Below are 50,884 nucleotides of genomic sequence, written 5' to 3'. Positions count from 1 at the left end.
TGCCGGAACTGCTCCGGGTACTTCGACCTGCGAGACACCAGGACATCCTCCCTCCAGACCACCGTCTGGAATCAAGGTGTCCGGCCCCACGGGGCAACTCCACGTGTCGACCCTCTGATCACGCGTGTCGACCCCTCGATCACGCGTGTCGACCGCCGGATCACGCGTGCTGCCCCCGGCCGGCCCGCCGAAGTGTGGTTCCACCCGGTGGTTACCCGGTAGTAGGGTGCGGCTATGGCGGGTGACGAGCAGCGGTTCAAGTCGGCTTTCGACTCCTTGCACGCGTTCGTGTACTTCGCGCCCGAGGTCGACGCCGCGTTCGCCGGCGTCGGGCTGCGGCCGGGACGGATGCCGTACTTCGCCGGGCGGGCCGCGCCCATGGGGGCCGTCGGGGCGGACGTCGTCGCGGCCACCTTCTACAACTTCAACCCCGAGGTCGTCGCCCGCACGATCCCGCGGGCCTGGACCCTGGCGACGCCGGAACAGGTCCTCGACGCGCGGCTCGACGGCACCGACCGGGCGCTGACCCGGCTCCTCGGCGAGCACGTCAAGAGCGACGAGGTGGCCGAGGCGGCCGAGCTGGCGCGCGAAGCCACCGCCGGCTGCCGGCCGGAGGGCCGTCCGCTCTACGCGGGCCACTCCGGCCTGCCCTGGCCGGGCGAGCCGCACCTCGTGCTCTGGCACGCCGTCACGCTGCTGCGCGAGCACCGCGGCGACGGGCACATCGCCGCGCTCGTCCTCGAAGGGCTCGGCGGCCTCGAAGCCCTCGTCACCCACAGCGCCACCGGACGCGGGTTCGTCACGCCCGCGGCCAAGCTCACCCGCGGCTGGAGCGACGAGCAGTGGACCGCCGCCGAGAGCCGCCTGAAGGACCGTGGCGTCCTCGACGCCGAGGGGGCGCTCACCGACGCGGGCGTCGCTCTGCGCGACCGCCTCGAGGCGGCCACCGAGACCGCCGCGCGAGGACCGTGGGAGCACCTCGGTGCCGAGCGGACCGTCCGGCTCGAGGAGCTGTGCCGCGGCCTCAGCCGGCGCGTCGTCGACGCGGGCGCGTTCCCCGATGGGGTGTTCGCGCTCGGCCGCCCGTGAACGGTCAAGATCACGCTATGTAGTGAAAGAATTGTGAAGTTTCGGACACCCCGTGACGGACAGCACGTGCGGTGAAGATCGACATGGCCGTCGACCGGCCGAGGGCCGTGACAGAGCGGACTCGCGCGACGCGGCCGTTCGTGTCATGCAACACTGTTCCAGGCCGCACAACGGCGCGAGTGCAAGTACCCACAGTGAGCAAATCCCGGGCAATGGGGTGAGTTCGTCAGCACACTGAGAAGTATGGGTGGCCGGGGTTCAACCCGAGGCCCCTTGCCGCGATGATGGGGGGCGTGGAGTTTTCCCGTGCCACCCGCACCACGCCGGTTGACGAGCCAGCCGGTCTCTACGCAGCGCACTTTGACCACTACCCCTCGTAGCCCCCATGATGTTGTTCGAAGCACCGCCTGAGCCAGAACCGCGCGGCCCCCACCGCGCACCGGGAGTATCACGATGATGACCTTGACCACCCTCGACACGCTGGCCGCCGGCGAACTGGGCACCGGAAACGTGCGCCAGTGGCTGCTCGACAACGTCATCCCCCTGGTGCTGCTGTCCGTCGCGCTCCTGCTCCTGTGGCTGGGCGGCGGCAAGGGCGACAACGCCGGTGTCATGCGCCGGCTCGCCGGCGTGGTCATCGCGCTCGCCATCATCGGACTCGCGGTCAGCGGCGCGGGCGTGAACGTGGGCCAGTGGATCGCCGGCCTGTTCACCGGCTGAGGGCGGGGCCGGCGTGCGCATCAGGACCGATGACGAGGTTTACCGGGTCGACGCCGTGTGGCTCGGCCCGCCGAAAGCGACTTTTCCCTGGAGAGCCCGGTACGTCGCCTGGCTCGTCGGCTTCCCGACGTTCTTCCTCGTGCTCGGCGTCGAACGCTGGGCGGGGTGGAGCTTCGGGTTCTTCTCGACGGCGTGGGCGTTCATCGCCACCATCGTGATCACCCGGCTGCTCACGGCCAAGATCAGCCACGAGCGCCCGCTCGGCGCCGTGGTCGCGATGGCGGGCCGCGAGCTGAACACCCCCCGGGTGCGGACCACGGGCACGGGCGGCGCGGTCAGCGCCAGCCGCGTCCGGGTGCGGGCGGAGCGCCCGCTGCCGAAGCACCGCCGCAGGCGGCAGTACCAGCACCACGGCGGCCCGCCGGGTGCCGCAGTCCCCCAGGGAGCACCACGAGCGCGCCGGAGCCGGGGCAACCCGGCTCGGGCCGGGAGGTAGTCGTTGTTCGGTCGCGGCGGTAGCCGAGGTACACGGGGTCGGGACACGCACTCGGGCGCATGGCAACCGCCCGAGCAGGTCCGCGCGTCGCGGAACGGCTCGGGGAACAAGGCCCGCCTGCCCGGTGAGCAGGCGATTCCCGCATACACCCCGTCGATCGCGGTGCGCAGCATCGACGGGCACCTGGTCCGCACGGGGGTCGAGGTCTACGCCTGGTACCGGCTGGCGCCGCAGCGCTGGTCGTTCCGCTCGGACTCCCAGCGGCGCGACCTGATCGCGGCCATCGCCGGCCAGTACGCCGAGCTGCAGGGCCGTTGGCTGCACCTGCGCGTGACGAACCGCCCGTACCCGATCCGGATGTGGGCCGAGGCGCACGTCTACAACGCGCACGGCCGGCCCGCCGACGTCCCGGGCGCGCTGTCCTTCGACGACTACCTGATCGGCGAGCAGCAGCAGCTGATGGGCCGCTCGATGGCCGAAAAAGAGGTCTACCTGGGCGTCCAGGTGCAGACCCGGCGCATGGTCGACCGCGCGGTCGAGCGGGCCGCGCCGGTGCTGCGCCGGATCCTGCCCGAGGCCGTCGACGCCGAGCTGACCGCGCTCGACTCCGAGGTCGAGCACCTCGACCAGGTCATCGGCAGCGCCGGGTTCGAAGGCCGTCCGGTGCACGCCGAGGAGATGTCCTGGCTGATGCACCGGTCCTGTTCGCTGGGCCTGCCCGCGCCGCGGAACATGCCCGCGGTGCCGGGCGCGGCCTGGGAGCCCGAAGACCTGGCCAGCTTCACCGACGCCGCCGACTTCTACGCCGAGCCGTACGCCCCGACGGTGACCGTCCGCGGCCGCACCGGCTCCAACGCCGGCGTCTCCCGGCACCTGGCCGTCCTCACCGTCGGGCAGATGCACGGCCTGCAGATCCCCGAGGTCGACGACCCGTGGATCCAGCACGCCGACCGGCTGCCCGCCGCCGTCGAGGTGTCCGCGCGCATCTACGTCCGGCGCCCCGAGGACGTGGCCGGGGAGCTCCAGCGGCAGATGAACAAGGTGCGCTCGCAGGTCAAGCACTACACCGACGAGCACGAGCTCGAGCCGCCGCAGTCGCTGTCCCGGCAGGCCAGCCGGGTGCTGGAGATCGACGACGAGATGACGTCGGGCTTCACCGCGCTGGCCACCCGCGTCCGGTCGTGGTGGCGGCTGGCGGTGTCCGGCCCGACCGAGCGCGACGCGCTGCGCCTGGCCCAGCAGCTGCTCGACCTCTACAAGCCGAAGATCGCGATCGAGCACCCCGAGGCCCAGTACGCGATGGCGCGGGAGTTCATCCCGGGCGAGCCGCTGGCCTCGGCGGCGTACATGCGCCGCGGTTCGGTGGTCTGGGCGTCCTCGGCGGTCCCGACGGCGACCGCGGAGGTCGGCGACCGCCGCGGCATCCTGCTCGGCGAGACGTGCACGGCGACCCGCCGCCCGGTGGCCTGGGACCCGTGGATGGCCCAGGAGATCCGCGACGGCTCCGGCCTGACGGCCATGGTGGCGGGCCTGGGTGGTGGTAAGTCGTTCCTCGGCGGCGGCATCGTCTACAAGACGCTGCGCGCGGGGGCGAACTGGACGATCCTCGACCCCTCCGGACCGCTGTCGCGGCTGTGCGACCTGCCGGAGCTGCGGCCGTACGCGCGGCCGATCAACCTGCTCAACGCCCAGCCCGGGATCCTGAACCCGTACCGGGTGGTCGCCGAGCCGCTGATCGAGCACTTCATGGACGAGGACGACCCCGAGCGCTCCTGGCGCCGCGAGAAAGCCCTTGCGGGCGCCACGCGGCGCCGTCTCGTGCTGGACGTGCTGACGGGTGTCCTGCCGTACGAGGTGTCCCGGATGGCCCAGACGCGCATCGTGCTGCTGCGCGCGGTCCGGGCCGTCGGCGGCCGGTTCGACGCCGATCCTGGCCAGGTAATCGATGCCTTGCGCCGGGATTCGTCGGAGCACCACGAGCACGCGGGCGTCGTCGCGGACTTCCTCGACGAGATGCGCGAGCGGATGGCGCTGCTGATCCCGGAGACGGACGCCGACCCGTACTCGGAGACCCGCGACGACCGGCTGACGGTCCTGACGATGGCCGGCCTGACCCTGCCGAAGGACGGCGTCCCCCGCGAGTACTGGACCGACGCGGAGAGCCTCGGTGTCGAGATGCTGAACCTGGCGGCGTGGCTGACCCAGCGGTCGGTGTACGAAAAGCCGAAGGAGATGCGCAAGGGCGTCTGGATCGACGAGGCGTTCTTCCTCTCGGAGGTCCCGACCGGGCGCGTGCTGATGAACCGCTTCGCGCGTGACTCGCGCAAGTGGAACGTCCGCGTCCTGCTGTCGTCCCAGATCCCGGCGGACTTCCTGAAGATCCAGGGTTTCGTGGCCCTGCTGGACTCGGTGTTCGTCGGTCGTCTCGACGACGACGACGCCCAGGCCGATGCGCTGCGGCTGCTGAAGGTTCCGGTCGGCGTGGGGTACGAGCAGGTCGTGGCGGCACTGGGGCGTCGCCCCGGAGCCCAGCGGGGCATCGAGCGCGACGTCGAGCCCCGCCAGTTCATCTTCGGCGACGGAGCCGGCGGCGTGGAGCGCATCCGCGTCGACTTCTCCGGCCCCCACCTGGACCACCTGCGCGCGGTCATGGACACGACCCCGGGGTCGAAGGACGCGACCCCGTCGCGGCGTCCGGGCAACGAGCTGGCCCTGCCGGCGGAGGAGAAGAAGCCGTACGTCGCGGTCCCGCCGGAGGACGAAATCGAGCTGGAGCAGGACTTCGAGCTGGCGGCGGAACTGGAGGTCGGCCTGGCCGACGAGAACCTCCTGGGCGCCCCGGACCCCCTGGCATCCGAAACAGGCGAGGTGGAGGGCGGCGTCGAGTCGCCCAACGGGCAGCAGCAACCCGCCCGCACCGGCGGAAAGGGCGGCCCCGGCCGGGACGCCGCATGAACGCGGCCCGGAAACGAGGCGTGCGCGCGGATCGGGGCGCGGGCCCCGGCCGCCGGGCCGCGGGCCACCGCCCCGAGTCCGGCTGCGCAGTGACGGCGGGGGGTGCGGCGTGAACACCCTGCTGACGTTGGCGGTGCTGCTGACGCTGGCGGCCGGATGGCGCACGCTGAAGCGCCGCATCAAGGAAGGGCCGCCGGCCCGGCGCGTGCCGAGCCGCAAGGCGACCATGTTCGCCGTCATGCTGGTCCTCGGCCTGCAGGCCATCGCCACCGCCCCCGCGGCCAGCGCGGCGGCGTGCGGCGAGGCGCCGAACCCGGAGCGCCCGGGCGCCGGGATGGTGGGCGCGATCGACCCGCCGGAGGGCCACGGCGAGCCGAACAGCGCCTACATCGACTACGGCTACGCCGGCATGGTCTGGAACACCTTCGAGACCAACTGCACGGCGGTGAACCTCACCCCACCCGGGTCCACTTTGGACACGTGGGGTGGCAACCAGCTGTTCAACCTGGGCAAGAACATCGTCGGCGCCACGAACTCGCTGCACTACACCGTGCTCGAGGGCGGCCTGCTGAACCCGATCTACAACGCGGTGAAGTCCGGCGCCGAGAAGGTCTACAACAACATCTACGCCCAGTTGTTCGGCCTGGTGGCGCTGATCCTGTCGATCATGATGTTCCGCAACATCTGGCGGGGCGACCTGGCCGCGGTCAGCAAACGCGCGCTCTACGCACTGGCCGGGGTCTGGCTCGCCGCGTCCTCGCTGGCGATGCTGCGGTACTTCGACCCGATCGACAAAGCGATCGTGCAGACGACGACGAACATCCAAGCGGGGTTCGTCGACGAGAGCGGTGACCGGATCGTCCGCGACATCCTCCCGACCCAGCTCCACACGCAGATCGTCTACAACAACTGGCTGCGCGGGGAGTTCGGCACGCCGTCGGCGCCGCAGGCCGAGCAGTTCGGCAAGCCGCTGCTCGACGCGCAGGCGTTCACCCGCAACCAGCTGGTGAACGGCGACGACGGCAACCAGGCCGTCATCGACGGCAAGAAGAACGCCTACAAGGACATCTCCGGCAAGCTCGGCCCCGCCACCGGCTACTTCACCGGCGAAGCCGGCGGCCGCACCGGTGCCGGGTTCCTCTCCCTCGGCCAGGCCCTCGTCTACTCCCTCTTCCAGCTGCTGGCCAAGGCCAGCGTCCTCCTGGCCCAGGTCCTCATCCGCCTCTTCGCCCTCACCGCACCGCTGATCGGCCTCGTCGCCCTCCTGCACCCGGAGATCCTGCGCCGCGTGCTCAAGGTCGCCGGCGGAGTCGCCTTCAACCTCGTCGTGCTCTCCGTCCTCGCCGGCGTGCACGCCCTGCTGCTGCAGGCCATCTTCGACGCCGGCAACTCGCTGAACATGCTCACGCAGATGGTCCTCGCCGGGCTCATCACCGTGCTGCTGTTCATGGTCGGCCGCCCGGTGCGGCGGCTGTGGCAGATGGTCGAGATGTCGGTCAGCATGGTCGGCGCCGCCGTGCCGTCGCCCGGCGGCGGGATCTTCTCGCGGTTCCGGCGCCACAAGAACGGCCCGACCCCGCAGGACGAGTTCTGGCAGCACGTCCGCGACACCGACGACGTCGTCGACGGCGAGCAGCGCGGCCCGCTCGGCGCCACCGCCGGCGGCGGCCGGTTCCGGCCGGAAGCCACGATCTTCGCCAACGCCCAGCGCCTCGACAACACTTCGGGCGCCTCCCGCCCGGCCGCGGCCTGGTCCGGCGCGTGGCCGGGCGCCATCCCCGGCGGTACCGCCGGCGCGCTGCCCGCGGGCCGCCGCCCCGGCGCCCCGGTCTTCGGGCAGTACAACCCGGCCGGCGGCGACGGCGGCGAGTACGTCGTCGTCGGCCCGGGCGGCCGCCCGACGACCCGGGAGGAAAGCCGGCGCGTCGACACCTCGCCGGTGGCCGACCGGCGCTGGAGCGACGAGCCCGAGCCCGTCGTCGTACCGAGTGACCTGCGGCCGCCCGAGTCCGGGTTCAGCGACTACGCGCCGCGCACGCCGGGCGTGCGCGCCCAGCCGCGTCGCGTGGACCCCGAAGTCGTCGCGGGCAAGCCGGTCTTCGTGCTCTACCGGCCGTCCCGGGGCATCGAGGTCCGCGAGGAACCGCGGGACACCGACCAAGTGCTGGGGCGGTGACCGATGCCGATCCGCACCAACCGCGGCCGCGCCGCGGTCTACCGGCGCCTGTGGGGCTGGCCGCTGCGCTCCCCGCGGCACCTGATGGGGACGCTGGTGTTCCTGGCCATCCTCGTCACCGCGCTCGGCATCGTGCTGCCCAAGGTGGTCGGCAAACCGCAGGCCAAGGCGGCACCCGGCGGCCCGGGGACGACCACCTCGGTCACCGCGTCCCGGCCCGGCGTCGCCGCGCCCGTCCCGACGTCGAACCTGCCGACGCGGCTGTCCACGCCGCTGGCCACCCCGACGCCGACCACGCCGGACGCCGACGCCATCCGCGTCGCCAAGGAGTGGGCGGCGGCCTGGGTGAACCACCCGGCCGGCATGACCTCCGCGCAGTGGCTGGCGCAGCTGAAGCCGTACACCACCGACGAGTACCTGCCGGTGATGGGCACGGTCGACCCGGCGAACATCCCGGCGACGAAGGTCACCGGTGAGCCGGTGGCCGGCACGTCGTACCCGAAGTCCGTGCAGGTCACCATCCCGACCGACGGGCCGAAGCTGGCCATCACGGTGGTGAGCACCAACGCCGGCTGGCGGGTCGCCGACTACGACCAGGCGAGCTGACCGTGCGGCGCCTGGGGCTGTGGCTGGGGCTGGTCGTGTTCGTCGCGATCGGCGCGCTGGTCGTGACCGCGGTCGCCGCGAAGGTCGTCATCGACAACCAGCAGGCGCAGGCCCGGGGCGTGAACCTGATGAGCTGCGACGCCTCGGTCGGGCCGACCCAGCCCGGCCAGGGCGACCGCGGCACGGTGGACGCGTCGAAACTGGACGACGAGCAGCGCGGCATCGTCGCGCTCATCATCTCGGTCGGCAAGCAGCGGACGCTGGCGCCGCGCGCGTGGCAGGTCGCGATCCAGGCCGGGATGACCGAGTCCGGCCTGCACAACCTGACCTTCGGCGACCGCGACTCCCTGGGCATCTTCCAGATGCGCCCGTCGATGGGCTGGGGAACGGTGGCGCAGGTCACCGACCCGACGTACGAGGTCAACAAGTTCTACGACGTGCTGCTCGCGGTGCCGGACTGGGAGAACAAGCGGCCCGGCGACGCGGCCCAGGCGGTGGAGCGCTCGGGCTTCCCGGATCGCTACCACAAGTGGGAGCCCATGGCGGCGACGCTGGTGGAGTCGGTCGGCCAGGTCGTCGACGTCGTCGCCTGCGGCACCGGCATGGGCGCGCTGCTGCCGCCCAGCCAGGCCGCCGCGCAGGCGATCAAGTTCGCGCTGGGCGAGCAGGGGAAGCCGTACGTGTGGGGCGCCACGGGCCCGGATTCCTACGACTGCTCGGGGCTGATGCTGCGGGCGTACGAGTCGGCGGGGATCATCCTGCCGCGCGTCTCGCAGGACCAGTACCACGCCGGCGCGCTGCTGCCGGTGCGCGAGGCGCAGCCCGGTGACCTGCTGTTCCTGGCCACCGACCCGTCGGACCCGACGTCCATCCACCACGTGATGATGTACCTGGGCGACAACAAGATCGTCGAGGCGCAGCAGACGGGCGTCCCGGTGCACACCCGGGCCTTCTCGTTCGACGAGCGCGAACTGGTGCCGCAGGCGGTCCGTCCCGGCGTTTAGCATGGGTGGCGAGGGCCTGGACAGGATCCACCGATTCACCGACGTCGCGGCGCTTCCACGAGCAGCTGACCGCGCACTGGCAGAGGATGAGCACGTGGGACGCAAATTCGGCAGGCGGGGCAAGCCCGGAGCGGGCGAGCCCCGGGACCCGGCGGCGCTGTTCGGCGCGCCTCAGCCGCCCCGGCAGAGTGCGCGTCCCGCGTCCAGCACGCCGCTCGCCGACCAGCTGGGCCAGGGCTACCCGGGGGTGGACGCGGGGTACGTCGTGCTGCCGCGGTCGTTGGCGGAGGGCATGTCCCTGCCGTGGCAGCACCAGATGGCGGCGCTGCTGGCCCAGTTCCACGCGGAGCACGCGGGGCTGGCGTGGCCGATCTACCGGGTGGTGCCGTCGAGGTACGAGAAGCTGGCGGACCTCGACGAGGAACAGCTCGCGGAGGCGGGCTACCTAGTGGAGATGGACGCCGACGGCGAGATGGTCTACCGCGAGCGCAGCGGCCGCAAGGTCGACGACCCGGAGAACACGTCGGTCTTGGTGTCGTGCCTGGACCCGATCCCCAGGCCGGCGGCCCGCCCGGCACCCCAGCAAGCGCCGCCGCCGGGCCAGGCCCCGGCTCCGATGAACATCGGCCCGGCCCCGGTGTGGCGAACGGTACCCCACCCCCCGCCGGCGCAGCCGGTACCGGGAACACCGGAGCAGCCGGTGTGGGGGCGGCCGCACCAGCGTCAGGAGGAGGGAGTGGCCCCCGGGGCACCGGCGGTGGCGCCGGAGTGGTCGGTGACGGCCGAGCCGGACCTGCCGGGCCCGGTGAAGGCTCCGCAGTCATCCCCGCGCCATGCGGCGGCAGAGACTGCGGACTTCCGTTCGCCGGCGCCGCAGGTTCCACCTGCGGCGGGTCTGCCCGACGTCGCTTCGCCGGGTGAGTCGGGGTTGGCGGGGGCGCCTGGTCTCGAGCCCCGGCCGGCGGCGCAGGTTGCGGACCATCCGGAGGCCCCGGTTTCGGTCCCGGGCGGACCGGTTCCGCCAGAGGCCACTGCTCCGGTGTTGCCGGAGTCTGGAACCGGCGTATCGGCTCCGATCGAACCGGCGCCCCAGGATTCCGGCCGGCCGGAGGGTGCCTCACCGGCATCCGATGGACCTGAGCCGGAGGCGGCTCGCCGCGAGGAGGCCGAACCCGCGGCGGCCGAGCCGGAGCTGACGAACGGTTCCCAGCCTGAGGAAGCTGCGCCCACCGCCGCCGAGCCCCCGACGAGCGAAGCGGCGCCAACGGAGGCGCCCGCTCCGGTCGAACAGGAGCCGGTCCACCCGCTGGGGCCCGAAGGTCGGACGGACGCGCCCACCGCGGCGCAGGAAGTTCCGCAGCCGCCGGTTACGGCGGGTGGTGCCGAGGCGACCACCGAGGCGGCGGAGCCACCGGGTGCTGTTCCGGAGCCGACAGCTGCGCCGATCGCCGAACCGCGGGGTGCCGCATCGCAGCCGCCGGCTGCGCCGGGCGGTGCCCAGGCGGCCGCTGAGTCGGCGGAGTCGGTGGGTGTTAGTGCGGAGCCGACGGCTGAGCCGGTCGCCGAACCGCAGAGTGCTCACTCGCAGCCGCCGGCTGCGCCGGGCGGTGCCCGGTCGACCACTGAATCGGCCGAGCCACTGGGTGCCCTCTCGGAGCCAGCGCCGGCGCCGGTCGCCGAACCAAACGATGCCTCTTCACAGCCGATGGCTGCGCCGATCGCCGAGCCGCAGGGTGTTGCCTCGCAGCCGCCGGCTGCGCCGGGCGGTGCCCAGTCGACCACTGAATCGGCCGAGCCACTGGGTGCCCTCTCGGAGCCAGCGCCGGTGCCGACCGCCGAACCACACGATGCCCCTTCGGAGCCGATGGCTGCTTCGGGTGCCGTGCAGTCGGCTGCCGGATCGGCCGAGCCGACGGCTGCACCGACCGCCGAACCGCAGGGTGCCCCTTCAGAGCCGATGGCTGCTTCGGGTGCCGCACAGCCGGCTGCCGAATTGGCGGCGCAACCCGGTGCCCCCTCAGAGCCGACGGCTGCGTCAGCTGCCGAACCACAGGCTGCGTCCGATATTCCGCAGCCGACGGCAAGCTCGGGCGATGCGCCCCAGCCCGCTTCGACGGAGGAACAGCCTCTAACGATCGGCGCCCACCTACCGAAGTCGCCCTGGGGGCCGGCCGGCTTGCCGGCTCCCGGCAACGGTCCGGCGCCCGCTCCCACCTACGGCACCAGCCCGGTGCCCGGCTCCGCACAAGGCCCCAGTCCGGCGCATGGCATCAGTCCGGTGCCGGGGGCAGCGGCTGCGCAGAGCGCCCCGGCTCCCGTGCACAGCTCCGGCCCTGAGCCTGCGCAGAGCGCGGGCCTGCCCGGCTCCGGTCCTGCGCCCAGCACGGCGCAAGGCCCCGGTCCAGCGAATCCTCAACCGGTACCGAACCCCGGCCCGGCTGGTTCTCCTGCGCCCGGGACCACCTCGGTGCCGGATCCGATCCCGGCGGCTGGCTCCACCCGAGCCACCGCCCCGGACGGTCCTTCTGTTGCGCCCGGTATCGCCTCGGTGCCCGGTGCCGTCCCGGCGGTCGGCCCCGCCCAAGCCGCCTTCAACCCGGCTCCCAACCTCACCCCGCCGCCGCAGCACTCGGTCCCGGCCCCAGGGCCCGCTCCGCTGGAGAGCTCCGCGGCACCGCAGGCCTCCGCACCCCAGCAGAGCCCCAGCTCATCGCAGGGCCCCGACCTGCAGGGTCCCACCAATCAGCCGAGCCCCGCAGCGCCGCAGAACCCCATCGCCGCGCAGAGCTCCACCTCGTCGCTGAGCCCCGCGGCACCGCAGAACTCCATCCGGCAAAGCCTCACGCCCCAGCAAAGCCCCACCGCCGCTGCGCTGGACCCTGCGCCCCAGCAGAGCCCCATCCAGCAGAACCCTCCGGCACCACAGATCCCCCCAGCACCGCAAAGCCCCATCCAGCAAACCCCGCCAGCACGCCCCAAGCCGGTCTTTCCCGGCCCCGAGTCAACCCCCCAGCCGTTCCCCGCCCGGCACGCCGCGCCCGCGCGCCCTGTCTTCCCCGGTCCCGGGACCATGCCCCCCGTCCCGCCCGCCGCCCCGAACGCGCGGCCCGTGTTCCCCGGACGGGACACCCCGCTCCCGCAACCCACGCGCCAAGAGCCCGAAACCCCGCCCCGTGGTACGCCGCGCGGCTGGTTCGACGAGTTCCCCGAAACCCAAGACCCCGAAGAACCGCAGGACTTCGGGCCCACCGGGCAGCCGACGGAGATTCCCTACCGGTACAAGCGCTGACAGCCCGGCCCGGGGGTGCGAACCTAGGACCATGTCCAAAGATCCGAATCCCGACCAGGGGTGGTACTACAACACCCGCACCCACCAGGTCGAGCACCTCGAACGCAGCCGCAGCGTCGACCTGCTCGGCCCCTACCCGGACGAGGCCACCGCCCGGCGCGCTCTCGAGATCGCCCGGGAGCGCACCCGGCAGGCCGACGTCCAGGACGACGACTAAACCGGCAGTCCCGGGCCCAGCACGAAGCCGGGGTCCACCTGCGCGGCGAGGTCGGCGCCCGCCCAGGCCGCCGCGTTGCGCAGGTGGAACTCGACCGCCTGGCGCTGGTAGCGCGCCCAGTCGCGCTGCTCCGCGTCCACCGTCGCCAGCATCGAACGCAGCGTCGAGAGGTTGCGCGGCTCGAGCTCGGCGACCGGCCGGGCCGTGCCGCGCTCCGCCGCGCGGACGTGCCTCGACGCCGACAGCCAGCCCAGCAGCGCCCCGCCGACCTGGTCCTGCAGGAATTCGACGTCTTCGGCGTCGGTCACCTTGTTCCCCACCACCACGAGCCGCACGCCGAAGTCGCGCGCGTAGTCCGCGTACTGGCGGTACACCCCGACGCTGCGGAGCGTCGGCTCGCACACCAGGAACGTCACGTCGAACCGCGTGAACAGCCCCGAAGCGAACGCGTCCGCGCCCGCCGTCATGTCCATCACGACGTATTCGCCGTCGACGTCGACCATGTGGTTCAGCAGCAGCTCCGCCGCCCCCACCTTCGAGTGGTAGCACTTGACGCCGAGGTCGTCCTCGTCGAACTGCCCGGTGACGCCGAGCCGGACGCCGCCCAGCCGCCGGAAGCACGTCGCGAACACCGGGTTGTCCTCGAACGGCCGGACCAGCCGCGAGCCGCGGCCCGGCGGGGTCGTCTTGATCATCGACGCCGCGTCCGGGATCCGCGGGTTGTCGCCGCGCAGGTAGTCCTTGATCAGCGCCATGTTGTCACCCAGCGTCGGCCAGGCGAGCGCTTCCTCCTCGGTCGCGCCGAGCGCGACGGCGAGGTGCTGGTTGATGTCGGCGTCGATGGCGAGCACCGGCAGGCCCGCGTCGGCGAGGTAGGCCACGAACAGCGACGAAAGCGTGGTCTTGCCGCTGCCGCCCTTGCCGACGAACGCGATCTTCACAGGAGGACCTTTCTGGGAATGAAGACGGTTTTCATTATTGCCGCGTAACGTACACCCGACCGGCCCGCGCCCGATCGGGCGATGTCCGGGCCCGGAGCGGGTTAGGGTTGGGGGGTGCCTCCCCTCGTGATCAGGACACACTCGGCGGGCGGGGACTTCGGCCCCCTGCGTGCCGAGTTTTCGCTGCCGGAGTCGTTCGGGCCCGAGGTGCTGGCCGAGGCCGAAGCGGCGGTGCTCGATCCGCTGGCCGACGCGGGCCCCCGCGAGGACGCGACGGACCTCCCGCTGGTCACCATCGACCCGCCCGGCGCCAAGGACCTCGACCAGGCGATGGTCGTCGAGAAGACCGCGCACGGCTTCCGCGTGCACTACGCGATCGCCGACCTCGCCGCCTTCGTGCCGCCCGGCGGCGCGCTCGATCGCGAGGCGCGCCGGCGCGGCCAGACGCTCTACCTGCCCGACGGCAACGTCCCGCTGCACCCGCCGGTGCTGTCCGAAGGCGCGGCGAGCCTGCTTCCCGGCGAGGTCCGGCCCGCGGTGCTCTGGACCATCGAGACCGACGAAACCGGCGAGCCGACCACCACCCGCGTCCGCCGCGCGCTGGTCCGGTCCACCGAGCAGTTCGACTACGAGACGGTGCAGGCCGCGCTCGACGCCGGGAACCCGCACCCGTCGGTGGCCGCGCTGCCCGAGCTGGGCCGGCGGCGGCGCGAGCTGGCCGTCCGGCGCGGCGCCGTCGAGCTGCAGCTGCCGGAGCAGGAGATCACCGGCGACCCGGACGGCGGCTGGGTGCTCGCCCGCCGCCCGCGCACGGCCGTCGACGCCTGGAACGCCGAGATCTCGCTCCTCACCGGCATGGCCGCGGCGCGGATCATGCTCGACGCGCGGATCGGCGTCCTGCGCACGCTGCCCGACCCGGAGCCCGAGGCCGTCGAGTGGCTGCGCCGCTCGGCCGAAGCGCTGGGCATCGCGTGGGCGCCCGGCACGACCGTCTCGGAGTTCCTGGCCCAGCTGGACCCGGGGCAGCCGGCGTCGATGGCGCTCTACGCCGACACGACCCGGCTGCTGCGCGGCGCGGGCTACACGGCCTTCGACGGCGAACTGCCCGCGCTGACGACCCACGCGGGCATCGGCGGCGCGTATGCGCACGTCACGGCCCCGATCCGGCGGCTGGTGGACCGGTTCGCGACGGAAATCTGCCTCGCCGTCTCGGCCGGGCGCGAGGTCCCGGAGTGGGTGCGGGCGGCGCTGGCCGACGTCCCGGAGCGGATGAGCGCGTCGGACACCCTGGCGGCGAAGGTCGAGCGGGCGTGCATCGACCAGGTCGAGGCGTGGGTGCTGGCCGAGCACGTCGGCGGCGAGTTCAGCGCGGTGGTGCTGCGCGCGGACGAGAACAAGGCGGAAATCCTCGTCGAGGACCCGACGGTGATGGCGAAGTGCGCGGGGGAGAAGCTGACCGCGGGCGAGCGGATCGCGGTCCGGCTGACCGCGGTCGACGTCGAGAAGCGGAAGGTTTCGTTCGAACGCGCATGACCTACCTCGTCGACGACCTCGGGGAGCCGGTGCCGCTGTCCGGACCGGCCGCACGCGTGGTGTCGCTCGTGCCGTCGCTGACCGAAGCGGTCGAGGTCAGCGCGCCCGGCCGCCTCGCCGGCGCGACGGACTACTGCACGCATCCGTCCACTCTGGACGTTCCGCGCGTCGGCGGTTCGAAGTACCCGAAGCTCGACCGGGTGCTCGACCTGGCGCCGGACCTGGTGCTGGCCAACGCGGAGGAGAACCGGCCGGAGGACGTGGAACGCCTGCGCGCCAACGGCATCCCGGTGTGGGTGATGGCCGCGGCGGCTTCGGTGCCGTCGGCACTGGGCTCGCTGCGGCGGATCCTGACGCAGGCGTACGAACTGGACGAGCCGGAGTGGCTGGTCGCGGCGGAGGAGGTGTGGCGCGAGGTCCGGCCGGTGCGCTTCCGCGCGGTGGTCCCGGTTTGGCGCAAGCCGTGGATAGTGCTGGGCCGCGACACGTTCGCGGGCGACGTCCTGAGGCGGGTGGGCGTGGCGAGCGCGTACGCGGCTGCGGAGGAGCGCTACCCGCGCCCGGACATCGAGGAGCTGCGGGCCCGGTTCGCGGCGGACGCGGACCTGCTGGTGCTGCCGGACGAGCCGTACGCGTTCACGGAGGAGGACGGCCCGGACCACTTCCCGGAGGCGCGGTACGTGCTGGTTTCGGGGCGGTATCTCACGTGGTACGGGCCTTCGCTCGTCGAGGCGCACGCGGCGTTGACCGAGGTACTGGCTCGGCTGTGAAGTCTCGCGCCGGCTCGGCACGGATGGCGGCCGCGACTTCGCCGGAACCGGGTCAGGGCGATCGATTTCCCCGAGCCACGCTGCCAAGCGCTCGAAGTGCTCGCTCGTCAACCCGGTGTGCGCGTCGACCGGGATCAGCTCGGTCGCCAAGCCCGCGCGGCGGTCCAGGAACGCCGCCCGCGCCTCGGGGAACAGGTCGAAGTCGTCGTCGAACCAGGCCAACGGGCGGCCGGCCGCGAAGCGGGCCACCTGGGGGAACTTCCACGCCGGCGACGGGCCGGGGAACTCGATCACCGGCAGCGGCGGCAGCCCGATCGCCGGGCCGATCCACCGGTTCGCCCGGTGTTCCCAGCTGGTCGCCCAGGCCAGCTCCGCGTTCGCGGCGCCGGCCAGTGCGAGCAGCGCGGGGCCGTGAGCCGGGTGGAGCCAGATCCGCAAGCGCTTGCGGCTCCAGCGGGACAGCCGCAGCGCCTGCTCGACGTAGCCGGCGGGCTTCGCGTGCCGCGGGGCCGCCCACGGGCTCAGCGGGCCGTCCACGTCGAGCAGGATCAGCGGTCTCACACCGCTTACAGCGTCAGGCCGGTCAGGACCGTTACCCGCTCCTCCGTGAAGTCCGCCATCGCCGCCGCCGGGCCTTCGCGGCCCACGCCCGAGTCCTTCACGCCGCCGTAGGGCATCTGGTCCGCGCGGAAGCTCGGCACGTCCCCGACGATCACGCCGCCCACCTGCAGGGCCGCCGACACCGAGAACGCCGTCGGGACGTCGCGGGTGAACACGCCCGCCTGCAACCCGAAGCGGGACGCGTTGATCCGCGAGACGCCGTCTGCCACCGAAGCCACCCGGACCAGCGAAACCACCGGCCCGAAGACCTCCTCGGCCATCACCGACGCGTCCTCGGGGACGTCCGCCAGCACCGTCGGCTCCACCGTCGCGCCCGACCGGCCGCCGCCGGTCAGCAGGCGGGCGCCCGAAGACACCGCCGACGAGACCCACGAGGAGACCCGGGCCGCCGCGTCTTCGTTGATCAGCGGGCCCACGTCGACACCGTCGAGACGCGGGTCGCCCGTCCGCAGCGCACGCACTTCCGCCAAGACCTTCGAGACCAGAGCGTCGTACACGTCGGAGTGCGCGTACACCCGCTGCACCGAGATGCACGACTGCCCTGCCTGGTACATCGCGAACGTGGCGATCCGCTGCGCCGCGAAGTCGAGGTCCGGCCAATCGGGACAGACCAGGACCGCGGCGTTGCCGCCCAGCTCGAGAGCCACGTGCTTGCGCGGCACGCGGTCGCGGATCGCCCAGCCGACCGGGACCGAGCCGGTGAACGACACCACCGGCAGCCGCGGGTCCTCGACCAGCTGCGACGACGTCTCGTTGGCCACCGGGAGGATCGACCACGAGCCCGCCGGGAGGTCCGTCGACGCCAGGATCTCGCCGAGCAGCAACGCCGTCAGCGGCGTCGACGGCGCGGGCTTGAGCACGATCGGCGCGCCCACCGCGATCGCCGGCGCCACCTTGTGCGCCACCAGGTTCAGCGGGAAGTTGAACGGCGTGATGCCGAGCACCGGGCCGCGCGGCACGCGCCGGACCAGCGCCAGCCGCCCGGTGCCGCCGGGGTCCGTGTCGAGCCGCTGCAGCTCGCCCGAGAAGCGGCGGGCCTCCTCGGCCGCCCAGCGGAACGTCGACACCGCGCGCCCGACCTCGCCGCGCGCCCACTTCAGCGGCTTCCCCGACTCCGCCGTGATCAACGCGGCGATCTCTTCGGACCGGTCGCCCAAGGAACGGGACACGTGGTCCAGCGCCCCGGCGCGGACGTGCGCGGGCAGCGTCGCGAATTCGTCGGCGACGTCGGCCGCGCCCTGCACCGCGGCTTCGACGTCCGAGTCCGCGGGAACGAAGTGCGACCCCGCTTCCGAGCCGTCGAACGGGTGACGAACGACTGCGGTGGCACCGCCGGTCACCGGCTTCCCGGCCACCCAGAACGGGAACGTCATGCGCGGGCCTCCGTCCGGACGGCGTGCTCCAGCACCGAGAGGCCCTCGTCGAGCAGGTCGTTGGACAGCGATAACGGCGGCAGCAGCCGGACGACGTTGCCGTAGGTCCCGCAGGTCAGCACGACCACGCCGGCCCGGTGGCAGGCCGCCGCGACGCGCTTGGTCAGAACGGCGTCGGGCTCCGCCGTGCCCGGGCGGACGAACTCCGCGGCCAGCATCGCGCCGCGCCCGCGGACGTCACCGATGACGCCGGTTTCCGAAGCCAGCGCACGCAACCGCGGCAGCACGACGCCTTCGATGCGCTTGGCCGACGCGGCGAGGTCCTCGGTCTTCATCGTTTCGATCGAGCCCAGCGCCGCGGCGCAGGCGATCGGGTTGCCGCCGTACGTGCCGCCGAGGCCGCCCGGGCCGACGGCGTCCAGCAGCTCGGCGCGGCCGGTGACGGCGGACAGCGGCAGGCCGCCCGCGATGCCCTTGGCCGTCGCGATCAGGTCCGGCACCACGTCCTCGTCGGTCGACGCGAACCACGAACCGGTGCGGCAGAAGCCGGTCTGGACCTCGTCGGCGACGTACACCACGCCGTTTTCCCGGCACCAGGCCGCGATCGCGGGCAGAAAGCCGCGCGCCGGCTCGATGAAGCCGCCCTCGCCCTGGATCGGCTCCAGCACGACCGCCGCGACCTGGTCGCCGCCGATCTGCTTCTCGATCCGGTCGATGGCCAGCGCCGCCGCTTCCGGCCCGGACAGGCCGTCGCGGAACGGGTACGAGCCCGGCACGCGGTAGATCTCCGGCGCGAACGGGCCGAAGCCGTGCTTGTAGGGCACCGACTTCGCGGTCATGCCCATGGTGAGGTTGGTGCGGCCGTGGTAGGCGTGGTCGAACACGACGACGGCCTGGCGCCCGGTCGCCGTCCGCGCGATCTTCACGGCGTTCTCGACCGCTTCGGCACCGGAGTTGAACAGCACCGACTTCTTCGCGTGGTCGCCCGGCGTCAGCTCGGCCAGGGCTTCGCAGACCTCGACGTACCCCTCGTACGGCGTGACCATGAAACAGGTGTGGGTGAACCAGCAGGCCTGCTTGCGGACGCGGTCGACGACCGCCGGCGCCGAGTGGCCGACGTTGGTGACCGCGATGCCGGAGCCGAAGTCGATCAGCACGTTGCCGTCGGCGTCGGTGAGCAGGCCGCCGCTGGCGGAAGTGACGTAGACGGGCAGCACCGAGCTGACCCCCGCCGCGACGGCGGCGGCACGGCGCTGCTGCAGCTCGCGCGAGACGGGGCCGGGGATCTCGGTCTGCAGCCTGCGCTGCCGGGGCGCCGGCGCCGGCGGCTCGGTGGTGGTGCTTGCGGTCACGGCGTGCTCCTGGGAAGTCGGTGGACGTCCTCAGGATGAGCGGCCGCCGGTCGTTCGTCAGCTGGCCGTTCCGGCCAAGAGCGCGCGTAGAATTGGCCGTTATGGCACTCACCCTGGCCGGACTGGCCGCCGAGCGCCCGCTCGGGCTGCGGGTGCTGACCGGGGACGACGTCCTGGACCGCCCCATCGGCTGGGTCCACCCCACCGAGCTGACGGATCCACAGGCCTTCCTCGAAGGCGGCGAGCTGCTGCTCACCACCGGGCTGGCCCTGGCCGAGGAGACCGCACCGGCCTACGTCCGCCGTCTCGTGGCCGCCGGGGTCGCCGGCCTCGGCTTCGGCGTCGGGCTGAGCCACGAGCACGTCCCGCGGGCCCTCGTGGCGACGGCGGCCGAAGTGGGGCTGCCGGTGCTGGAAGTGCCGCGGAAGACGCCGTTCATCGCGATCACCCGGGCGGTCTCACGGGCGGTGGCGGCCGACGAGTACGCGACGACGGTCCGCATCGGCCGCGCCCAGCAGGAGCTGACCCGCACGGCGGTCGGCAAGGGCGGCCCGGCCGGAGTGCTGCGGAAGCTGGCGAAGCTGGTCGACGGCTGGGTGCTGCTCTTCGATCGCACGACCGTGACCGAAGCCGCTCCGGCAACCGCGCGAGCGTACGGCGCTTCGCTGCGCGAAGAGCTGGAGCGGCTTCGCACCGGCACGCGGGCCTTCTCGCTCGACGGGCAGGAAGTCGTGCTGCAGACCCTCGACACCAGCGCCCGGCGGGTGCTCGCCGTCGGCACCGCGGAGCCGCTCGACACCGCGGGCCGGCACATCGTGAACACCGCGGTCTCGGTGCTTTCCCTGGCGCTGGAACAGGACCGCGCCCAGGCGGCGGCGCGGGAGGCGCTGCGGACGGGGCTGGTGGAACTGCTCGCGGGCGGTCAAGCCGACCTGGCGCTGCGGGTGCTGAGCGCGTCCGGTGGTGAGCCGCCGGACGCGCCGTGGTCGGTACTGGTGTTCCTCGGCCCGCCCGCGGCCCGGCGCAAGCTGCTCGCGGCGATCGAGGGCAAGCTGTTCGCGGCCCGCTGCGGTTCGTCGGTGGTCGCCTTCGGCCCGGCGAGCGTGGTCGAGCCGGCGGCCGAGGCGGCGCTGCGGATCGGCGGCCTGCACGGCGGCCTGGCGGGGCCGGTCGCCCCGGGCGACTTCGCGACCGGGCTCCAGCAGGCGGAGCTGGCGGCCCGGGCGGCGGAGGCCGAGGACAAGATCCTGGTCTCGGCGGCCGAGCACACCGGCCGCGGTCTCCTGTCGCTGATCGACCCGGTGGTGGCGCAAGCGTTTGCCGGCGGCCTCCTGGCCCCGTTGCGCCGCCACGACGAAACGGGCCGCGGCGACCTGGTCGAGTCCCTGCGCTGCTGGCTGGAGCACCACGGCCACTGGGACACCGCCGCCGCGCGGCTGGGCGTCCACCGGCACACGCTGCGCAACCGGATCACCAAGGCGCAGGAGCTGCTGGGCCGCGACCTCGATTCCCCCGGCGTCCGCGCGGAACTCTGGGTGGCCCTGCAGACGCCCGCCTGACCCCCGATCGCTTGGGTCAGGCGCCGGTCACCAGGACGATCGGCGAGTCCCCGCAACGCCGCAACGACGGCCCCGGCTCCGCGCCCGCCGACCACCACGCCGGGACGTCGGCCTCGCGGACCAGCGAGCCCGTCGGCTGCCGGACGCTGTTGGACACGATCACCCGCCCCTGCGCGTTCAGCAAAGCCGCCCCGCGGCCCAACGAACGCAACCTCGGCCGCACCGCGCGCTCGAACTCGCGCACGTACACGTCGGCCCCCACCACGCCCGCGAACGAACCGGCGCGCGTCACCGGGATCGTGAACGTCAGCGTGTACTCGTCGGTGCACAGGTAGTCCACGTACGGGCCGTTGATGTGCCGCCGCCCGGTGTCGCGGGGGACCGTGAACCACGACTGGCGCGTGTAGTCCAGGAAGTTCTCGCTCGCCGGGTCGAGGCTGATGAACAGCTGGGCCGGGGGCGACCCCGCCGTCCACCACTCGAAGCCGAATTCCGAATCCGCCAGCACCTTCGGGGCGCTGACGAAGCCCGCGCCGATGATGAGCCCGCCGAGTGCCTCGGTGACCTGCGGGCGGATCCGGTGCAGCGCCACCGCGGCCGGGGTGTCCGCCAGCACCGACTCGGCCGCGGCCAGCAGCGGCTTCAGGCGTTCGAAAACCCCTTCCACCAACGCGGAAACCTGCTCGACGACCTCGTCGCCGGCCAGCGTGCGGGTGTCGTTCACAGTGGTCACCTCGATGCGCGGAGTGGTGCGGAGTTTACGGGGTGAGCAAGTCGAGGTGCACGTCCGCGAGCCGGTCGAGCGCGGCCAGCAGGTGTTCCTCGGTCAGCTTGCGGGCCAGTTCGCCGTCCGCGGCGGAAATCGCCGCGGTGATGGCCGCGTGTTCCTCGCACGCCGGGGCCGCCGGCCCGAGCGGCAGCCACAGCAGGCCGCCGAGCTCACTTTGCAGGTGGACCTCTTCGTGCGTCAGCCGCGGCGACTGCGCGGCCGCCGCGACCTCCAGGTGGAACTGCCGCTCCGCCCGCGTGAAGTCGAGACCGTGGGCCGTGCGGAGGTCGTCGGCCGCCAGCCGCAGCCGGGAGACGTCTTCGGGGGAGCTGCGCTCGGCGGCGAGCTTGGCCGCGGCCCCGGCGATCGCGAGGTAGTGGTCGCCGACGTCCCGCAGGTCCGACAGTGACACCTCGCGCAGCCGCGCGCGCCAGGCGTCCGCGGGTGGGTTGGCCGGCGCCCGGACGAAACTGCCGCCGCTGCGGCCCCGTCGCGTCTCGACCAGCCCCTGCTGCCGCAACGCCACCAGCGCTTCCCGGACCGTCACGGTCGAAACGCCGAACTGGGCGGCCAGGTCGGCTTCGCTCGGCAGCTGTTCGGCGTCGGCGAGCAGGCCGAGCGTGATGGCGTCGACCAGCCGCGCCGCCACCGCCTCCGCCCGCCCGACCTGGCCGAGCGGCGCGAACATGGCGGACCGCGCGCTGTGCGACATGCCCTTGCGCATCGTGACCCTTCGGCCGTCGAGGTACCCGTTCGCACCAATCTTGCCCCATCCCCTTGTCCTATTACATATGGACTTATATGTTTTAGCCCCGATCGCCAGCCAGGAGGCACCGTGCACGAGCTGAAGCACTACGTCGGCGGCGCGTACGTCGAGTCCAAGTCGGGCCGGACCGCGGAAATCACCGACCCGGTCACCGGGCGTCCCTACTGCACCGCGCCGATCGCCGGGCCCGAGGACGTCGACAACGCGCTGCAGGTCGCCGCGACCGCGTTCGAGACCTGGCGCACGACGACCCCCGCCCAGCGCCAGCTCGCGCTGCTCAAACTCGCCGACGCGCTCGAAGCCCGCGCCGAAGAGATCGTGCGCGTCGAGTCCGCGAACACCGGGAAGCCGATCGCGTTGACCATGGCCGAAGAGATCCCGATGGTCCTGGACCAGGTCCGGTTCTTCGCCGGGGCCGCCCGCGTGCTCGAAGGCCGCGCGGCGGGGGAGTACCTCGAGGGGCACACCTCCTTCGTCCGCCGCGAGCCCGTCGGCGTCTGCGCGCAGGTCACGCCGTGGAACTACCCGCTGCTGATGGCCATCTGGAAGATCGCGCCCGCGCTCGCGGCCGGCAACACCGTCGTGCTCAAGCCGTCCGACACCACGCCGGCGTCGTCACTGCTGCTCGCGGAGATCGCCGGTGAGTTCTTCCCGCCGGGCGTGTTCAACGTGCTCTGCGGCGACCGCGACACCGGTCGCGCGCTGGTCGAGCACGACATCCCGGCCATGGTCTCGATCACCGGCTCGGTCCGGGCGGGCATCGAAGTCGCGAAGTCCGCCGCGAACGACGTCAAGCGCGTGCACCTGGAACTCGGCGGCAAGGCGCCGGTCATCGTCTTCGGCGACGCCGACCTCGAAGCCGCCGCCGAGGCCATCGCCGTCGCCGGGTACTTCAACGCGGGCCAGGACTGCACCGCCGCCACCCGGGTGCTGGTCGCCGACGACGTGCACGACACCTTCGTCGCCGCCCTCACCCGCCAGGCCGAGCAGACCAAGACGGGCAGGCCGGACGACGAAGACGTCACCTACGGCCCGCTCAACAACGCAACGCAGCTGGAGAAGGTGGCCGGGTTCGTCGACCGGCTGCCGGAGCACGCCACCGTCCACTGCGGAGGACACCGCGCCGGCGACGAGGGCTACTTCTACGAGGCCACCGTCGTCTCGGGCCTCCGCCAGGACGACGAGATGAGCCAGAACGAGATCTTCGGCCCGGTCATCACCGTCCAGCGCTTCGCAGACGAGGCCGAAGCGCTGAAGAGCGCGAACGCCGTCCAGTACGGCCTCGCGTCCTCGGTCTGGACCCGCGACCACCAGCGGGCGATGCGCGCCGCCGCGAAGCTCGACTTCGGCTGCGTCTGGATCAACACGCACATCCCCCTGGTCGCCGAGATGCCGCACGGCGGGTTCAAGAAGTCCGGCTACGGCAAGGACCTCTCGCTCTACGGCCTCGAGGACTACACCCGCGTCAAGCACGTGATGAGCGCACTGTGAGGGTCGCCGTGCCGAACCAATCGCCCCACCGAGCCCCGTCCGAGACGCGGGAAACGCCCGCGGCGCCGGAAAGTACGCGCCCGGCGATCCGGCTTTCCGGGCTGCACAAGCACTTCGGCGACGTCCACGCGGTCGACGGCGTCGACCTCGACATCCCGCCGGGCGAGTTCTTCTCGATGCTCGGCCCGTCCGGCTCCGGCAAGACGACGGTGCTGCGCATGATCGCGGGGTTCGAGCTGCCCACCGGCGGCACCATCGAGCTCGACGGTCACGACGTCAGCCGGCTCGCGCCGTTCGAGCGGGACGTCAACACGGTGTTCCAGGACTACGCGCTGTTCCCGCACATGACCGTGCAGCAGAACGTCGAGTACGGCCTGCGCGTCAAGCGCGTCCCGAAGCAGCAACGCCGGGAGCGGGCGCTCGAGGCGCTGAAGACCGTGCGGCTGGAGGACTACGGCTCGCGCAGGCCCGCGCAGCTGTCCGGCGGGCAGCGCCAGCGCGTCGCGCTCGCCCGCGCGCTGGTGAACCGGCCCAAGGTGCTGCTGCTCGACGAACCACTGGGCGCGCTGGACCTCAAGCTGCGCCAGGCCATGCAGCTGGAGCTCAAGCAGATCCAGCGGGACGTCGGCATCACGTTCGTCTTCGTCACCCACGACCAGGACGAAGCCCTCACCATGAGCGACCGCATCGCGGTGTTCAACGAAGGCAGGATCGAGCAGGTCGGCCCGCCCGAAGAGGTCTACGAACGGCCCGCGAGCGCGTTCGTCGCCGGGTTCGTCGGCACGTCGAACCTGCTGGGCGGCCGCGGCGCCGAGTCCGTGATCGGCCGGCCGGGGCTGTTCAGCATCCGGCCGGAGAAGATCCGCATCGACGACGCCCTGTCCGAACCCGCCGCGGCGGGGGACACCAGCGCCACCGGCACGGTCACCGACGTCGTCTACGCCGGGGCCACCGTCCGGTACTCGGTCGCGCTCGACGCCGGCGGCCAGCTCTCGGTCGTCCGGCAGAACACCGACGGCGTTTCGGCGGACGGCCGCGTCCGGCTGAGCTGGCGCAACGAACACAGCTTCCAGGTCCAGTAGTAGTCCAGAAGGGTTGCCATGAAGAACAGGAAGACGCGGCTTGCCGGGCTCCTCGGCGCCAGCCTGCTGTTGGCTGCATGTGGCACGTCCGGTTCCAACTCCGCCGCGCCGCCGGGCGCTCAGGGGTTCACGCCGCCGAAGCTGGAAGCGCTGAAGGCGCTGGGGCAGCCGGAAGGCCAGCTGAACGTCCTGGCCTGGCCGGGGTACGCGGAGAACGGCTCGAACGACCCGAAGGTCAACTGGGTGACGCCGTTCGAGCAGCAGACCGGCTGCAAGGTGAGCGTCAAGCCGTTCGGCACGTCCGACGAGGCCGTGACCCTGATGAAGACCGGACAGTACGACGTCGTCTCCGCCTCCGGTGACGCGTCGCTGCGGCTCGTCGCTTCCGGCGACGCCGAGCCGGTGAACACCGCGCTGGTCCCGAACTACGCCGACGTCCAGCCGTTCCTGAAGAACAAGCCGTGGAACAGCGTGAACGGGACGGCATACGGCATCCCGCACGGTTGGGGCGCCAACCTGCTGACCTGGCGCACCGACAAGGTGACGCCCGCGCCGAATTCGTGGTCGGTCATGTTCGACGCGAATTCGTCCTACAAGGGGAAAGTGATCGCCTACGACTCGCCGATCTACATCGCCGACGCGGCCCTGTACCTCCAGACGCACCAGCCGGACCTCGGCATCAAGAACCCGTACGCCCTCGACGACAAGCAGTTCGCCGCCGCGGTGAACCTGCTCAAGCAGCAGCGGCCCCTGGTGTCCGAGTACTGGTCGGACTACCTCAAGGAGTCGCAGGCGCTGAAGAACGGCGACGCCGTCGTCGGCACCGCCTGGCAGGTCACGGTCAACCTGACCAAGGGCGAGGGTGCGCCGCTGGAGGCGTCCGTGCCGAGCGAGGGCGCCACCGGGTGGTCGGACACCTGGATGGTCGCGGCGAAGTCGGCGCACAAGACGTGCGCGTACAAGTGGCTCGACTACATCATCAGCCCGAAGGTCAACGCCCAGGTCGCCGAGTACTTCGGCGAGGCGCCGGCCAACCCCAAGGCGTGTGCGGAGCTGACCGACAAGACCCTCTGCGACACCTACCACGCCAACGACGCCGGCTACGCGGCGAAGATCGCGTACTGGACCACGCCGATCCAGCAGTGCCTCGACGGCCGCACGGACGTCAAGTGCACGGACTACGGCGAGTGGACGAAGGCCTGGACCGAGATCAAGGGCTGATCCCCCCGAACTCCGGGAGCGGCGGGCTGTGTCCCCCCACTCCGCCCGCCGCTCCCGGACCCATTCCTGCGAGGCACGATGACCGCCGTTTCCGCCTTCTTCTACCGGAAACCCCGGCTGCGCCTGGGTTTCCTGCTGTCGGCCCCGCTGCTCTGGCTCGGTCTGGCCTACCTGGGCGCGCTCGCCGCGCTGTTCGTCACGGCGTTCTGGCGCACCGACGCCTTCACCGGCCAGGTCGTCATCGACTGGTCGCTGGACAACTTCAAGACGCTGTTCAGCGACGCGGTGTACCGCACGATCACCTTCCGCACGGTCGGGATCGCGGCGCTGGTCACGGTCATCGACGCGGTGGTCGCGTTCCCGATGGCGTACGCGATGGCCAAGCTCGCTTCGCCGCGGGCGCAGCGGATCCTGGTGATCGCGGTGATGACCCCGCTGTGGGCGAGCTACCTCGTCAAGGCGTACGCGTGGCGGTCGATGCTGTCCGGCAACGGCGCCCTGAACTGGCTTTCGCCCGGTTACGGCGTCACCGCCACCATCATGACGCTGTCCTACCTCTGGCTGCCGTACATGATCCTGCCGATCTACGCGGGCCTGGATCGGCTGCCGGACTCCCTCGTGGACGCTTCGGGCGACCTGGGCGCCCGCTCGCTGCGGACGTTCCGCTCGGTGATCCTGCCGCTGACCTTCCCGGCGATCGTGGCGGGCTCGATCTTCACGTTCTCGCTGTCGCTGGGTGACTACATCGCGGTGAAGATCGTCGGCGGTACTTCGCAGATGCTGGGCAACGTCGTCTACGACAACATCGGCGCGGCCAACGACCTGCCGTTCGCGGCGACGGTGGCGACCGTGCCGGTCGTGATCATGCTGGTCTACCTGGCCGCCGTGCGCCGGACCGGCGCGCTGGACAACCTCTAGGAGCTCTCGTGCGCAAGCTGCTGTGGACGGCGCTGGGGCTCGGCCTGGCGGTGATCTACTTCCCGCTGGCCGTGGTGCTGCTCAACTCGTTCAACGCGGACACGACGTTCGGCTTCCCGCCGACCCGGTTCACCGTCGAGTGGTGGAGCCGGGCCGCGGCCAACGAAGGGGCGCTGCACGCGCTGTGGACGAGCGTCGAGGCGGGCTTGGCGGCGACGGCGATCGCGCTGGTGCTCGGCACGATGGCGGCGTTCGCCCTGCAGCGCTACCGGTTCTTCGGCCGCAACCCCGTGTCGCTGCTGATCATCCTGCCGATCGCGCTGCCGGGGATCGTCACCGGCATCGCGCTGAACAACGCGTTCCGGACGATCCTCGGCATCGACCTCGGCCTGCTGACGGCGATCATCGCCCACGCGACCTTCTGCATCGTGGTGGTGTTCAACAACGTCGTCGCGCGGCTGCGCCGGATGGGCGGCAACCTCGAGGAGGCGTCGATGGACCTCGGCGCGACCGGCCTCACGACGTTCCGGCTGGTGACGTTCCCGATGCTGCGTTCGGCGCTGCTGGCAGGCGGGCTGCTGGCGTTCGCGCTGTCGTTCGACGAGATCATCGTGACGACGTTCACCCTGGGCACGGGCATGGAGACGCTGCCGATCTGGATCTACAACAACCTGTTCCGGCCGAACCAGGCCCCGATCGTGAACGTGGTGGCGGCGGTGCTGATCGTCGTGTCGACGGTCCCGGTGTACCTGGCGCAACGGCTGTCCGGCGACACGGCGTCGGGCGGACGGCTCTAGTGCGGCTCTGGTGGACTGACCGGATCGTGCCGCCGTCGACGCGGATCGTCGCGCCGCCGCCGGGCTCACCAGGTAACCGAAGGCGGCCGCGATCTCCTCGGGACGGCCGAGGCGGCCGATGTCGTTCGGCACCAGGTCGCGGGCCGCGGCCGCTTCGATCTCCGGCCACTGCGTGCCCCACCCGCGCTTCGGGGCGATTTCCGTGAGCAGCTCGTGCACCGCGTCCACCAGGATCGCGCCGGGGGAGACCACGTTCAACGTCACGCCCGTGCCCGCCAGGTCCCGCGCCAGCGACACCGCGAGGTTGTGCCGCGCGGCCAGCGTCGCCGTGTAGTGCGGCTGCATGGCCAGGGGCTGGACCACCCGGCCCCAGCCGCGCTCGCGCATGCCCGGGACGAACCGGTGGATCATCCGGACCGCCGAGACGACGTTGGCGTTCCTGCTGGTGCTGCGCTCGGCGGCCAACCCCCGGGCCGCGGAGATCCTGCGCGCCGGCATCGAGCGGCACGTCGAGAAGCACCTGACCGACCTGCTCCCGGGGCGGCAGCACGCGGACGCCGCGCTGACCTTGTCGGTGATTGCCGGGTTCCGGCTGATGCGCACCCTCATCGGCAGTACCGAGCTGAATCGGGCCGGCGAAGACGTGCTGCGGCGCAAGCTCGGGCGGGTGTTCGCCGTGCTACTCGCGGAATGAATCCGTCGCCGCGCGCAACGCGGCCTGCACACCCGGGTCCGTCACCGCGTGCCCGGCGCCTTCGAGCAGCTTCAGCTCCGAACCGGGCCACGCCCGGTTCAGCTCGTACGCCGTGACCGGTGGGCAGACCGTGTCGAAGCGGCCCTGGACGATCACGCCCGGGATACCCGCGAGCTTGCCCGCGTCGCGGATCAGCTGCCCGTCGTCGAGCCAGGCGCCCCGGGTGAAGTAGTGGACGGCGAGCCGGGCGAACGTCAGCGCGAACGCCGGGTCGGCGTACTGGCGGACGAACGCCTCCTGCGGCACCACCGAGACCGTCGCCCCTTCCCAGGTGCTCCACGCGACCGCCGCGCGGTGGCGGACTTCTTCGGCCGGGTCGTCGAGCAACACGGCGTACCCGGCGAGCGGGTCGTCGCGCAGGGCCTCCGGGAGCGGGGCGAGGAACGCCTCCCACTCGCGCGGGAACAGGTGGGCCGCGCCGCCGCGGTAGATCCAGTCCAGTTCGCTCTGCCGGACGGTGAACACGCCCCGGAGGATGATTTCGCTGACCCGCGAAGGGTGCGTCTCGGCGTACGCGAGGGCCAGCGCGGCGCCCCAGGAGCCGCCGAAGAGCTGCCAGCGCTCGATGCCCAGCCGCTCGCGCAGCAGTTCCATGTCCGCGACCAGGTGCCAGAGCGTGTTGGCCGTGAGGTCGTCCGCGCCCGGCGTCGACGCGCCGGACCCGCGCTGGTCGAACTGCACGATCCGGTACGCGGCCGGGTCGAAGTGCCGCCGCGCCATCGGGGCGATCCCGCTCCCGGGGCCGCCGTGCAGGACCACCACCGGCTTCCCGGCCGGGTTGCCCGCGTCCTGGCAGCGGACCCGGTGCCCGTCACCGACGTCCAGGAACCCTTCGGCGCGCGGGCCGATCGGCGGGTAGAGCTCGTCCATGCCCGTCACTGTGACATCCCGGGCTGCGCCCCGGGCCGGGGGCTCCGCCACCCGGAACCCCCGGAAGACGGTTGTGACATCCGGGGCTGCGCCCCGGGCCGGGGGCTCCGCCACCCGGAACCCCCGGAAGACGGTTGTGACATCCGGGGCTTCGCCCTAGGCCGGGGGCTCCGCCACCCGGAACCCGGCCGCCGCCCCGGCGCCTCGCCGCCGGGCGCCGGGACGACGGCCGAGAAAGGTGGGGACCCGCCCCCGCCGCCGGGCTGAGCGGGTCCCCGTCCGTGACGCGTCAGCGGTGAGGGGCCGCTTTCGCGAACTCCGAGGGGACGGCGAGTCCGATGCCGTCGGGGTGGTCACGACGGCCGGTGATCCGCACACGCATTCCCATCCTCCTCGTCGAGGTTCGATGCTTCGTCGTGGCGGCGACGGGCTAAACGCTAAGCCACGAGCCGAACACCAGTCAAGAACATGACTGATGTTCATGAATGTGAACAGCGGCTGTGGAGACGCTGAGCCGGCGCGTCCCCCTTGCCCGGTGCTAACGAAAGGGCCGGTACTTTCCGTGTCGGGATTCGAGAAAAAGGGGTACGGAATGTCCGCGGTTACCTACGTCGAGGCGATTGTCGTCGGCGCCTTGCAAGGGGTGTCGGAATTGTTTCCGGTGTCCAGTCTCGGCCACAGCATCCTGTTGCCGGCCTGGCTCGGCGGGTCGTGGCAGCGGGACCTGAGCATCGGGAAGGATTCGCCGTACCTGGCGGTGCTGGTGGCGATGCACGTCGCCACGGCGCTCGCGCTTGTCCTGTTCTTCCGCAAGGACTGGGTGCGGATCATCGGCGGGCTGTGGACGTCGATCCGCCGTCGCGAGGTCCGCACGCCCGACCAGCGGCTCGCGTGGCTGCTGGTGCTCGCCACCATCCCGGTCGGGCTGGCCGGCCTGCTCTTCGAAGGCCTGCTGCGCGACTTCCTCGGCAAGCCGGTGCCCGCGGCGATCTTCCTGGCGCTCAACGGCGGTGTGCTCTACGCCGCCGAGAAGTTCTCCCGGCCGGGCAAGGCCGTCGCGGAAGCGGACACAGTGGACTTTTCCGCCGAAGAAACCCTGGTGATGCGGGCGGTCACCGTCGAGGAGGCCACCGACGTCCGGCTGGCGAAGCTGCGGGTCGGCGAGGCGGTGCTGATCGGCGCCGCGCAGATCCTCGCGCTGCTGCCGGGCATCAGCCGCTCGGGCATCACGATGGTCGCCGGCCTGCGCCGCGGGCTGGGGCACGAGGACGCGGCGCGCTTCGCGTTCCTGCTCGCCACGCCGGTGATCCTGGCCGCGGGCGTGCTGAAGATGCCGACGCTGTTCGCCCCCGAGAACCACGCTTCGCTCGGTCCGGCGCTCGTCGGCAGCCTCATCGCGGGGGTCGCTTCGTACATTTCTGTCCGTTTCCTCACCGGATACTTCGAAACACGCACTCTGACCCCGTTCGCCATTTACTGCGTGGTCGCCGGAATCGGCAGCCTGATGTTCTTCGCGGTGTGACGTGCCGCTGACGTTCGACGCTCCGGCGGTCATCGGCGTGCTCGCCGGGGGCACGCTCTACGTCCGCGCGGCCCGCGGCCGCGGCTGGCCGCCGGGGCGGACGACGGCGTTCCTCCTCGGGCTCGCGACGATCCTCGTCGTCACCTGCTCCCCGCTGGCGGTCTACGACACGACGTTCTTCTGGGTCCGGGCCGTCCAGACCGTCACGCTGCTGATGATCACGCCGCTGCTGCTCGCCCTGGGCGCGCCGATCCGGCTGCTCCTGGACACCTTCCCGCGCGCGACCGGCCTGCGGCGGCACGGCCGCGGCCCGCTCGCCCGCGCGCTGACGTTCCCGCCGGTCGTCACGGCCGTCCTGGTGGCGCCGGTGCTGGTGCTGTACCTGACGCCGCTGTACGACCTCACGCTGCGTTCGCCGCTCGCCGACGGCCTGGTGCGGCTCGTCCTCGTCCTGGCCGGGTTCACGTACTTCTGGACGCGCCTGGGCCTCGATCCGACGCCGCGGGAGGACCCGCACCTGGTGTCGATCTGGATCGCGCTCACCGAGGTCGTCTTCGACGGCGCGCTCGGCCTGGTGCTGTGGCTCGGCCCGCTGCTGGCCCCGGCGCACTACGCGGCCGCCCACCCGGGCCGGGGCCCGGATCCGCGCACCGATCAGATCATCGGCGCGGGCGTGCTGTGGATCGGCGGCGACGTCGCGGGCCTGCCGTTCGTGGTGGCGCTGCTGGTCCGGTGGGCCCGCGACGACGCCCGGCGCGCGAAGCAGATCGACGCCCACCTGGACGAGGAGGAGAACGCCGGGCCGTCCGCTCTCTGGTGGGAATCCGACCCGACCCTCGCCGAACGGTTCAAGCACCGATGACCCAGCCCCCCGAGCGCCCCAATGTGGCCTTCGGTGCGTGTGACGCACCCAAGGCGGCCTTCGGTGCGTGTGACGCAACCAAGGCCGCCTTGGGGCGCTCGGGCTCAGTCGTGGAAGGCGTGCTCCGGTGCCGGGAACTCCCCGCGCCGGACGTCCTCGGCGAACTCCGCCGCCGCGTTCTGCAGCACCGTCGCCACGTCGGCGTAGCGCTTGACGAACCGCGGCGCCTTGCCGCGCCGCAGGCCGGCCATGTCCTGCCAGACCAGCACCTGCGCGTCGCAGTCCGGGCCCGCGCCGATGCCGACCGTCGGGATCGCCAGCTCCGCCGTGACGCGCTTGGCTGCTTCGGCGGGCACCATCTCCATCACCACTGCGAACGCCCCGGCCTTCTGCAGCGCCAGCGCGTCGGCGAGCAGCACGTCCGCCGCTTCGCCGCGCCCCTGCACCCGGTAGCCGCCGAGGTTGTGCTCGCTCTGCGGGGTGAACCCGATGTGGCCCATCACCGGTACGCCGGCCGAGGTCAGCGCCTCGACGTGCGGAGCGAACCGCCGGCCGCCTTCGAGCTTGACGGCGTGCGCGCGGCCCTCTTTCATGAAGCGCACCGAGGTTTCCAGCGCCTGTTGCGGCGAGAGCTGGTAGGAGCCGAACGGCAGGTCCGCGACCACGAGGGCCCGCTTGACCGACCGGGTGACCGCCCGGACCAGCGGCAGCAGCTCGTCGACCGTCACCGGCAGCGAGGTGTCGTACCCGAAGACGTTGTTGGCCGCGGAGTCGCCGACGAGCAGCACGGGGATCCCGGCCTCGTCGAAGAGCGCGGCGGTGTACATGTCGTAGGCGGTGAGCATGGGCCACGGTTCGCCGCGTTCCTTGAGCTCACGCAGGTGGTGGACGCGGACCTTCCGGCCCGGCGGGCGCGCCGCGGGAGCGGCGGATCCGGTGCCGTACGGGGCGGGTTCTTCGGCGCTGGCGGACATCGTCGTCGACCGTCCTTCCCTCGAGGCCTCGGCGAGGTCCCCGGGTCGTGGAGCAGAGGCGTCTCACAGGGTGACACGCCCCCGGACCGCCCCCAACCGCCTGCGACCAGCTTCACACCCCCGAGGACCATGGGGCGGTCAGCCTCCGGGTTGATGCCGGGGGACAACCGATCCGGGTTCACTTACGTCAAGAAGAGGGCATGACCACCGAACGGCCGCGAAAGGCGACGAAACCACCCATGGGAAACCTCGCGAGCCCGCGCCGCCGCCTTCCCGCCTGGAAGGCGAAGTCGGGCGGCATCGTCGCGACCGTGGTCCAGCTGGCCGCCGTCTTCTCGGTGATCCTGCTGTTCACGAACGGCCCGCACGGTCGCGTCCTCAACGGCATCGACATGGCGTTCTCGGCCCTCAGCGTGCCGACCAGCGCCAGCCTGGTCATGGTGCTGCTGCTCGTGGTCTTGGGCGGGGCGCTGCGCCGCCGGAAGGCCGCGGCGCTGTACACGCTGGTGCTGTTCCAGGTCGGCGGCCTGGTGCTCACCCTGGCCCTGCAGGCGACGCTGCTGTGGTCACCCGAACTGCTGACCCTCGGCCCGAAGCAGGTCCGGCACATCCCGGCCCAGCTGTGGGTGCTGACCCTGGCCGACCTCGCCTCGATCGCGCTGATCGTGTTCCTGCTCGCGCTGCGCCCGGCCTTCCCGGCCCGGCTCGCGCCGAGCGCCTGGCGCGACGGCCTGACCATGCTGTTCGGCGGGTTCGCCGTGGTCATCCTGGTCGGCTGGGGGCTCGCGGAAACGTTCCCCGGGCACCTCGGCGACACGTGGGAGCGCTTCGCCTGGGTCGTCAACCACGCGACCGGTGAGAACCTGCAGCTGCGCCGGCTCGGCGTCGGCGAGGGACCGGCGTGGCTGGACGCCTTCCTGGACCTCAGCGCGACGGCGGTCGCCACCGCGGCGCTGTACATGCTCTTCCGCGGCGTACGCAGCCGCGGCCTGCGGACGGACGACGAAGAGCTCCGCCTGCGCCGGCTGCTCGCCGAGCACGGGGAGGACGACTCCCTCGGCTACTTCGCCACCCGCCGGGACAAGAGCGTCGTCTTCGCCCCGAACGGCCGCGCGGCCGTGACCTACCGTGTCCTCGGCGGCACCAGCGTGGCCAGCGCCGACCCCGTCGGCGACCCGGAGGCGTGGCCGGACGCGGTCCGCGCGTGGCTGGACGAGACGCGCACGTACGGCTGGACGCCGGGCGTGCTCGGCGCGAGCGAACGCGGCGCGAAGGCGTACACCGGCGCGGGCCTGCGTGCCCTGGAAATCGGCGACGAAGCCGTGCTCGACGTCCGCGAGTTCAGCCTGGCCGGCCCGGAACGGCGCTCGGTGCGCCAGGCCGTCAAGCGCATCCAGCGCGCCGGTTACACCTCGCGAGTCCGCCGCCACGGCGAGATCCCCGCCGCCGAGATGACCGAGCTGCTCGCGCGGGCGCAGGCCTGGCGCGGCGCCGAGACCGAACGCGGGTTCTCGATGGCGCTGGGCCGCCTCGGCGACCCCAGCGACGGCCGCAGCGTGATGGTCGAGGCCTACGACGCCCACGGCGAGCTGCGCGGGCTGCTGTCGTTCGTCCCGTGGGGCCGCCGCGGGCTTTCGCTCGACCTCATGCGCCGCGACCGCGACGCCGAGAACGGCCTCAACGAGTACATGATCGCCGAGACCGTCGCGGCCGCCCAGCACCTCGGCGCACAGCGGATCTCGCTCAACTTCGCGATGTTCCGCGCGGTGTTCTCCGAGGGCGAGCGGATCGGCGCGGGCCCGGTGCTGCGGGCCTGGCGCGGGATCCTGAGCGTGTTCTCGCGGTTCTTCCAGCTGGAGTCGCTGTACCGGTCCAACGCCAAGTACGGGCCGGACTGGGAACCGCGGTTCCTCTGCTACTCCTCGGCCCGGCGGCTGCCGCGGGTCGGCATCGTCGCGGGCGCGCTGGAAGGGTTCGTCCCGACCGGACGGGCGCGGTCGCTGCGGCTGGAGACGGTCAGCGAAGACTTCGTCGCGCGCGTCAGGGAGATCGAAGAGTCGGCGGCGACGCCCGCCCCGAAGGCCGTGCGCCGGCCCGAACAGGTCCGCGTCCGCATCGCCAAGCTCGACAAGCTGCGCGAGGCCGGCATCGACCCGTACCCGGTCGGGTTCCGCCGCGACGACCACATCGGCGACGTCGTCAAGAAGTTCGGCGACCTGGCCCCGGACACCGCCACCGGGCACCGGGTCCGGATCGCCGGGCGCGTCCTGAACCTGCGCATCCTCGGCGGCCTGTGCTTCGCCCGCGTCAAGGACTTCAGCGGCGAGATCCAGCTGATGCTCGAGGCGGGCGAGCTCGACCTGAACCGCTGGCGGACCGGGGTCGACCTCGGCGACCACGTCGGCGTCAGCGGCCAGGTCGTGACGTCGAAGCGCGGCGAGCTCTCGGTGCTCGTCGACGAGTGGACGGTCACCGCGAAGTGCCTGCACCCCCTGCCCGACAAGCGCAAGGGCCTCACCGACCCGGAGACGCGGGTCCGGCAGCGCTACCTCGACCTCGCGGTCAACCCGGACTCGACGAACATGCTGAGGCTGCGGTCCACTGTGGTCCGGGCGGTGCGCGACCGGCTGCACCACGCCGACTACCTCGAGGTCGAGACGCCGATGCTGCAGACGGTCCACGGCGGCGCGAACGCCCGGCCGTTCGTCACCCACATCAACGCCTACGACATGCGGATGTACCTGCGGATCGCGCCCGAGCTGTACCTGAAGCGGCTGTGCGTGGCCGGCGTCGAGCGCGTCTTCGAGCTCAACCGCAACTTCCGCAACGAAGGCGTCGACGCGACGCACAACCCCGAGTTCACGATGCTCGAGGCGTACCAGGCGTACGCGGACTACGACACGATGCGGACCCTGACCCGCGAGCTCGTCCAGCACGCGGCCGAAGCGGCGTACGGCGCCCAGGTCGTGCGCCGGCCCGACGCGGGCGGGAAGCTCGTCGAGCACGACATCTCCGGGGACTGGCCGGTCGTCACGGTGCACGACGCGGTCTCGGCGGCCCTGGGCGAGCGGATCGACTCCGGCACCCCGGTCGCCGACCTGCGCCGCCTGTGCGCCGCCGCGGGGGTGCCGGTGGGGGAGGACCCGAGCCACGGCGACCTCGTGCTCAAGGCGTTCGAGCACCTCGTCGAGGGCGCGACCGTGCTGCCGACCTTCTACACCGACTACCCGACCGACGTCTCGCCGCTGACCCGCCAGCACCGCGCGGACCCGCGGCTGGCCGAGCGCTGGGACCTCATCGCGTTCGGGTCCGAGGTCGGCACGGCCTACACCGAGCTGACCGACCCGATCGAGCAGCGGCGACGGCTCGAAGGGCAGTCGCTGCGGGCGGCCAGCGGCGACGTCGAGGCGATGGAACTGGACGAAGACTTCCTGCTCGCCCTGGAGCACGGCATGCCCCCGACCGGCGGGCTCGGCCTGGGCGTCGACCGGCTGCTGATGATGCTCACGGGTGCGTCCATCCGCCAGACGGTCCTCTTCCCCTTCGTCCGGCCGCAGGCATAACGACTCGGTGGACCTGGTCACGGCGACGGGCCGGGAAGCGGCCGGTCGCTTACGCTCTGCCTCGTGCGCACGGCTCGGATCGCCTCGGCCCTCCTGATGGGGGTGGCCGTCCTCGCGTATTCGGGCTGGCTGCTGGAGTTCTTCCTGCCCACCGGCGTTTCCCCGGTGCAGGACCCGGCCGAGGCGCTGCTGACCGGGCCGCCGGTGTTCCGGATCCTGCTCGCGGTGTCGGGGGTCGCGTTCGTGCTCGCCGGGCCGCCCCTGCACCGGCTCGGGCCGGTCCAGTGGTCGGCGCGGCTCAGTTCGATCTCGGTGAGCGCGTTCGGCGTGGTCGTGCTGCTGCAGGCCGCCTACCCCGAGCGCAGCGACCTGCTGTCGTCGCTGCTCAGCGTCGTCCTGGTGGCCGGGGTGATCAGCCTGATCCTGTGGTGGCCGCCGGGCTGGCGCGCGCTGGCGGTCGTGGGCCTGGTGCTGGTGATGGCCACGTGGCTGGCCGTCGTCCTCGCCCGGCAGCTGGACGCCTACGAAGGTGTCTTCACACGGCTGCAGCTGCTGGTCCGCGCGGCCCTGTACGGCGTCGGCGGGGCGTACGCCTTCGTCAAGCCGGCTCCGCGGCACGCGCACCGGTAGCGCGAACCCGCCCGGAATTGTCGGTGGTGGGTGGCACGATCACCCCAGTGTCCTCGGGTGTCCCCGAGGTGTCCCGAGCGGAAGGATCGACATGGCGGGAAACGTGCGCCCGGTGGCCGACGAGCGTGACGGGCTGCTGAGCTTCCTGGAGCAGCAGCGGTACGTCCTCAAGCTGGCGGCCTACGGGCTGACCGACGAACAGGCGAGATCGGCTTCGACGAAGAGCCCGCTGTCGGTGGGTGGGCTGATCAAGCACGTGGCGAGCACCGAGCACGGCTGGATGGACACGGTGCTGCAGGTGCCGCAGAAGCCGTTCGCGGAGAGCATGGCGGAGTACGAGGCCGCCCACCGCATGGGCCCGGACGAAACGCTCGAAGGCCTGCTGGCACGTTACGACGAGGTGGCGGCCCGCACGGCGGAGGTGATCGCGGGCATCGACGACCTCGGCCAGGCGGTCCCGGTGCCGAAGGGCGTGCCGTGGTTCCCGCAGGACGTCGAGGCGTGGTCGGTCCGCTGGGTCCTGCTACACCTGATCCAGGAAACGGCCCGCCACGCGGGCCACGCGGACATCATCCGCGAGCACATCGACGGCGGCACGGCCTTCCCCCTGATGGCCGCCGCCGAGGGCTGGCCGGAAACCCCCTGGATGAAGCCCTGGACCCCCACCTGACCGGACGGCGCCCGGCTCGCGCCCCCCCCGCGAGCCACCCGCCGACCCTCCAGTCACGCGAGTCGACTCCCCAGTCACGCGAGTCGACTCCCCAGTCACGCGAGTCGACTCCCCAGTCACGCGAGTCGACTCCCCAGTCACGCGAGTCGACTCCCCAGTCACGCGAGTCGACCCTCCAATCACGCGAGTCGACCCCTCAGTCACGCGAGTCGACCCCTCAATCACGCGAGTCGACTCCCCAATCACGCGTGATGCCCCTCCAGTCACACCGCGGAGCGCTGTCCGGCGGGTGCATCGCGGTCGGCGCCGGACGATCCCGCCGCGGGCCGTCAGAACAGCGTCGGCTCGTCCGCCAACGCGCCCTCGATCACGAGCATCCGGCGTTTCGTCCCGACGCCGCCCCGCGCCGAGAACCCGCCGTCCTTGCCGGCCGCCGCCAGGACGCGGTGGCACGGCACGATGATCGGGAACGGGTTGTGCCCCATCGCCTGCCCGACCGCCTGCGCCGACCCCGGCTGCCCGAGCCGGTGCGCGATGTCGCCGTAGGTCAGCGTCCTGCCCGGCGGGATCGCCCGCGCGACCTCGTACGCGCGCCGGTGGAACTCCGGCACGCCCGTCATGTCCAGCCGCACCGACGCCAGGTCACGGCGCTCACCGCCCAGCAACGCCACGATCCCGGCCACGGCCTCCCGGATCACCGGAGGCGGCGTCCCCTCGACGGCGTCCGGGAACCGCCGGAGCAGCCACACCCGGGTCCGCTCCGCACTCCCTTCGGGCAGCGACGTCCCGGCCACGACGTCGCCGCGCCACGCCAGCCCGCACACCCCGATCGCCGTGTCGAACACCGTGAACCCCACAGTCATCCCGCCACGATACGGCCGGGGTACGACAAGATGGGCCCGTGCTCGATCACCTCGTCTACGCCGGCCCGGACCTCGCCGAGGCCGTCGCCCGCGTCACCGCGCTCACCGGCGTCACACCCGTGCCCGGCGGCCGCCACGTCGGCTTCGGCACCGCCAACCACCTCGCCGACCTGGGGGCCGGCATGTACCTGGAGGTCGTCGGCCCGGACCCCGCGCAGCCGGCGCCGGAGGTCCCGCGCCCGTTCGGCATCGACGACCTGACCGAACCGGCGCTCGTCGCCTGGGCGGTCCGCACGACGGACATCGACGCGACGATCGCCCGGGCCCGCGCCCGCGGGTTCGACCCGGGCGACGCCGTCGAAATGTCCCGCGAAACCGCCGACGGCGAACTCCTGCGCTGGCGTCTGACGCCGCCGAGCGCCCCGGGCAGCCTGCACCCGTTCCTCATCGACTGGGGTTCGACACCGCACCCGACGACGCGCGGCCTGCCGTCCCTGCCGCTGCTGATGGTCACCGGCACCCACCCGGACCCGGCGTCGGTCACCACCGCCACCGACGCGCTCGGCCTGGAATTCCTCGTCCGCCGCGCCGGAACCGCGAGCCTGACGGCGGCCCTCCGGACTCCGGAAGGCCGCCAGGTCGCGTTGAGCTAGGCCTTGCCCTCGCGCCACAGGTTGGTCATCGGCAGCCGCCGATCGCGGCCGAACGCCTTGAACGTGATCTTCGTGCCCGGCGGGTACTGGCGCCGCTTGTACTCGGCCTTGTCGACCATCCGCACCACGCGATCGATGGTCTCCGGGTCGAAGCCCGCCGAGACGAGGTCGGCGTACCCGCGGTCGCCCTCGACGTAGTCGTCGAGGATGTCGTCGAGCAGCTCGTAGTCCGGCAGCGAGTCGGTGTCCACCTGGCCCGGCCGCAGCTCGGCAGACGGCGGCTTGGTGATGGAGTTCTCCGGGATCGGCGGGGTTTCGCCGTTCTTCACCGCTTCGGCGTTGCGCCAGCGGGCCAGCTGCCACACGTGCGTCTTGAAGACGTCCTTGATCGGGGCGAACGCCCCGACGGCGTCCCCGTAGATCGTCGAATACCCGACGGCGAGCTCGGTCTTGTTGCCGGTGGCCAGCACCAGGTGACCGTCCAGGTTGGACAGTGCCATCAGGAGCATGCCCCGGGTCCGCGCCTGGATGTTCTCTTCGGCCAGCCCGGTCAGGGAAAGCTGGTCGACGTACACGCGGACCATGTCCTCGACCGGCTCGACCCGGTAGTGCGCGCCGATCCGCCGCGCCAGGTCGGCGGCGTCGTCCTTCGAGTGCCCGGACGAGTACTTCGACGGCATCGAGACGCCGTAGACGTTGCCGCCGCCCAGTGCGTCCGCCGCCAGCGCCGCGCAGACGGCCGAGTCGATGCCGCCGGAGAACCCGAAGGTGACCGACGAGAACCCGTTCTTGTGCACGTAGTCCCGCAGCCCGACAACGAGGGCGTGCCACACCTCGGCCTCGTCCGACAGCGGTTCGCTGATCACCGGCTCGGCCGTCGGCTCGTACGCCGGCAGCGGCTCTTCGCTCAGCACGCGGCGCCGGACGGCCAGGTCCTCGTAGGTACCGTCGCCGGCGTACTCGGTCTTCGGCAGGTCCATGTCCAGCACGAGCAGGTGCTCGGCGAACTGCGGTGCCCGCGCGAGCAGCGTGCCGTCCGAGCCGACGACGAGCGAGTCGCCGTCGAACACGAGGTCGTCCTGGCCGCCGATCTGGTTGGTGTAGACCAGCGGCGCGCCGGCCTCGGCGGCGCGGCGGGCGATGAGCGGCAGCCGCTGCTCGTCCTTCGACCGCTCGTACGGCGAGGCGTTCGGCGCCACGACGAGGTCGACCCGGGCTCGGCCCAGCGCCGAGATCGGCCCGCCGTCCTGCCAGATGTCCTCGCAGATGACCATGCCGATGTCGAGCCCGTGGAACCGGACGACCTCGAGCGAGGTGCCGGACTTGTACCAGCGGTGCTCGTCGAAGACGCCGTAGTTGGGCAGGTGGTGCTTGAACTGCCGCGCGACGACCTCGCCGCGGTAGAGCGCGGCGGCGGCGTCCCGCGGGCCGACGTCGTCGAGGTCGAGGTAGCCGATGTAGGTGAGCAGTTCGCCGCAGCCGGCCTCGTCGAGGCGGCGCGCCAGCGACTCGACGCCCTGCCGCGAGGCGGCGGCGAAGGTCTTGCGGAACGACAGGTCCTCGATGGGGTACCCGGTCAGCGACATCTCGGGGAAGACGACGACGTGGGCACCGGCTTCGGCGGCCCGCCGGGCCCACTCGACGTGCAGATCGGCGTTGCCGTCGAGGTCGCCGACGGTGGGGTTGACCTGGGCGAGCGCGATGCGCAGTTGCGGCATGCCGTCATTCTGGCCCACCGTCACCCGGAAGGCCGAGCGAATGTGGGGGAAATGTCACGTTCAGGCCGAGGCCACGGCGTCCCGGTGCTTGAGCTTCGCCATCCGCCCGTCCGGGTGGTGCCAGACGACGCCTTCGAACTCCGGGTGCGCCAGCAGCCACCCCATCAGCCCGTCGAAGTCACGCGGCACGTCGTCGAACTCTTCCGCGGTCGCGTGCGGCACCAGCCGGTGCACGCCGAGCCGCTCCGGATCGCCGTTGACCTTCGGCCCGCACAGCTCGTACGTGCCGGGCACTTCCGAGGGGAGCCGCGCGCGGGCCTCTTCGAAGAACTTCGCGAACGCCGACTGCGCGACCGGCTCCCAGCCGACGGTCTTGCCCGTCGCCGGGTCGGTCTGCACGGCCTCGAACCCGGCCGGCGCGCTCTTGCCCGCCTTCACCTCGCGCCGCGCCCACCACGTGCCGGACTCGTCGAGCCGCACGCAGGTGCCGTCGTACTTGCGCGTGGCGACGCCCTCGCCGTCGAGCACGCAAACGGAAAACCCCCGCCCGGACGAACCGGACGGGGGCCTCCCGGACCACAGCTACTTCCGCTTGATCATGCTCCGGACCTTCTTGATGGTCTGCTCGAAGTCCGAATCGAACGGGTTGTCGTGCACGAGGTACGTCCACGTCGTGTTCGCGCGCCGCACGCCCGCGTCACCGAGGTCGATGCCCTCGTCGGTCAGCTCCGCCTCTTCGAGGGTCTTCGCCGCCCGCGAGTCGGCCTCGCCGATGATCTTGTGGAACTCGGGGATCGCCGCGCGGTGGAACTCGTCGAGCGGCGTCTCCCGGGCCAGCGCGCGCAGGTGGATGCTCTCGCGGACATCCGTCAGGTACGCCAGGTGGTCCGACCACAGCTGGTCGATGTGGAACAGCAGCACCTCGCGGCACATCTGCTCCAGCTTGGCCTGGTCGTCGAGCTTCTCCTTCAGCTCGCCGAACTTCTCCGGGTGCGCCTTCTCCAGCTGCTCCGCCGCGTACGCGGTGCGAAGCACCTTGTCGCGGTGCACCAGCAGGTCACGCCGCTGCCGCTCGATGAGCCGCGTGTAGCGCCAGGTGTTGCGGTGGATCTCCAGGTCGACACCCTCGGCGACGCGCTGGGCGTGGTTGATCTGCCGCAGCGCCGCCGGGTCGGTGATCTCGCCGGTCTCCTCGTCGGCGACGATCCCGTCGGGCACGTCCGGCGCGTTCGACAGCACCAGTTCGTCGTTCAGGCTCGCGAAGAAGATCGCGCTGCCCGGGTCGCCCTGGCGGCCGGAGCGGCCGCGCAGCTGCCCGTCGAGCCGGCTCGAGGGGTACCGCGCGGTGCCGATGACGTGCAGTCCGCCCAGCTCGACGACCTCGTCCCGGTCGGCGCCGTCGGTGCCGCCCAGCCGGATGTCGGTACCGCGGCCCGCCATCTGCGTGGACACGGTGACCGCGCCCTTCTTGCCCGCCTCGGCGATGATCGCGGCCTCTTCGGCGTCGTTGCGCGCGTTGAGCACGACGCACTCGAGGTCGACCTTCGCCAGCTTCTCGGCCAGCTCCTCGGACTCGGCGACGTCCTGGGTGCCGACGAGGATCGGCCGCCCGGTCTCGTGCACCGTGCGGATCTCCTCCTCGATCGCCCGCAGCTTCTGCGACGGCGAAGCGAAGATCCGGTCTTCGAGGTCCTCGCGGATGTTCGGGGTGTTCGGCGGGATGACCGCGACCTCGAGCTCGTAGAACTCGCGCAGCTGCTCGGCGACGGCGACCGCGGTACCGGTCATGCCGGCGACCTCCGGGTAGCGCGCGAGCAGCGCCTGGACGGTGATCGAGTCGAGGATCTCGCCGCGGTCGGTCGCGGTGACCTGCTCCTTCGCCTCGACGGCGGCCTGCAGGCCGTCCGGCCAGCGCTGCAGCTCGGCGACGCGGCCGCGGGCGGCGTTGATGAGCTGGACCTTGCCGTCGCGGACCAGGTAGTCGACGTCGCGGGTGAGCAGCGCGTGGGCGTGCAGGGCGACGTTCACCGCGGCCAGCCGGTCGGACGCCTGGTCGTTGAACAGGTCGTCGACCTCGATGCCGAGGGACTTGGCGACGACGGAGGAGCCGGCGTCGGTCAGCCAGGCGTTGCGGCCTTCGCTGTCGGTCTCGTAGTGCAGGTTCAGCCGCAGCCGCCGGACGATCTTCGCGACCTCTTCGTCGGCGTCGCTGCGGTCGATCGAACCGGCCATCACCAGCGGGACGCGGGCTTCGTCGACGAGCACCGAGTCCGCCTCGTCGACGATCGCCACCTCGGGGGCGGGCTGGACGAGGTCGTCGACCGCGGTCACCAGGCGGTCGCGCAGCACGTCGAAGCCGATCTCGGCCACGGCGCCGTACGCGACGTCCTTGGCGTAGGCCTCGCGACGCTCTTCCCTCGAGTGCGACGGCTCGACCCAGCCGACCGACACGCCGAGCAGGGCGTACACCGGGCTCATCCACTCCGCGTCGCGGCGGGCGAGGTAGTCGTTGACCGTGACGACGTGAACGCGCTTTCCGCGCAGGGCGTACCCGGCCGCGGCCAGCGCACCCGCGAGGGTCTTGCCCTCACCGGTCTCCATCTGGACGACGTGCTTGGTGAGCAGGCCCATCGTGCCCAGGACCTGCACGTCGAACGCCCGCTCGCCGAGCGCGCGCTTGGCGGCCTCGCGGCCCAGCGCGCAGATCTCGATCAGGTGGGCGTCGCCGAACGTCGCGTCCTTCAGCGTCTCGCGAAGCTTGCCCGCCCGCTCGGTCAGCTCCTCGTCGGAGAGCTTCTCGAGCTCGGGTTCGAGCTTCTCGACCGCGGGCAGCAGTGCTTCGTAGCGGGTCAGCTCGACGCTGCCCGGCCGCTGGATGATCCGGCGGAGCTTCTTGCCCACCCGGCTGATCAGTGCTGCCACCCCTGGTCTCCCGTTCTCTCTCGCTCGACCGGCCTCCACCACCCAACGCGACGGTGGTGCGTTCGAGTTCCGCGGCCGGATGGGACGATCCAACCGTGTTCCCACATCCCAGCGCCAGGCCCCGACGTATCCCACCTCGCCGGATCACCGCGATCGCGACGTCCGCGCTGCTCGTGGCCTCGCTGGCCGCGTGCACGTCCACCGGAAAGACCGAACCGCCCGCGCCGACGACCGAATCGCACCCGCCGTCCGGGCCGGTGCCCGCCGGGCTGGAGCGGTTCTACGGCCAGAGCCTGACCTGGGCCGACTGCGCACCTTACGCGACGTCGGAAGACGCCCGGTCGGCGTTCCAGGCGAAGGACGTCCAGTGCGCGCGCCTGACCGTGCCGCTGGACTACGCCAAACCGGCGGGCGACACGATCACGCTGGGCCTGCTCCGCCGCAAGGCCACCGGTGACCGGATCGGGTCGCTCGTGGTCAACCCGGGCGGCCCGGGCGCGTCGGGCATGGTCGCCGCCGCCGGGCTGGTCAAGCCGGTGACCAGCACCGGCCTGGGCAAGCGCTTCGACCTGGTCGGCTTCGACCCGCGGGGGATCGGCGCCAGCCAGCCGGCCGTCCACTGCCTGACCGACTCCGAGCGCGACGCCGACCGCGCCGACGACAGCGAAACGGACGGCTCGCCGGCGGGCGTGCTGAAGCAGGAATCCCAGGAAAAGGACTTCGCCGCGAAGTGCGCTCAGCGCACCGACGACGGCACCGGGATGCTGGCCAACGTCGGCACCCGCGACGTCGTGAAGGACCTGGACGTCCTCCGCTCGGTCCTCGGCGACGAAAAGCTCACCTATTTGGGCTACTCCTACGGCACCCGGATCGGGTCGGCGTACGCCGAAGCGTTCCCGAGGAACGTCCGCGCGCTGGTCCTCGACGGCGCGGTCGACCCCGAGCAGGACGCGGTCGAGTCGCTCGTCGCGCAGGGCCAGGGCTTCGGGACGGCGTTCACGCAGTTCGCGAAGTGGTGCGCGGCCCAGCAGGACTGCGCGCTCGGCGCGGACGCCGGCGCCGCGGTCAAGGCGTTCCAGGACCTCGTCCGGCCGCTGATCGACTTCCCGGTGCCGGTCGGCGACGGCCGCAAGCTTTCCTACGAGGACGCGACCACCGGCGTGATCCAGGCGCTTTACCAGGAAAGCCTCTGGGACACCCTCAATTCCGGCCTCAACGAGCTGAAGCAGCAGCGCGGCGCGACGCTGGAGAAGCTGGCCGACATCTACAACGAGCGCGATTCCGACGGCAGGTACGGCACCACGCAGGACGCCTTCACGGCGATCCGCTGCGTCGACGACCCGCGCGTCACGGACCCGGCCGTCATCCTCAAGGCGCAGGAGGAGTACGTGAAGGTGGCGCCGTTCCTGGACGACGGCCGCCCGGCTTCGGCGGCGCGGGACGCCTGCGCGTTCTGGCCGGTGCCGAACACCTCGGAACCGCACGTGCCGAACGTCGAAGGCCTGGCCAAGACGCTGGTCATCTCGACGACGAACGACCCGGCGACGCCGTACCAGGCCGGCGTCAACCTCGCGAAGGGCCTGAAGGGCGCACTGCTGACCTTCGAGGGCACCCAGCACACGGTGTTCCTGCAGGGCGTGAAGTGCGTCGACGAGGCGGGCACGGACTACCTGGTCGACGGAACGCTGCCGCCCGACGGCAAGCGGTGCTCGGGGCGGTAGGTCAGGCCTGCTCGGTCAGCGACAGCTCGATCATCACCGGGCTGAGGTGGTTGTCCGGCGGCGGGATCTGCACCCACAGCCGGACGAAGCGCCGCGGCCCGCCGTCGTCGGCCACCCAGACCTTGACGTTGAGGTCGGCGTCGACGGCGGCGAGCACGCTGTGGGCCACCGCGGCGGGAACCCGGCCGGCGACCCGCAGCGCGGGCGCGCCGTCGACGTTTTCGCGGCCTTCGGTCTTGGCGTCGGCCACGCCGTCGAGCAGCCGCTTCAGGCCGCCGTGCGGGCCCAGGAACGCCTGGACCGGGTACGGCGGCTGCTGGCTGTCCTGCACGTCGAAGGGGAACTTGGTGTGCCCGTCACCGTCCTGGACGTCGGCCGTGCCGGTCGCGCGGCCGCCGTCGTCGAGGGTCGCGTCGCCCTCGATCTGGCGGAGCGGGAAGCCCGGCAGCACGCCGTTGACGCCGGCGGCGAAGTGCACGCTCCGGACCGAGGCGAACGACGTCGCGGCCGCACGGACCAGGTCGTCGCCCGCCGGGAACGGCCCGCGCGTGTCGGGCGACCCGGTGCAGCCGGCCGTCAGGAGGAGCGCGAGCAGCAGCGCGAGGCGGGGCATCCCCGAAGCCTACTGTTGGCCCGATCCTTTCGGATGATGTCCTTCCGGCCACTTTCGGTCTCACCGCGCGCGCGGTGAGACTGCCGGGGTGACCGTTGAGACCCGTCCCGCTCCCAGACTGCACCGCGCGTGGCTGATCGCCGGTGCCGCCTTCGTCGCGCTGCTCGCCTCCGCCGGCTTCCGCGCCGCCCCCGGCGTGCTGATCGACCCGCTGCACGAAGAGTTCGGCTGGTCCCGCACCACCATCAGCTCGGCCGTGTCGGTGAACCTCGTGCTCTTCGGCCTCTTCGCGCCCTTCGCGGCCGCGTTGATGGAGCGCTTCGGCATCCGGCGTGTCTCCGCGGTCGCGTTGACCGTCATCGCCGCCGGGGCGGGCGGCACGGTGTTCATGACGGCGAGCTGGCAGCTGGTGCTGTGCTGGGGCGTGCTGGTCGGCCTGGGCACCGGCTCGATGGCCATGGGCTTCGCCGCGATGGTCGCGACGCGCTGGTTCGTCCGCAGCCGCGGTGTCGTCACCGGCGTCCTGACCGCGGCGGGCGCCACCGGCCAGCTGATCTTCCTGCCGCTCATCGCGAACCTGGCGGTGACCTCCGGCTGGCGCACGGCGTCGCTGGTGATCGCGATCGCCGCGCTCGCCGTCGTGCCGGTGGTCCTGCTGGTGATCCGCGACCACCCCGCCGACGTCGGCACCACGGCCTACGGCGCCCCCGCCGACGCCGAGGCCGGCCGCCCGGCGCCGCGGACCGGCTCGGTCCGCCGCGCCCTGTCCGTGCTGCGGCAGGCCGCCCGCACACGGACGTTCTGGCTGCTCGCCGCCGGCTTCGCGATCTGCGGCGCGACGACCAACGGCCTGGTCGGCACCCACTTCGTCCCGGCCGCGCACGACCACGGCATGCCGCAGACGACCGCGGCGGGCCTGCTGGCCCTGGTCGGCGTCTTCGACGTCGTCGGCACGATCTTCTCCGGCTGGCTCACCGACCGCATCGACCCGCGGATCCTGCTCGGCGTCTACTACGCCCTGCGCGGGCTCTCGCTGGCGCTGCTGCCGCAGCTGTTCACCGACTCCGTGCAGCCGAGCATGTGGGCGTTCATCCTGTTCTACGGCCTCGACTGGGTGGCCACGGTCCCGCCGACCGTCGCGCTCTGCGTCCGCGCCTTCGGCGACGCCGGCCCGATCGTGTTCGGCTGGGTGTTCGCCTGCCACCAGCTCGGGGCCGCGTTCGCCGCGTCGGCCGCCGGCCTGGTCCGCGACCAGCTCGGGAACTACACGCTGGCCTGGTATTCCGCCGCCGTCCTGGCCGTCATCGCGTCGGTCGCTTCGCTGGCCATCACGCGCGCGAAGAAACCCGTCGCGGTACTCGCGACGTGACTTCGTCGGCCACGGCGCGTCGTGAAACATGCCGTTAACACGCTGTGGTTAGGGTGCGGCCATGGATCGCCAGCAGGAATTCGTGCTCCGCACGCTCGAGGAGCGCGACATCCGTTTCGTTCGTCTCTGGTTCACCGATGTGCTGGGGTTCCTCAAGTCCGTCGCGGTCGCGCCGGCCGAACTCGAAGGCGCCTTCAACGACGGGATCGGCTTCGACGGCTCGGCCATCGAGGGCTTCGCGCGCGTCTACGAATCGGACATGGTGGCCAAGCCCGACCCGTCGACCTTCCAGGTCCTGCCGTGGGAGACCCCCGAAGGCGGCCCGTACTCGGCCCGCATGTTCTGCGACATCGCGATGCCCGACGGCTCGCCGTCCTGGGCGGACCCGCGGCACGTGCTGCGCCGCCAGCTGTCGAAGGCCGCCGAAGCGGGCTTCACCTGCTACGTCCACCCCGAAATCGAGTTCTTCCTCCTCTCGACCATGCCGGACGACGGCAGCGAGCCGGAACCGGCGGACAACGGCGGCTACTTCGACCAGGCCAGCCACGCCACGGCGACGCACTTCCGGCGGCACGCCATCGAGACCCTCGAGGCGATGGGCATCTCGGTCGAGTTCAGCCACCACGAAGGGGCACCGGGGCAGCAGGAGATCGACCTCCGTTACGCCGATGCGCTGACGATGGCCGACAACGTGATGACGTTCCGTTACGTCGTCAAGGAGGTCGCGCTGACCCAGGGCGTGCGCGCGACGTTCATGCCGAAGCCGTTCACCGACCAGCCCGGCTCGGGGATGCACACGCACGTCAGCCTGTTCGAAGGCGACCGCAACGCCTTCTACGACGCCGAAGACCCGCACGAGCTGTCGGGGACCGGCAAGGCCTTCGTCGCCGGGGTGCTCCACCACGCGAAGGAGATCTCGGCGGTCACCAACCAGTGGGTGAACTCCTACAAACGCCTGATCAGCGGCAGTGAGGCGCCGACGACGGTTTCGTGGGGCCGGGCGAACCGCTCCGCGCTCGTCCGCGTCCCGATGTATTCACCCGGAAAGGCGTCATCCCGCCGGGTGGAAATCCGTACCCTGGACTCGGCGTGCAACCCGTACCTGGCGTACTCGGTCATCCTGGCCGCCGGGCTCAAGGGGATCGAGAAGGGCTACGAGCTGCCGCCACCCGCCGAGGACAACATCTGGCAGCTGAGCGACTCCGAGCGGCGCGCCGCCGGGTACGCCCAGCTACCGCAGAACCTGGGAGAAGCCCTGGCCGAGATGGAGAAGTCCGAACTGCTGCCGGAAGCACTCGGCGAGCACGTCTACGACTTCTTCCTGCGGAACAAGCGCGTGGAGTGGGACAACTACCGCAGCGCGGTCACCCCGTACGAACTCCGAACGCTCCTCCCGGTGCTCTGATGGGGCGGCGGCCGGTGTTCCTCGCGATCCTGGCCGCCGCACTCGTGCTCGTCCCCACGGCGCCCGCCGTCGCCGCGCCCACCGTTTCAGTGTCCGCCGTCTCGGTGTCGCCCTCGGGGTTCGACCTCGACTCCGCCGACATCCCGGCCCTGCAGGCGCGGATGGCGTCCGGCCGGCTCACCGCGGTGGGGCTGACCAGCACTTACCTCGACCGGATTCACCGGATCGACGGTAAGGTTCACGCGGTTCTGGCCGTCAACCCGGCTGCGCTCTCGCAGGCTTCGGCGAGCGACGCACGACGTCGCAAGCACCACCTGCGCGGCCCCCTCGACGGCATCCCGGTGCTGGTCAAGGACAACGTCGACACGCGCGACCAGTGGACGACGGCCGGGTCGCGCGCACTGCGCAGCTACCCGGCGAAGGACGCCACGCTGATCACCCGGTTGCGTGACGCCGGCGCGGTGATCCTCGGCAAGGCCAACCTCTCCGAATGGGCGAACTTCCGTGCCGCCAAGCCGACGTCCGGCTGGTCGGGAGTGGGCGGGCAGACGAACAACCCGTACGTGCTGGACCACAACCCGTGCGGGTCGTCCGCGGGATCGGCGGCCGGCGTGGCGGCGTCGCTGGCCCAGGTCGCGATCGGCTCGGAGACGGACGGCTCGATCGTGTGCCCTGCCGGCATGACTTCGACGGTGGGGCACAAACCCAGCCTCGGCCTGGTCAGCCGCACCGGTGTGGTGCCGATCTCCGCCGAGCAGGACACCGCGGGCCCGATCGCCCGCAACGTCGTCGACGTGGCACTGACGCTGTCGGTCCTGCAAGGTCGTGACCGTTCCGACCCGGCGACCCTGACCTACCCGCGCACCCAGCCGAAGGACTACGCGAAGCTGCTGCGCCCGGGTGTCCTGCGCGGCGCCCGGATCGGCCTGTGGCGGCTGCCGGTCCTCGGCCCGGCGACCGACGCGATCATGACGTCGGCGCGGAATTCGCTGGTCAGGGCGGGGGCGACGGTCGTCGAAGTGACGTTGCCGTACCAGGCGCGGCTGGGCGAGCTGGAGTTCCCGGCGCTGCTCACGGAGTTCCACCGCGACATCGACGCCTACCTGGCGACGCGCCCGACCGGCCCGCGGAACCTGGCCGACCTGATCGCCTACAACCGCGCGGACCCGCTGGAGCGGACGTGCTTCGCCGGGCAGGAGCTGTTCGAGCAGGCGCTGGCCGCGCCGCCGCCGACGGACCCGGGGTACCTCGCCGGCCGGGCGGAGCTTTCCGACCTCGCGCGCCGGTCCTTGGACGAGACGCTGGCGAACCACCACCTGGACGCGATCGCGTCGCCGACCAACCCGCCGGCGTGGAAGACCGACTGCGCGGTGGGCGACGACGACGTGATCCCGTCGTCGACGCCGGCCGCGGTCGCGGGGTACCCGGACGTGACCGTGCCCGCCGGGTTTGCCGGACCCCTCCCGGTGGGCATCTCGTTCATGGGCGCGCGGTGGTCCGACGCCCGGATGCTGGCGCTCGCGGCCGACTTCGAGCGGGTCGCTCCGGCGCGGGTTGCGCCGCGGTACCTGCCGACCGTGCCGTCGTAGCCCTCCGTGAGCGCCGTGACCTGCGAAAATGGCGTTAAGTGACCCCCCTGTTCTGGGGCGGTTCCGGGGCATGTAATCTTCTCTTCGTCGCCAGGAACACCGGGTCACACCGGGGCCGCAAGCCCCGGAGACCAGGCCGGGACGAGCGGGTTGACACCGCGGATCGGACCGGGTAACGTTCAGCGTCGGCCCACGAGCGGCCGCCGACCCCCTACGACTAAACCCGTAGGCTACGGCATGCTCGACCAAAAGCTTGTGAATATCGCTTGGAACAACTGCCGAGGATATAGCCGCCGATAAAGCGGTGAGTCCAGAGTGTGTTGCTTGAGAACTCAACAGTGTGCTAGTGAACTAAGCCAGTAGAGCTTATGTATTGAACCTCGTATGAGGTTCCTTTGAGAGCATTAACTTGCCTCGATTAAACTGTTCATTGTTGGAGAG

Annotated in this window: 40 protein-coding genes and 1 pseudogene; 28 read left to right on the top strand and 13 right to left on the bottom strand. The window is 71.9% G+C overall.

What is annotated here, in order from left to right:
• Window positions 1-234 precede the first annotated feature (234 nt).
• The 8 genes from ACLJOU_RS45600 to ACLJOU_RS45565 all read left to right on the top strand — a co-directional run bounded on the left by ACLJOU_RS45600 (window position 235) and on the right by ACLJOU_RS45565 (window position 12,552).
• A complete protein-coding gene (locus ACLJOU_RS45600; protein WP_410575537.1) occupies window positions 235-1,089 on the top strand; it encodes an SCO6745 family protein in 855 nt (284 codons plus the stop codon).
• Window positions 1,090-1,542: 453 nt separating this feature from the next.
• On the top strand, window positions 1,543-1,809 hold the full coding sequence (locus ACLJOU_RS45595; protein ID WP_247061182.1) for a hypothetical protein: 267 nt from the start codon (window positions 1,543-1,545) through the stop codon (window positions 1,807-1,809).
• Between the two features lie 13 nt (window positions 1,810-1,822).
• Entirely contained in the window at window positions 1,823-2,305 is a 483-nt protein-coding gene (locus ACLJOU_RS45590) for a hypothetical protein (RefSeq protein ID WP_410575536.1), read from the top strand.
• A 3-nt stretch (window positions 2,306-2,308) separates the two neighbouring features.
• Entirely contained in the window at window positions 2,309-5,260 is a 2,952-nt protein-coding gene (locus ACLJOU_RS45585) for an ATP-binding protein (RefSeq protein WP_410575535.1), read from the top strand.
• A 109-nt stretch (window positions 5,261-5,369) separates the two neighbouring features.
• On the top strand, window positions 5,370-7,436 hold the full coding sequence (locus tag ACLJOU_RS45580; RefSeq protein WP_410575534.1) for a magnesium transporter: 2,067 nt from the start codon (window positions 5,370-5,372) through the stop codon (window positions 7,434-7,436).
• 3 nt (window positions 7,437-7,439) lie between these two features.
• Window positions 7,440-8,042: a hypothetical protein gene (locus ACLJOU_RS45575; RefSeq protein ID WP_410575533.1), complete on the top strand. Its 603-nt coding sequence runs from the start codon at window positions 7,440-7,442 to the stop codon at window positions 8,040-8,042.
• Window positions 8,043-8,044: 2 nt separating this feature from the next.
• Entirely contained in the window at window positions 8,045-9,046 is a 1,002-nt protein-coding gene (locus ACLJOU_RS45570) for a C40 family peptidase (RefSeq protein WP_410575532.1), read from the top strand.
• A gap of 3,320 nt (window positions 9,047-12,366) precedes the next feature.
• The gene (locus tag ACLJOU_RS45565) at window positions 12,367-12,552 is read left to right on the top strand and encodes a hypothetical protein (protein WP_410575531.1); all 186 of its coding nucleotides are present in this window, start codon (window positions 12,367-12,369) and stop codon (window positions 12,550-12,552) included.
• Here ACLJOU_RS45565 and ACLJOU_RS45560 read toward each other — a convergent pair.
• Window positions 12,549-13,493, bottom strand: coding sequence for an AAA family ATPase (locus ACLJOU_RS45560; protein WP_410575530.1), 945 nt, complete (start codon window positions 13,491-13,493; stop codon window positions 12,549-12,551). The two genes, ACLJOU_RS45565 and ACLJOU_RS45560, sit on opposite strands and share 4 nt — an antisense overlap.
• Before the next feature lie 126 nt (window positions 13,494-13,619).
• On the opposite strand from ACLJOU_RS45560, the gene ACLJOU_RS45555 reads away from it, so the two are divergent.
• The 3 genes from ACLJOU_RS45555 to ACLJOU_RS45545 all read left to right on the top strand — a co-directional run bounded on the left by ACLJOU_RS45555 (window position 13,620) and on the right by ACLJOU_RS45545 (window position 16,211).
• Window positions 13,620-15,026, top strand: coding sequence for an RNB domain-containing ribonuclease (locus ACLJOU_RS45555; RefSeq protein ID WP_410575540.1), 1,407 nt, complete (start codon window positions 13,620-13,622; stop codon window positions 15,024-15,026).
• A complete protein-coding gene (locus ACLJOU_RS45550) occupies window positions 15,023-15,796 on the top strand; it encodes a helical backbone metal receptor (protein ID WP_410575529.1) in 774 nt (257 codons plus the stop codon). Before ACLJOU_RS45555 ends, ACLJOU_RS45550 begins: the two co-directional genes overlap by 4 nt.
• Before the next feature lie 115 nt (window positions 15,797-15,911).
• The gene (locus tag ACLJOU_RS45545) at window positions 15,912-16,211 is read left to right on the top strand and encodes a hypothetical protein (RefSeq protein ID WP_410575528.1); all 300 of its coding nucleotides are present in this window, start codon (window positions 15,912-15,914) and stop codon (window positions 16,209-16,211) included.
• 151 nt (window positions 16,212-16,362) lie between these two features.
• On the opposite strand, the gene ACLJOU_RS45540 is transcribed toward ACLJOU_RS45545, so the two are convergent.
• A complete protein-coding gene (locus ACLJOU_RS45540) occupies window positions 16,363-17,790 on the bottom strand; it encodes an aldehyde dehydrogenase family protein (protein ID WP_410575527.1) in 1,428 nt (475 codons plus the stop codon).
• Window positions 17,787-19,142 carry a 4-aminobutyrate--2-oxoglutarate transaminase gene (gene gabT / locus ACLJOU_RS45535; protein ID WP_410575526.1) on the bottom strand — a complete coding sequence of 452 codons (1,356 nt, stop codon included), beginning with the start codon at window positions 19,140-19,142 and terminating at the stop codon, window positions 17,787-17,789. The genes ACLJOU_RS45540 and gabT overlap by 4 nt, the downstream gene beginning before the upstream one ends.
• 101 nt (window positions 19,143-19,243) lie before the next feature.
• On the opposite strand from gabT, the gene ACLJOU_RS45530 reads away from it, so the two are divergent.
• Window positions 19,244-20,701: a PucR family transcriptional regulator gene (locus tag ACLJOU_RS45530; RefSeq protein ID WP_410575525.1), complete on the top strand. Its 1,458-nt coding sequence runs from the start codon at window positions 19,244-19,246 to the stop codon at window positions 20,699-20,701.
• A gap of 16 nt (window positions 20,702-20,717) precedes the next feature.
• On the opposite strand, the gene ACLJOU_RS45525 is transcribed toward ACLJOU_RS45530, so the two are convergent.
• Together ACLJOU_RS45525 and ACLJOU_RS45520 are read right to left on the bottom strand one after the other, a co-directional pair.
• Entirely contained in the window at window positions 20,718-21,425 is a 708-nt protein-coding gene (locus ACLJOU_RS45525) for a cache domain-containing protein (RefSeq protein ID WP_410575524.1), read from the bottom strand.
• Between the two features lie 34 nt (window positions 21,426-21,459).
• Window positions 21,460-22,194, bottom strand: coding sequence for a FadR/GntR family transcriptional regulator (locus ACLJOU_RS45520; protein WP_410575523.1), 735 nt, complete (start codon window positions 22,192-22,194; stop codon window positions 21,460-21,462).
• 111 nt (window positions 22,195-22,305) lie between these two features.
• Here ACLJOU_RS45520 and ACLJOU_RS45515 point away from each other — a divergent pair, with 111 nt between their 5' ends.
• The 5 genes from ACLJOU_RS45515 (at window position 22,306) to ACLJOU_RS45495 (ending at window position 27,745) form a co-directional block, all read left to right on the top strand.
• Window positions 22,306-23,727: a gamma-aminobutyraldehyde dehydrogenase gene (locus ACLJOU_RS45515; protein WP_410575522.1), complete on the top strand. Its 1,422-nt coding sequence runs from the start codon at window positions 22,306-22,308 to the stop codon at window positions 23,725-23,727.
• Window positions 23,724-24,809 carry an ABC transporter ATP-binding protein gene (locus ACLJOU_RS45510; protein WP_410575521.1) on the top strand — a complete coding sequence of 362 codons (1,086 nt, stop codon included), beginning with the start codon at window positions 23,724-23,726 and terminating at the stop codon, window positions 24,807-24,809. Before ACLJOU_RS45515 ends, ACLJOU_RS45510 begins: the two co-directional genes overlap by 4 nt.
• A gap of 18 nt (window positions 24,810-24,827) precedes the next feature.
• A complete protein-coding gene (locus ACLJOU_RS45505) occupies window positions 24,828-26,030 on the top strand; it encodes an ABC transporter substrate-binding protein (protein WP_410575520.1) in 1,203 nt (400 codons plus the stop codon).
• A gap of 78 nt (window positions 26,031-26,108) precedes the next feature.
• Window positions 26,109-26,948, top strand: a complete 840-nt coding sequence (locus ACLJOU_RS45500) for an ABC transporter permease (protein ID WP_410575519.1) — start codon at window positions 26,109-26,111, stop codon at window positions 26,946-26,948.
• 8 nt (window positions 26,949-26,956) lie between these two features.
• Entirely contained in the window at window positions 26,957-27,745 is a 789-nt protein-coding gene (locus ACLJOU_RS45495) for an ABC transporter permease (RefSeq protein ID WP_410575518.1), read from the top strand.
• Between the two features lie 111 nt (window positions 27,746-27,856).
• On the opposite strand, the pseudogene ACLJOU_RS45490 reads toward ACLJOU_RS45495, so the two are convergent.
• Window positions 27,857-28,132 (bottom strand): annotated as a pseudogene (locus ACLJOU_RS45490) (SDR family NAD(P)-dependent oxidoreductase); the annotation flags it as partial.
• Between ACLJOU_RS45490 and ACLJOU_RS45485 the strand changes: the two are divergent.
• Complete coding sequence (locus tag ACLJOU_RS45485; protein ID WP_410575517.1) at window positions 28,089-28,439, top strand: hypothetical protein; 351 nt, start codon at window positions 28,089-28,091, stop codon at window positions 28,437-28,439. The pseudogene ACLJOU_RS45490 and the gene ACLJOU_RS45485 overlap by 44 nt on opposite strands.
• Here the strand turns inward: ACLJOU_RS45485 and pip are convergent.
• Window positions 28,425-29,369, bottom strand: a complete 945-nt coding sequence (gene pip / locus ACLJOU_RS45480; RefSeq protein WP_410575516.1) for a prolyl aminopeptidase — start codon at window positions 29,367-29,369, stop codon at window positions 28,425-28,427. The genes ACLJOU_RS45485 and pip overlap by 15 nt on opposite strands.
• A 592-nt stretch (window positions 29,370-29,961) precedes the next feature.
• Here pip and ACLJOU_RS45475 point away from each other — a divergent pair.
• Both ACLJOU_RS45475 and ACLJOU_RS45470 read left to right on the top strand, forming a co-directional pair.
• Window positions 29,962-30,891 (top strand): undecaprenyl-diphosphate phosphatase, encoded by a 930-nt coding sequence (locus ACLJOU_RS45475; RefSeq protein WP_410575515.1) that lies wholly within the window; start codon window positions 29,962-29,964, stop codon window positions 30,889-30,891.
• Window position 30,892: 1 nt separating this feature from the next.
• Complete coding sequence (locus ACLJOU_RS45470) at window positions 30,893-31,753, top strand: cytochrome c oxidase assembly protein (protein WP_410575514.1); 861 nt, start codon at window positions 30,893-30,895, stop codon at window positions 31,751-31,753.
• Window positions 31,754-31,857: 104 nt separating this feature from the next.
• Here the strand turns inward: ACLJOU_RS45470 and panB are convergent, their stop codons facing one another.
• Window positions 31,858-32,727, bottom strand: coding sequence for a 3-methyl-2-oxobutanoate hydroxymethyltransferase (panB, locus tag ACLJOU_RS45465; RefSeq protein ID WP_410575513.1), 870 nt, complete (start codon window positions 32,725-32,727; stop codon window positions 31,858-31,860).
• 239 nt (window positions 32,728-32,966) lie between these two features.
• Between panB and lysX the strand changes: the two genes are divergently transcribed.
• The 3 genes from lysX (at window position 32,967) to ACLJOU_RS45450 (ending at window position 37,590) form a co-directional block, all read left to right on the top strand.
• A complete protein-coding gene (gene lysX / locus ACLJOU_RS45460; protein ID WP_410575539.1) occupies window positions 32,967-36,290 on the top strand; it encodes a bifunctional lysylphosphatidylglycerol synthetase/lysine--tRNA ligase LysX in 3,324 nt (1,107 codons plus the stop codon).
• A 63-nt stretch (window positions 36,291-36,353) separates the two neighbouring features.
• A complete protein-coding gene (locus ACLJOU_RS45455) occupies window positions 36,354-36,920 on the top strand; it encodes a hypothetical protein (protein ID WP_410575512.1) in 567 nt (188 codons plus the stop codon).
• Between the two features lie 91 nt (window positions 36,921-37,011).
• Window positions 37,012-37,590 (top strand): DinB family protein, encoded by a 579-nt coding sequence (locus ACLJOU_RS45450; protein WP_410575511.1) that lies wholly within the window; start codon window positions 37,012-37,014, stop codon window positions 37,588-37,590.
• Window positions 37,591-37,919: 329 nt separating this feature from the next.
• On the opposite strand, the gene ACLJOU_RS45445 is transcribed toward ACLJOU_RS45450, so the two are convergent.
• The gene (locus ACLJOU_RS45445; RefSeq protein ID WP_410575510.1) at window positions 37,920-38,453 is read right to left on the bottom strand and encodes a methylated-DNA--[protein]-cysteine S-methyltransferase; all 534 of its coding nucleotides are present in this window, start codon (window positions 38,451-38,453) and stop codon (window positions 37,920-37,922) included.
• 38 nt (window positions 38,454-38,491) lie between these two features.
• Here ACLJOU_RS45445 and ACLJOU_RS45440 point away from each other — a divergent pair, with 38 nt between their 5' ends.
• Window positions 38,492-39,106 (top strand): VOC family protein, encoded by a 615-nt coding sequence (locus tag ACLJOU_RS45440; protein WP_410575509.1) that lies wholly within the window; start codon window positions 38,492-38,494, stop codon window positions 39,104-39,106.
• On the opposite strand, the gene ACLJOU_RS45435 is transcribed toward ACLJOU_RS45440, so the two are convergent.
• From ACLJOU_RS45435 to secA2, 3 genes are read right to left on the bottom strand one after another with little or no spacing between them, the layout of a single operon-like run.
• The gene (locus ACLJOU_RS45435; RefSeq protein ID WP_410575508.1) at window positions 39,103-40,824 is read right to left on the bottom strand and encodes an NAD+ synthase; all 1,722 of its coding nucleotides are present in this window, start codon (window positions 40,822-40,824) and stop codon (window positions 39,103-39,105) included. The two genes, ACLJOU_RS45440 and ACLJOU_RS45435, sit on opposite strands and share 4 nt — an antisense overlap.
• A 60-nt stretch (window positions 40,825-40,884) precedes the next feature.
• Window positions 40,885-41,352, bottom strand: a complete 468-nt coding sequence (locus ACLJOU_RS45430; protein WP_410575507.1) for a DUF5565 family protein — start codon at window positions 41,350-41,352, stop codon at window positions 40,885-40,887.
• Window positions 41,353-41,406: 54 nt separating this feature from the next.
• Window positions 41,407-43,746 (bottom strand): accessory Sec system translocase SecA2, encoded by a 2,340-nt coding sequence (secA2, locus tag ACLJOU_RS45425; RefSeq protein ID WP_410575506.1) that lies wholly within the window; start codon window positions 43,744-43,746, stop codon window positions 41,407-41,409.
• Between the two features lie 152 nt (window positions 43,747-43,898).
• Here secA2 and ACLJOU_RS45420 point away from each other — a divergent pair, with 152 nt between their 5' ends.
• Entirely contained in the window at window positions 43,899-45,467 is a 1,569-nt protein-coding gene (locus ACLJOU_RS45420) for an alpha/beta hydrolase (protein ID WP_410575538.1), read from the top strand.
• Window position 45,468: 1 nt separating this feature from the next.
• Here ACLJOU_RS45420 and ACLJOU_RS45415 read toward each other — a convergent pair whose 3' ends face one another.
• Entirely contained in the window at window positions 45,469-46,080 is a 612-nt protein-coding gene (locus ACLJOU_RS45415) for an LppX_LprAFG lipoprotein (RefSeq protein WP_410575505.1), read from the bottom strand.
• A gap of 88 nt (window positions 46,081-46,168) precedes the next feature.
• Between ACLJOU_RS45415 and ACLJOU_RS45410 the strand changes: the two genes are divergently transcribed.
• The 3 genes from ACLJOU_RS45410 (at window position 46,169) to ACLJOU_RS45400 (ending at window position 50,443) form a co-directional block, all read left to right on the top strand.
• On the top strand, window positions 46,169-47,449 hold the full coding sequence (locus tag ACLJOU_RS45410) for an MFS transporter (protein WP_410575504.1): 1,281 nt from the start codon (window positions 46,169-46,171) through the stop codon (window positions 47,447-47,449).
• Between the two features lie 61 nt (window positions 47,450-47,510).
• The gene (gene glnA / locus ACLJOU_RS45405) at window positions 47,511-48,854 is read left to right on the top strand and encodes a type I glutamate--ammonia ligase (protein ID WP_410575503.1); all 1,344 of its coding nucleotides are present in this window, start codon (window positions 47,511-47,513) and stop codon (window positions 48,852-48,854) included.
• Window positions 48,854-50,443, top strand: a complete 1,590-nt coding sequence (locus ACLJOU_RS45400; RefSeq protein ID WP_410575502.1) for an amidase — start codon at window positions 48,854-48,856, stop codon at window positions 50,441-50,443. The genes glnA and ACLJOU_RS45400 overlap by 1 nt, the downstream gene beginning before the upstream one ends.
• The last annotated feature ends 441 nt before the right edge of the window (window positions 50,444-50,884 follow it).

Origin of the sequence: Amycolatopsis sp. cmx-4-61, from assembly GCF_046548775.1 — a bacterium.
GTDB lineage: Bacteria > Actinomycetota > Actinomycetes > Mycobacteriales > Pseudonocardiaceae > Amycolatopsis.
The sequence above is the reverse complement of the archived record's forward strand: the minus strand, read 5'-3'. Positions and strand labels throughout refer to the sequence as shown.

What these genes read in the sequence shown, in the direction of transcription:
- ACLJOU_RS45520 (WP_410575523.1), bottom strand. Translation starts at nt 22,194, where the DNA reads ATGCGCAAGGGCATGTCGCACAGCGCGCGGTCCGCCATGTTCGCGCCG.
- ACLJOU_RS45505 (WP_410575520.1), top strand. Translation starts at nt 24,828, where the DNA reads ATGAAGAACAGGAAGACGCGGCTTGCCGGGCTCCTCGGCGCCAGCCTG.
- ACLJOU_RS45445 (WP_410575510.1), bottom strand. Translation starts at nt 38,453, where the DNA reads ATGACTGTGGGGTTCACGGTGTTCGACACGGCGATCGGGGTGTGCGGG.
- ACLJOU_RS45415 (WP_410575505.1), bottom strand. Translation starts at nt 46,080, where the DNA reads ATGCCCCGCCTCGCGCTGCTGCTCGCGCTCCTCCTGACGGCCGGCTGC.
- ACLJOU_RS45530 (WP_410575525.1), top strand. Translation starts at nt 19,244, where the DNA reads ATGGCACTCACCCTGGCCGGACTGGCCGCCGAGCGCCCGCTCGGGCTG.
- panB (WP_410575513.1), bottom strand. Translation starts at nt 32,727, where the DNA reads ATGTCCGCCAGCGCCGAAGAACCCGCCCCGTACGGCACCGGATCCGCC.
- ACLJOU_RS45400 (WP_410575502.1), top strand. Translation starts at nt 48,854, where the DNA reads ATGGGGCGGCGGCCGGTGTTCCTCGCGATCCTGGCCGCCGCACTCGTG.
- ACLJOU_RS45450 (WP_410575511.1), top strand. Translation starts at nt 37,012, where the DNA reads ATGGCGGGAAACGTGCGCCCGGTGGCCGACGAGCGTGACGGGCTGCTG.
- ACLJOU_RS45475 (WP_410575515.1), top strand. Translation starts at nt 29,962, where the DNA reads ATGTCCGCGGTTACCTACGTCGAGGCGATTGTCGTCGGCGCCTTGCAA.
- ACLJOU_RS45550 (WP_410575529.1), top strand. Translation starts at nt 15,023, where the DNA reads ATGACCTACCTCGTCGACGACCTCGGGGAGCCGGTGCCGCTGTCCGGA.
- ACLJOU_RS45565 (WP_410575531.1), top strand. Translation starts at nt 12,367, where the DNA reads ATGTCCAAAGATCCGAATCCCGACCAGGGGTGGTACTACAACACCCGC.
- glnA (WP_410575503.1), top strand. Translation starts at nt 47,511, where the DNA reads ATGGATCGCCAGCAGGAATTCGTGCTCCGCACGCTCGAGGAGCGCGAC.
- ACLJOU_RS45500 (WP_410575519.1), top strand. Translation starts at nt 26,109, where the DNA reads ATGACCGCCGTTTCCGCCTTCTTCTACCGGAAACCCCGGCTGCGCCTG.
- ACLJOU_RS45540 (WP_410575527.1), bottom strand. Translation starts at nt 17,790, where the DNA reads ATGACGTTCCCGTTCTGGGTGGCCGGGAAGCCGGTGACCGGCGGTGCC.
- ACLJOU_RS45600 (WP_410575537.1), top strand. Translation starts at nt 235, where the DNA reads ATGGCGGGTGACGAGCAGCGGTTCAAGTCGGCTTTCGACTCCTTGCAC.
- ACLJOU_RS45595 (WP_247061182.1), top strand. Translation starts at nt 1,543, where the DNA reads ATGATGACCTTGACCACCCTCGACACGCTGGCCGCCGGCGAACTGGGC.
- lysX (WP_410575539.1), top strand. Translation starts at nt 32,967, where the DNA reads ATGGGAAACCTCGCGAGCCCGCGCCGCCGCCTTCCCGCCTGGAAGGCG.
- ACLJOU_RS45575 (WP_410575533.1), top strand. Translation starts at nt 7,440, where the DNA reads ATGCCGATCCGCACCAACCGCGGCCGCGCCGCGGTCTACCGGCGCCTG.
- ACLJOU_RS45485 (WP_410575517.1), top strand. Translation starts at nt 28,089, where the DNA reads ATGGCCAGGGGCTGGACCACCCGGCCCCAGCCGCGCTCGCGCATGCCC.
- pip (WP_410575516.1), bottom strand. Translation starts at nt 29,369, where the DNA reads ATGGACGAGCTCTACCCGCCGATCGGCCCGCGCGCCGAAGGGTTCCTG.
- ACLJOU_RS45435 (WP_410575508.1), bottom strand. Translation starts at nt 40,824, where the DNA reads ATGCCGCAACTGCGCATCGCGCTCGCCCAGGTCAACCCCACCGTCGGC.